At 63.9% G+C, this 54628-nt stretch carries 56 protein-coding genes and 1 pseudogene (1 of these 57 cut by a window edge); 26 read left to right on the top strand and 31 right to left on the bottom strand.

Annotated elements, in window-relative coordinates; genetic code table 11:
- A protein-coding gene (locus LCF60_RS13460) for a WYL domain-containing protein (protein WP_292292421.1) crosses the window boundary here: on the bottom strand, positions 1-159 show its start. The gene continues 534 nt to the left of window position 1, outside the view; only the first 159 of its 693 coding nucleotides appear in the window; it begins with the start codon at positions 157-159; its stop codon lies off the left edge, out of view.
- A 64-nt stretch (positions 160-223) separates the two neighbouring features.
- Here LCF60_RS13460 and LCF60_RS13455 point away from each other — a divergent pair, with 64 nt between their 5' ends.
- Entirely contained in the window at positions 224-832 is a 609-nt protein-coding gene (locus tag LCF60_RS13455; RefSeq protein WP_292292419.1) for a glutathione binding-like protein, read from the top strand.
- Between the two features lie 123 nt (positions 833-955).
- On the opposite strand, the gene LCF60_RS13450 is transcribed toward LCF60_RS13455, so the two are convergent.
- From LCF60_RS13450 to LCF60_RS13420, 7 genes are all read right to left on the bottom strand, one after another.
- A complete protein-coding gene (locus tag LCF60_RS13450; RefSeq protein ID WP_292292418.1) occupies positions 956-1144 on the bottom strand; it encodes a hypothetical protein in 189 nt (62 codons plus the stop codon).
- A 20-nt stretch (positions 1145-1164) separates the two neighbouring features.
- Positions 1165-1677, bottom strand: coding sequence for an ATP-binding protein (locus LCF60_RS13445; RefSeq protein ID WP_292292416.1), 513 nt, complete (start codon positions 1675-1677; stop codon positions 1165-1167).
- Positions 1678-1839: 162 nt separating this feature from the next.
- Positions 1840-2520, bottom strand: a complete 681-nt coding sequence (locus LCF60_RS13440) for a hypothetical protein (RefSeq protein ID WP_292292415.1) — start codon at positions 2518-2520, stop codon at positions 1840-1842.
- Positions 2517-3383: an SDR family oxidoreductase gene (locus LCF60_RS13435; RefSeq protein ID WP_292292414.1), complete on the bottom strand. Its 867-nt coding sequence runs from the start codon at positions 3381-3383 to the stop codon at positions 2517-2519. Before LCF60_RS13435 ends, LCF60_RS13440 begins: the two co-directional genes overlap by 4 nt.
- A gap of 15 nt (positions 3384-3398) precedes the next feature.
- Positions 3399-3767 (bottom strand): hypothetical protein, encoded by a 369-nt coding sequence (locus LCF60_RS13430; RefSeq protein WP_292292412.1) that lies wholly within the window; start codon positions 3765-3767, stop codon positions 3399-3401.
- A 198-nt stretch (positions 3768-3965) separates the two neighbouring features.
- Entirely contained in the window at positions 3966-4331 is a 366-nt protein-coding gene (locus LCF60_RS13425; protein ID WP_292292411.1) for a glycine zipper family protein, read from the bottom strand.
- A 106-nt stretch (positions 4332-4437) separates the two neighbouring features.
- Positions 4438-5451 (bottom strand): AraC family transcriptional regulator, encoded by a 1014-nt coding sequence (locus LCF60_RS13420; protein ID WP_292292409.1) that lies wholly within the window; start codon positions 5449-5451, stop codon positions 4438-4440.
- Positions 5452-5697: 246 nt separating this feature from the next.
- On the opposite strand from LCF60_RS13420, the gene LCF60_RS13415 reads away from it, so the two are divergent.
- The gene (locus LCF60_RS13415) at positions 5698-6726 is read left to right on the top strand and encodes a serine hydrolase domain-containing protein (RefSeq protein ID WP_292292408.1); all 1029 of its coding nucleotides are present in this window, start codon (positions 5698-5700) and stop codon (positions 6724-6726) included.
- A 148-nt stretch (positions 6727-6874) separates the two neighbouring features.
- Here LCF60_RS13415 and LCF60_RS13410 read toward each other — a convergent pair whose 3' ends face one another.
- On the bottom strand, positions 6875-9367 hold the full coding sequence (locus LCF60_RS13410; protein WP_292292406.1) for a vitamin K epoxide reductase family protein: 2493 nt from the start codon (positions 9365-9367) through the stop codon (positions 6875-6877).
- 248 nt (positions 9368-9615) lie between these two features.
- Here LCF60_RS13410 and LCF60_RS13405 point away from each other — a divergent pair.
- Positions 9616-10374: pseudogene (locus LCF60_RS13405) on the top strand (IS5 family transposase).
- A gap of 87 nt (positions 10375-10461) precedes the next feature.
- Here the strand turns inward: LCF60_RS13405 and LCF60_RS13400 are convergent.
- Together LCF60_RS13400 and LCF60_RS13395 are read right to left on the bottom strand one after the other, a co-directional pair.
- A complete protein-coding gene (locus LCF60_RS13400; protein WP_292292405.1) occupies positions 10462-11700 on the bottom strand; it encodes a hypothetical protein in 1239 nt (412 codons plus the stop codon).
- Between the two features lie 26 nt (positions 11701-11726).
- Positions 11727-12035, bottom strand: a complete 309-nt coding sequence (locus LCF60_RS13395) for a transferrin-binding protein-like solute binding protein (protein ID WP_292292404.1) — start codon at positions 12033-12035, stop codon at positions 11727-11729.
- A 117-nt stretch (positions 12036-12152) separates the two neighbouring features.
- Here LCF60_RS13395 and LCF60_RS13390 point away from each other — a divergent pair, with 117 nt between their 5' ends.
- A complete protein-coding gene (locus tag LCF60_RS13390; RefSeq protein ID WP_292292403.1) occupies positions 12153-12665 on the top strand; it encodes a hypothetical protein in 513 nt (170 codons plus the stop codon).
- Between the two features lie 72 nt (positions 12666-12737).
- Here LCF60_RS13390 and LCF60_RS13385 read toward each other — a convergent pair whose 3' ends face one another.
- The gene (locus LCF60_RS13385) at positions 12738-13403 is read right to left on the bottom strand and encodes a DUF2306 domain-containing protein (RefSeq protein ID WP_292292402.1); all 666 of its coding nucleotides are present in this window, start codon (positions 13401-13403) and stop codon (positions 12738-12740) included.
- A gap of 367 nt (positions 13404-13770) precedes the next feature.
- Between LCF60_RS13385 and LCF60_RS13380 the strand changes: the two genes are divergently transcribed.
- A complete protein-coding gene (locus LCF60_RS13380; RefSeq protein WP_292292401.1) occupies positions 13771-14352 on the top strand; it encodes a rhomboid family intramembrane serine protease in 582 nt (193 codons plus the stop codon).
- A gap of 163 nt (positions 14353-14515) precedes the next feature.
- Positions 14516-15058: a DUF2267 domain-containing protein gene (locus tag LCF60_RS13375; protein ID WP_292292399.1), complete on the top strand. Its 543-nt coding sequence runs from the start codon at positions 14516-14518 to the stop codon at positions 15056-15058.
- Between the two features lie 47 nt (positions 15059-15105).
- Here LCF60_RS13375 and LCF60_RS13370 read toward each other — a convergent pair whose 3' ends face one another.
- The 7 genes from LCF60_RS13370 to LCF60_RS13340 all read right to left on the bottom strand — a co-directional run bounded on the left by LCF60_RS13370 (position 15106) and on the right by LCF60_RS13340 (position 21275).
- Positions 15106-16362, bottom strand: a complete 1257-nt coding sequence (locus tag LCF60_RS13370; protein WP_292292398.1) for an aminotransferase class V-fold PLP-dependent enzyme — start codon at positions 16360-16362, stop codon at positions 15106-15108.
- A 279-nt stretch (positions 16363-16641) separates the two neighbouring features.
- The gene (locus LCF60_RS13365) at positions 16642-17313 is read right to left on the bottom strand and encodes a NapC/NirT family cytochrome c (protein WP_292292396.1); all 672 of its coding nucleotides are present in this window, start codon (positions 17311-17313) and stop codon (positions 16642-16644) included.
- 10 nt (positions 17314-17323) lie between these two features.
- The gene (locus LCF60_RS13360; protein WP_292292395.1) at positions 17324-17800 is read right to left on the bottom strand and encodes a nitrate reductase cytochrome c-type subunit; all 477 of its coding nucleotides are present in this window, start codon (positions 17798-17800) and stop codon (positions 17324-17326) included.
- Positions 17800-20301: a nitrate reductase catalytic subunit NapA gene (napA, locus tag LCF60_RS13355; RefSeq protein ID WP_292292393.1), complete on the bottom strand. Its 2502-nt coding sequence runs from the start codon at positions 20299-20301 to the stop codon at positions 17800-17802. Before napA ends, LCF60_RS13360 begins: the two co-directional genes overlap by 1 nt.
- The gene (locus tag LCF60_RS13350; protein ID WP_292292392.1) at positions 20298-20594 is read right to left on the bottom strand and encodes a chaperone NapD; all 297 of its coding nucleotides are present in this window, start codon (positions 20592-20594) and stop codon (positions 20298-20300) included. Before LCF60_RS13350 ends, napA begins: the two co-directional genes overlap by 4 nt.
- Positions 20584-21084, bottom strand: a complete 501-nt coding sequence (locus LCF60_RS13345) for a ferredoxin-type protein NapF (RefSeq protein ID WP_292292390.1) — start codon at positions 21082-21084, stop codon at positions 20584-20586. The genes LCF60_RS13350 and LCF60_RS13345 overlap by 11 nt, the downstream gene beginning before the upstream one ends.
- Complete coding sequence (locus LCF60_RS13340; RefSeq protein ID WP_292292388.1) at positions 21084-21275, bottom strand: periplasmic nitrate reductase, NapE protein; 192 nt, start codon at positions 21273-21275, stop codon at positions 21084-21086. The genes LCF60_RS13345 and LCF60_RS13340 overlap by 1 nt, the downstream gene beginning before the upstream one ends.
- A 305-nt stretch (positions 21276-21580) precedes the next feature.
- Between LCF60_RS13340 and LCF60_RS13335 the strand changes: the two genes are divergently transcribed.
- Positions 21581-22780 carry an MFS transporter gene (locus LCF60_RS13335; RefSeq protein ID WP_292292387.1) on the top strand — a complete coding sequence of 400 codons (1200 nt, stop codon included), beginning with the start codon at positions 21581-21583 and terminating at the stop codon, positions 22778-22780.
- 209 nt (positions 22781-22989) lie between these two features.
- Here LCF60_RS13335 and LCF60_RS13330 read toward each other — a convergent pair whose 3' ends face one another.
- Both LCF60_RS13330 and LCF60_RS13325 read right to left on the bottom strand, forming a co-directional pair.
- Positions 22990-24759 carry a PQQ-dependent methanol/ethanol family dehydrogenase gene (locus tag LCF60_RS13330; protein WP_292292386.1) on the bottom strand — a complete coding sequence of 590 codons (1770 nt, stop codon included), beginning with the start codon at positions 24757-24759 and terminating at the stop codon, positions 22990-22992.
- Between the two features lie 467 nt (positions 24760-25226).
- Complete coding sequence (locus LCF60_RS13325; RefSeq protein WP_292292385.1) at positions 25227-25637, bottom strand: c-type cytochrome; 411 nt, start codon at positions 25635-25637, stop codon at positions 25227-25229.
- 154 nt (positions 25638-25791) lie between these two features.
- On the opposite strand from LCF60_RS13325, the gene LCF60_RS13320 reads away from it, so the two are divergent.
- The 3 genes from LCF60_RS13320 (at position 25792) to LCF60_RS13310 (ending at position 28607) form a co-directional block, all read left to right on the top strand.
- Positions 25792-26769: an ABC transporter substrate-binding protein gene (locus LCF60_RS13320; RefSeq protein ID WP_292292383.1), complete on the top strand. Its 978-nt coding sequence runs from the start codon at positions 25792-25794 to the stop codon at positions 26767-26769.
- Between the two features lie 2 nt (positions 26770-26771).
- Positions 26772-27443: an ATP-binding cassette domain-containing protein gene (locus LCF60_RS13315; protein ID WP_292292382.1), complete on the top strand. Its 672-nt coding sequence runs from the start codon at positions 26772-26774 to the stop codon at positions 27441-27443.
- Between the two features lie 156 nt (positions 27444-27599).
- A complete protein-coding gene (locus LCF60_RS13310) occupies positions 27600-28607 on the top strand; it encodes an LLM class flavin-dependent oxidoreductase (protein ID WP_292292380.1) in 1008 nt (335 codons plus the stop codon).
- 63 nt (positions 28608-28670) lie between these two features.
- Here the strand turns inward: LCF60_RS13310 and LCF60_RS13305 are convergent, their stop codons facing one another.
- The gene (locus LCF60_RS13305) at positions 28671-29216 is read right to left on the bottom strand and encodes a YaeQ family protein (RefSeq protein WP_292292378.1); all 546 of its coding nucleotides are present in this window, start codon (positions 29214-29216) and stop codon (positions 28671-28673) included.
- 260 nt (positions 29217-29476) lie between these two features.
- Between LCF60_RS13305 and LCF60_RS13300 the strand changes: the two genes are divergently transcribed.
- The 4 genes from LCF60_RS13300 (at position 29477) to LCF60_RS13285 (ending at position 34053) form a co-directional block, all read left to right on the top strand.
- Positions 29477-30397: a calcium/sodium antiporter gene (locus tag LCF60_RS13300; RefSeq protein ID WP_292292377.1), complete on the top strand. Its 921-nt coding sequence runs from the start codon at positions 29477-29479 to the stop codon at positions 30395-30397.
- Positions 30394-30768 (top strand): hypothetical protein, encoded by a 375-nt coding sequence (locus LCF60_RS13295; protein WP_292292376.1) that lies wholly within the window; start codon positions 30394-30396, stop codon positions 30766-30768. Before LCF60_RS13300 ends, LCF60_RS13295 begins: the two co-directional genes overlap by 4 nt.
- 46 nt (positions 30769-30814) lie before the next feature.
- On the top strand, positions 30815-33289 hold the full coding sequence (gene secD, locus LCF60_RS13290; protein ID WP_292292375.1) for a protein translocase subunit SecD: 2475 nt from the start codon (positions 30815-30817) through the stop codon (positions 33287-33289).
- A 65-nt stretch (positions 33290-33354) separates the two neighbouring features.
- Positions 33355-34053, top strand: a complete 699-nt coding sequence (locus tag LCF60_RS13285; protein WP_292292374.1) for an exopolysaccharide biosynthesis protein — start codon at positions 33355-33357, stop codon at positions 34051-34053.
- Positions 34054-34128: 75 nt separating this feature from the next.
- On the opposite strand, the gene LCF60_RS13280 is transcribed toward LCF60_RS13285, so the two are convergent.
- The 6 genes from LCF60_RS13280 to LCF60_RS13255 form a co-directional block, all read right to left on the bottom strand.
- Complete coding sequence (locus tag LCF60_RS13280) at positions 34129-34683, bottom strand: sel1 repeat family protein (protein ID WP_292292373.1); 555 nt, start codon at positions 34681-34683, stop codon at positions 34129-34131.
- A gap of 53 nt (positions 34684-34736) precedes the next feature.
- Entirely contained in the window at positions 34737-35537 is an 801-nt protein-coding gene (locus LCF60_RS13275) for an ABC transporter permease (protein ID WP_292292372.1), read from the bottom strand.
- The gene (locus LCF60_RS13270) at positions 35534-36250 is read right to left on the bottom strand and encodes an ABC transporter ATP-binding protein (RefSeq protein ID WP_292292371.1); all 717 of its coding nucleotides are present in this window, start codon (positions 36248-36250) and stop codon (positions 35534-35536) included. The genes LCF60_RS13275 and LCF60_RS13270 overlap by 4 nt, the downstream gene beginning before the upstream one ends.
- A gap of 140 nt (positions 36251-36390) precedes the next feature.
- Positions 36391-36837: a hypothetical protein gene (locus LCF60_RS13265; RefSeq protein ID WP_292292370.1), complete on the bottom strand. Its 447-nt coding sequence runs from the start codon at positions 36835-36837 to the stop codon at positions 36391-36393.
- 74 nt (positions 36838-36911) lie between these two features.
- Positions 36912-37880 (bottom strand): YVTN family beta-propeller repeat protein, encoded by a 969-nt coding sequence (locus tag LCF60_RS13260; RefSeq protein WP_292292368.1) that lies wholly within the window; start codon positions 37878-37880, stop codon positions 36912-36914.
- An 84-nt stretch (positions 37881-37964) separates the two neighbouring features.
- Positions 37965-39143: an ABC transporter substrate-binding protein gene (locus tag LCF60_RS13255; protein ID WP_292292367.1), complete on the bottom strand. Its 1179-nt coding sequence runs from the start codon at positions 39141-39143 to the stop codon at positions 37965-37967.
- Between the two features lie 175 nt (positions 39144-39318).
- Between LCF60_RS13255 and pedF the strand changes: the two genes are divergently transcribed.
- From pedF to LCF60_RS13225, 6 genes are all read left to right on the top strand, one after another.
- A complete protein-coding gene (pedF, locus tag LCF60_RS13250; protein ID WP_292292365.1) occupies positions 39319-40017 on the top strand; it encodes a cytochrome c-550 PedF in 699 nt (232 codons plus the stop codon).
- 4 nt (positions 40018-40021) lie between these two features.
- Positions 40022-40918 carry a transporter substrate-binding domain-containing protein gene (locus LCF60_RS13245; RefSeq protein ID WP_292292363.1) on the top strand — a complete coding sequence of 299 codons (897 nt, stop codon included), beginning with the start codon at positions 40022-40024 and terminating at the stop codon, positions 40916-40918.
- An 84-nt stretch (positions 40919-41002) separates the two neighbouring features.
- Entirely contained in the window at positions 41003-41539 is a 537-nt protein-coding gene (locus LCF60_RS13240; protein ID WP_292292361.1) for a carbon monoxide dehydrogenase subunit G, read from the top strand.
- 53 nt (positions 41540-41592) lie between these two features.
- Entirely contained in the window at positions 41593-42078 is a 486-nt protein-coding gene (locus tag LCF60_RS13235; RefSeq protein WP_292292359.1) for a (2Fe-2S)-binding protein, read from the top strand.
- Between the two features lie 51 nt (positions 42079-42129).
- Complete coding sequence (locus LCF60_RS13230; RefSeq protein ID WP_292292357.1) at positions 42130-44505, top strand: xanthine dehydrogenase family protein molybdopterin-binding subunit; 2376 nt, start codon at positions 42130-42132, stop codon at positions 44503-44505.
- A 14-nt stretch (positions 44506-44519) separates the two neighbouring features.
- Positions 44520-45308, top strand: coding sequence for a xanthine dehydrogenase family protein subunit M (locus LCF60_RS13225; protein ID WP_292292355.1), 789 nt, complete (start codon positions 44520-44522; stop codon positions 45306-45308).
- A 177-nt stretch (positions 45309-45485) separates the two neighbouring features.
- On the opposite strand, the gene LCF60_RS13220 is transcribed toward LCF60_RS13225, so the two are convergent.
- Both LCF60_RS13220 and LCF60_RS13215 read right to left on the bottom strand, forming a co-directional pair.
- A complete protein-coding gene (locus LCF60_RS13220) occupies positions 45486-46358 on the bottom strand; it encodes an FAD:protein FMN transferase (RefSeq protein ID WP_292292353.1) in 873 nt (290 codons plus the stop codon).
- Entirely contained in the window at positions 46355-48466 is a 2112-nt protein-coding gene (locus tag LCF60_RS13215) for a 4Fe-4S binding protein (protein ID WP_292292351.1), read from the bottom strand. The genes LCF60_RS13220 and LCF60_RS13215 overlap by 4 nt, the downstream gene beginning before the upstream one ends.
- Between LCF60_RS13215 and LCF60_RS13210 the strand changes: the two genes are divergently transcribed.
- The 3 genes from LCF60_RS13210 (at position 48465) to LCF60_RS13200 (ending at position 50756) form a co-directional block, all read left to right on the top strand.
- Positions 48465-49304 (top strand): ABC transporter permease, encoded by an 840-nt coding sequence (locus LCF60_RS13210; RefSeq protein ID WP_363318416.1) that lies wholly within the window; start codon positions 48465-48467, stop codon positions 49302-49304. The genes LCF60_RS13215 and LCF60_RS13210 overlap by 2 nt on opposite strands.
- 362 nt (positions 49305-49666) lie before the next feature.
- Entirely contained in the window at positions 49667-49900 is a 234-nt protein-coding gene (locus tag LCF60_RS13205; protein ID WP_292292350.1) for a hypothetical protein, read from the top strand.
- Positions 49901-50024: 124 nt separating this feature from the next.
- Positions 50025-50756, top strand: coding sequence for an RlmE family RNA methyltransferase (locus tag LCF60_RS13200; RefSeq protein ID WP_292292348.1), 732 nt, complete (start codon positions 50025-50027; stop codon positions 50754-50756).
- Positions 50757-50785: 29 nt separating this feature from the next.
- Here LCF60_RS13200 and LCF60_RS13195 read toward each other — a convergent pair whose 3' ends face one another.
- Positions 50786-50989 (bottom strand): hypothetical protein, encoded by a 204-nt coding sequence (locus tag LCF60_RS13195; protein WP_292292346.1) that lies wholly within the window; start codon positions 50987-50989, stop codon positions 50786-50788.
- A gap of 171 nt (positions 50990-51160) precedes the next feature.
- Here LCF60_RS13195 and LCF60_RS13190 point away from each other — a divergent pair, with 171 nt between their 5' ends.
- Genes LCF60_RS13190 through LCF60_RS13180 form a run of 3 tightly spaced genes read left to right on the top strand, consistent with a single transcriptional unit; the run spans position 51161 to position 54114 of the window.
- Positions 51161-52075 (top strand): 3-keto-5-aminohexanoate cleavage protein, encoded by a 915-nt coding sequence (locus tag LCF60_RS13190; RefSeq protein WP_292292344.1) that lies wholly within the window; start codon positions 51161-51163, stop codon positions 52073-52075.
- A gap of 3 nt (positions 52076-52078) precedes the next feature.
- Complete coding sequence (locus LCF60_RS13185) at positions 52079-52705, top strand: SGNH/GDSL hydrolase family protein (RefSeq protein ID WP_292292343.1); 627 nt, start codon at positions 52079-52081, stop codon at positions 52703-52705.
- Positions 52702-54114 (top strand): carnitine 3-dehydrogenase, encoded by a 1413-nt coding sequence (locus LCF60_RS13180; protein ID WP_292292341.1) that lies wholly within the window; start codon positions 52702-52704, stop codon positions 54112-54114. The genes LCF60_RS13185 and LCF60_RS13180 overlap by 4 nt, the downstream gene beginning before the upstream one ends.
- The last annotated feature ends 514 nt before the right edge of the window (positions 54115-54628 follow it).

The following is a 54628-nucleotide window of genomic DNA, read 5'->3' as shown; positions in this document are numbered from 1 at the left end:
GCCGTCGATCAGCGCGCCGCCCGCTCGCAGCGTGGCGATGTCCCGGTAGAGTTGTCGCCGCGATACGTCCGTCTCCGATGCCAGCCGCGCGGCGGTGACGGGGGCGGGCAACCGCCGCAGCGCGTCCATCAAGCGCATAAGGCGATCGGTGCGAGCCATACTGACGGATTTTGTCAGCAGCCCAAGCGTATGACAAGCCATCACGCAACCACAGGAGACACCAATGCTGACGCTCTACCACGCCCCATTCTCCCGCTCGACCTCCATCCTCGCCCTCATCGAAGAGATGGGCATCGCCGACCGTATCGACGTGCAGGAGGTCACGGTCGCCCGTGCCGACGGCACCGGCGGTCCGGACCCGCGCAATCCGCATCCCGAGGGCAAGGTCCCCTATCTGACGAACGGCGCGGATCATGTCCGCGAACGGGGCGCGATCATTGCCTTCCTGACGGACATGTTCCCCGAAGCGGGGCTTGGCCGTCCCGTCGGGCACTCGCAGCGCGGGGCCTTCCTGAGTTGGCTGTTCTATTACCAGGGCATCATGGAGCCGGTGCTCGTCCTCGACCGGGCGAAGGTCGAACATCCCGTGGTGCATGCAACCTTCCGGGGTCTGGATGCGGTCCTCGCCCGTCTGTCGGAGGCGCTGGACGGCCGTCCCTACCTGCTCGGCGAGTGCTTCTCGGCGGTCGATCTGCTCCTGTCGAGCCCCTTCCAATGGCTTCCGGACGCGATGCCGGAAGATCCCTCTGTTCAGGCCTGGATCAGGCGCTGCGCGGAACGTCCGGCGCTGAAGGCGGTCGTGGAACGAGAGCGGCTGGCGCTGTCGGCGTAGGTCCCGCGTGCCCGGGGCTTTCGGTCGGCGCGATGACGGCCCGTCACGAGGCGCTCGATGCGTTGATCCCCGGGGACCAAGTGACAGCCCGTGCGCCCCTGCAACTGCGCGTTTCACTCGCCATCACCGCCCATCATGAACGTTGATGGCGAGGCTCTCCACTATATGCGTGATCTCCCGCGTCAATGCCTGTTCGAGACCGACGGCGGCAACTGCGAGGCCCCGATTCGGGGCAACAGCCGCGTGCAGCCCCCAGAAGCCACCGTGGCGATAGATCCGGATGCCGTCGGGCCCGCCCGCGAACAGGCCCATTCGGTAAGGGCTGTGCAAATTCAAGCACTTGGAAGTTTTTCGGGGCGATGTAACTCATCATCGCCGGGCAGTTCCCATGTCGTCTCGATATAATCAAACATGCCGCGTGTGATTTCCATATGGAAGGTATCACCTTTTTCCTTGTTGCGAGCTTCGATACGCTTCCACCGCACGGAAGCATCGACATCCAAGACATGCAGTCTTATCGTGAACTGAGCCTGTTTTGCGAAGGCGGCATACCTTTGACGATGTTCATGCCGCTGAAAGCCAAAGTCCAAAATCGACGGTATCCCCAGCCTGCCGAGTTGCAAGGCCATTGCCCACATTTGCGCCTCGCAACGATGGACGCGCGGGAAAATCCATGCCGGGCTCAAGCTTTCTGGAGCATCCTCCCCAAACAATGATACCATCCATTCATCGATAGAGAAGACGACACCGCCGATATTGTTGGCCAACTCTCGGGCATATGTTGTTTTGCCCGCGCCCGTTGAGCCGCAAATCAGGTGAATATGTTGTGTATCATTTTCCTGCATTGAGGAAACCTCTCTTAATTGTAGGGGGTGTTCGCAGAGCGTGTTGGTCGGCCGAGCGGACCTTGCGGCTGGCCGGTGTGAGCGCATCAACGCGTGTTTCGCTGACGACGCATTCGAAAAAGAGGGCGGCCTGGCTGTGCAATTGCATCGGCGACGGCGATGTCATGCGGAAATCTCCTTTGCGAAAGAGGTTTGACCTTGGCGCAGAAGCACAAGGCCCACGGAGACGAACCATGCGATGGCGCCAAGGCCGAAGACGGCGCCGGCGACCTCGCCGAGGGCCGGCAGGATCGTCGCGAGACCGGCGAAGCCGCAGAGCGCGCCGATCCCCGATGGGACGCGACCGAGAATACCGCTCGCGCGCCCGGCGAGGCTGACGACAAGAATCCATGCGCCGCCGGCGATCTCGTTGCCGCCGCCAAGGCCCAGTTCGACCGCGTGCAGCGTCTGCCAGAGCGACGCGGCGGCCACCGGGTCGTCGGCCAGCGCGTGGGTCCGTTCCACGGCGACGTTGGCGATCATGCCCGCGCCGAGGACAAGCGTGGCCCAGACCAGACCGATCGCGCCGGTGACGGCGGCGGCATCGGGGCGTGACCGGGCGATCTGCTGGCGGAGCGTGACGACCAGAACGACGAGCGCCAGAGCGTTGACGACGTAGATTACGGTGTTCCAAGCGATCAGCACGCCGGGCCGTTCCGCGATGAAGGCCGCGACGGCGGCGGAGTCGATCTCGTTTGTCCCAAAGCCCAACGGCGCGAGCACGGTGACAAGAAGGGCGAAACCGAAGACATAGCTTGCGGCACAGGTCAGAGCGGCGAGGCCGCCGGCTTTGCGGAGGGTCATGGGCGGGGTCCTTTGGGATGCTGGGCCTGGTCGGTGGCGAGGATAGCGAAGTGATCCGTAAGATGCCGCGTTCCGAAGCGGGGCGCGACCATATCCATCCCAAGCGCGGTGAGGAAGAACCGCGCCGGGCCGCTGATCCGCCGGGGCAGGATCGGCAGAAGCGCGAGGGCTGCGCGGCGGAGCACATCCGGCAGGCGCGTGATGCGGGGCGCGGTCCCGAGCGCGGCGAAGGCGGCGTGGGCGATCTCGTCCTGGCTCATCACGTCGGGACCGCCGATCTCTGCCCAGCCCCGCTCTGCGTCCGTCGCGTCAGCGACGGCAACCGCCAGGTCGGCGCCATGAATGGGGTTGAGGCGCTGCGTTCCGTCTCCGAACAGCCAGACACGCCCCTTGCGCGCCATCGCCAGGATCTCGCCCATGTCCGAAAAGTAGCCGGTGGGCGCGATCACGGTCGCAGGCACGTCGGAGGCGTGAAGCGCCTCCACGAAGGCAACCTTGGCATCGACGAGCGGCACGCCCGCCATGGCATCGGCGTTCAGGACATGCACATAGGCAAAGCGCCCGACGCCTGCTGTTTCGGCCTCGCGCAGCAGGTTCAGGTTCGCCTGGAAGTCCACCTCTCGGTAGCCGAGCCCGTCTGCCTGCCGCGTGATGCCGAGCGACGAGACGACGAGGTCAACGCCATCCATGATCCCTGTGAGCGTATCGGGCCGGGTGGCCTCCGCTTCGATCAACAGATCGGCGATGCCCTCGGCCCGCGCGGTGTCGCGGACCAGCGCCGTGACGTGGTGCCCGCGCCGCGCATATTCGGCGCAGAGGTAGCGCCCGAGGTAGCCGGTCGCGCCGGCAACAAGAACATTCATGGATCATCTCCGGGTTTATGAGACACCGACGCCAAGCGCGACGGCGGACATGAGGGCGAGGACAGGTGTCCAGAGCAGGCGCTCCGGGCGCGACGGGCTTGCGGCATTCGCGGCAAGCGACAGCAGCGTGAGCGCAACGGTGGGCCAGAACAGCGGCGCCAGCAGGGCCGGACCGATGCCGGCCCGTGCCATCACCGCCCCGGCCATCGTTCCGAGCAGCGCGGCCTGGACCAGCGCCAGCCCCCGCCAGAGGGGCGGCAGACGGCCGGGGAAGCGACCGCCGACCGTGAAGCGGCCCAGCGGGGCACCGGCGGCGACGGCAAGGTGCATCAGCACAGGCAAGGCGGCCAGCCCGGCATAGGCAAAGGCGAGAGCCTGGATCATGGCCGGACCCTCACCACCGGAGCAGGCGCGCCGCAAGGGATCGCCGCGCCCCGCGTGGCCTTACCGCAAGCTGGCCACTGTCGCCCCAGAGGTGCCGGGGCGGATACTCACAACGCCATTTCGGGCGACCGGCCCCCCCGGTCAGCAGATGGTGCAGATCCGTCATGCGGGCATGGACATCATGCATGGCACTCTCCCTCAGTTCACGACCGCGTGGCCGCGACCGCGCAGGCAGTTGAGGACGATGGCCTTGCGCGTGTCGCTCGCCTCGGACGCCCCGGCCGCGGCACCCGTCAACGCGCCGACCATGGCCCCGCCGAGCGCGTCGCCGTCTTCATCGGCCTCGCCCAGTATCCCGCCGATCCCGGCGCCGATGGCCGCTGCGGCCATCGTTTCGTGGTCCAGCTGCGACTGGCTTCGGGCAAGGCTCCGGCAGGCGGCGAGGTCGCTCTGGAACTGCGCGCTGGGGGCGCCGTCCAGGATCGGGTCCACATCCGCGCCCATGTCGGCGCAGGCCCCCAGCAGAACTGTCAGGCACAGGGGGGCGATCAGTATCGGTTTCATGTCGTGTCTCCTTCGACTGTCAAACGTGTCGAAGGGTGCCTATACGCCCCCGCCGGGTGACGGCATGACCGCAGGGATCAGTGGATTGACCTGCGGCATCAATCGTTCAGTCCTGCGCCAACCAGGCGGTCGGGCTCGCCCCGGTCCAGCGGCGGAAGGCCCGCACGAAAGCCGAGGCCTCCGAAAAGCCCAGGAGATAGGCCGTTTCCCCGACGGAGACCTTGCGCGCGCTCAGGTAATCCATCGCCATTCGGCGGCGCAGGTCGTCATGGACCTGCGCGAAGGTGATGCCTTCGTCCTTCATCCGGCGATAGAGCGTCTGCCGGCTCATGCCGAGGTCGCGCGCGATGCGGTCCATCGACAGCGTTCCTTCGTGCAGGTCCGCGAGCATCCGCGCCTCGACAGCCGAGCGCACCGTGTCACGCGTCGCGAGGTCGTCCAGAAGCGCGTCCGCGTGGCGCGTAAAGATGCCGAAGACATAGTCCTTGCCGCCGTCGAACGCCTCGTCGAGCCAGACCGGATTGATCCGGAGCGCGTTGCGCGCCGCGCGGAACGTCACCGGCACGCGGAAAAATTCCGGGTAGCGGTTGGCATGCGGCGGCGGCGCGTAGGTCACCTCCAGCGCCCGCTCGAACGGGAATTCCGGAGCGGAACGGCGGAATTCCGAGATGAACCGCGCGAAACTTGCCTCGGTCGCCATCCAGCTGCCGTCGCACGGGCGGTGATCCACCAGCCAGACCGCGTCGCCGTCGCGTTCCAGCGCAAACCGGTCGCGTCCGCCGGGGATCGGCACATCGGCCATCAGGCGCGCATATCGGTTCAGCTGATCCAGACTGTGCGGGAACGAGGTGGAGGCATGCACGATCTGGCCGACGATCGACATCGTCTCGAGCTTGGTCTCCAGAACATGGCGCAAGAGCAGGGAGGTGTCGCCTGTCGCCTCGACCCCGGCGGCGATGAGGGCCTGATAGGACGCGACCGCGATGCGCGTGTCCTGATCGGCCAGATCCTCGTCCGTCAGCCTCGACGCCGCCAGCAAGCTGCCGCGAGGCGCGCCCTCGGCCACCGCATAGTCAAGGAAGGCGGTCGCAAAACCGGCGGCCATGGTCTGATCGGACATGCGGCAGTCTCCTCGGGTCAAGATCTTGATGCGCCCGGTCATGCCATTTCAGACCCATCCCGGGCAGTTTGTTCTGAGACGTGACGTGAGGACAACCCCGATGCTGCACCAAATGTTTGAGCCGATCACGGCTCTTCTCGTTTTCTCCGCCCTGGCCTTCGCGACGCTCTTGTGGCTCACGCGGGTGCCAGCCACCGGGATCGACGCGCCTTGAACATCGATCCGAAAGAAGACCGCCTCCGCGGCATGATGCGGGCCTATGCCAGCCCCCGCCACACGGTTGTCGCGACCGGCGTCCGCGACTGTGAAGCCCGGTTCATCAGCTCGGGAACACCCGTCTCGAATATGTCGGTCGGGGACATGATCTTTGAGATCGGCTCGATAACCAAGGTGTTCACGGGCATCCTGCTTTGTCTGCTGGTCGAGGAAGGCAAGGTCGATCCCCATGCGCCCCTGCGCCACATGTCGGGCGACCTCGCAAGCGTTCCGGACTGGATCACTCCGGAACGCCTGATTTCGCATACAGGCGGCCTTCCCAATTTTTACATGCCCCTCTGGCGGGCGCTGTTGCGGCCTGCGCCCGACGGCCCCTACGCCGGGTTCCGCCGCTCCGATCTGCTGGCATGGCTTCACACGTGGCGCGGACGGGCGTCCGAGCCCCGGCGCGGCCACGCCTATTCGAACCTTGGCGTCGGCCTTCTTGGTGAAGCCATGGCCATGCAGCAGGGCGCGCCCTTCGTTGACATGCTCGCGGAAAGGATCGTTGGTCCACTTGGGCTGAGAAACACGACACACCGCCTTGACGCGGATCAACAGGGACGATTTGCGCATCCGAGACATATCAGCGGGCGACCAGTTCCGCCTTGGCGGTTCGAAGCCTTGGCAGCCGCCGGATGCTTGCGGTCCTCGGCGCATGACCTCGCGCGCTTCTCGACGCGTGTGATCCAGGCGCTGAACACCCCGGAGAACTCGTTGGATCGCGCGATCTGCCGTTCGGCAGAACCCGTTTTCGGATTGGGACGACGCGGTTGCACCGATCCCGCCGCGCAATGCTCGGGCTGGCTTTCGATGAAGCCGGCCAAGCCCGGTTCTCGTATTCTCCACTGCAGCGGCGGAACGGCGGGGTCGACCTGCGCACTCTACATTTGCCCCGAAAAGGCAGAGGCCTGCGCGGTCGTCTCCAACAATGGAATTGCTGGTAGCCTTTGGGGTGGCATCAGGCTGGATTGGTCCAACCAGTTGAGACAAGCGCAGGGATATTTCGAGGCGACCTGATTTCGGAGCGACCTTTATGTGCGGCGGGCCAGCGCCTTCGCATCTGGCGACCGGGCCGTAGTGTCGAGGGTGGTGCACACGGTCCGTGGACCCATGAGCTGCACGGTTCGTCATCACCTCTTGGGGGCATCGGAATTTCAATATTTGCTCAGACGATAAACCGCGACCAGTTGCCGTAGTTGTGGCGGATATGCCCGCGGGGAATGCTCAGCGCCACAAGTGCCAGCCCCACAGCCACATCAGCAAGGCTCTGGAGTGGGGTAGAGGAGGCCACAAGAGCAGTGATGACCAGCGCTGCACCCAGCAGGATGTTGAGAAGCCGCGCGGGTCGCACGGACTCGGCTGTTGCTGTCACGGCCACCGTGAGCACGAGCGCCCCGATCAGGTGATCGGCGTCGGCCAGCAGCCCCTCCGTGCCCAGTGTCATGCGCGTGCACATCAGCCAAAGCCCCAGCCCCATCGTCGCCAGCAGGGTCCAGGGAAGGCTGATTCCCCCCGCCAGCATCTCGTGCACGAGCCGACCGGGCCGACGTTCGAAATCGTAGCGGGCCGAGGCGTCGGGGCCGTCGTCGGTGTCGCCGAACAGAATGACCCGCAGCAAGGGACGGCCTTTACGGCGCCGGCGCGCAAGGAACTGACAGGTCGCGATCACCTCGTCCATGGAGTACGGGATCTGGATCAGCATGGCAGCGGCGGTGATGAGACAGAGCGTACACCATGTTCCCAGGACGATCGGCTGGATCACGATGAAGGTGATCGATACGATCCCGAGCGGGATGATCATGATCCCGAAGATCAGCACCAGCCAGGGCATGGTCCGCCACCGACGGGCCGAACCGATCAGACCGATCAGGATCTCGAGCATGTATGTCAGCGCGCCCAGCCCCGCATCGGGCACCGGCCATGCTTCGGAAACCGAGGAGGTGATGATCTCCTCGGTGCCGTTCTTCGCGTCGGTCGCCGTGTTGCCGACGGTGAAGAAGGGTTCCCAAACGGCGTCGATATGGCCCAGCTGATAGGCCGTCAGGTAGCGCGAGACATAGAGGCCGAGAACGGCAAGAATGATGATCGGCAGGCGCTGGAACCAGTCCGAAGGCGAATAATCCCATCCGGGCGGGACCGTGGGCCCGGTCGTCGCCGCAACCCGGCCCACGCCGGGGGCCGGACGCGACGCAGAGGCTAGCCCGAAGACCAGCGCGCCCACGAGCGTCCCGTTGAGATAGGCCTGCGCCGTCGGAGCCCAGAAGGCCAGCGGGGCGAACATCACCCACAGGCCGACGGCGGCGATCAGCCATCGCACCATGGCAAGACGCCATGACAGCGCGACAAAGCTCAGCGCCATGATGACGAGTCCCGCGACGACGTCGCTGACGGTCATCGCCATGCTGTCGTAGCCAAGGATTGGGGGGCTTGTCACCAGCCAGCTTCCAAGCCCGATATTCACGAAATGGGCCCAGCGGAACCTGTCGTGGTCCTTGCGCTGTTTCGCTTCTGCCCTGCTGCGCAGCGCATCGGGGTCGTCCGTGCGCTCGGAGCTCGTCTCGAGCCAATGCGGCACGGTCAGGCCGTTGGCCTTGTACCAGCCAAGCGGGTCCGCCTTCAGCGCCTCCACCATCTTGGGCAGGGTGTCCCTCAGGCGGTGGCGCGGTTGCCAGCCCAACAGTGCCCGCGCGCGCGAGATATCGAGCTCGTAATGGTCGTTGGCCATCTCGACCATGAAGGGTTTCACGAATGGCGTCTCGCCATAGTCCAGGGCGTCGGGCACGACCGGTTCGGTCCTGGTTTCGAGCCATGCCCCCGCCGCGGCAAGCGGTTCCGGCACAGACACCGTTTGCCAATCGTCATCGTCGTGAATCAGCTTCGCCAGTGTTTCCTGCAACTCACCATAGCTGACGGCCTCCGGTTCGCCGATCAGGATGGTCGTTTCCCCGGGCAAGTCGGACCGGCGATCCAGGGTGCGCTTGAAGGCATCGACCATATCGCTCTGGTGCAGAAAAGACTGTCCGGTTTCGAGATCGCCCGAGTACGCATAGGCCTTGGGATCGCGTTCGTAGATCCGCCGGATCTGTTGCATGAGCGTCGGCACGCCGGTCGTCTCGTCATAAAGCCCGGCGAGGTGCAGCAGCACACATGGGATGTCGCCGCGTTCTTCGCGGATGACCTTTTCCGTGCGGGCCTTGGACTGCGGATAGGCCCATTTCGGGTCGATCCGGGTGCTTTCGGTGATCGGCACGCCGGGTGCGCCGGGGCGATGGACCAGCATCGTGCCTGAATAGATGAATTGCCCGACCCGGCAGGCGCGAAGCTCTCTGAGCAGGTTGCGTGTCCCTTCGACATTGACCTTGTCGTAGGCGGGCGAATTTTCGCCGGAAAAGTCAAAATACGCGGCCAAATGGATGACGGAAGCGATTTCCTCTCCATGCGTGTCGACCAGTTCCCCCATCGCAAGCTTGATCGCGTCCGGCGAGGTGAGGTCCGTTTCGATCACGTCGCAGGCTGCCCCTTGCTTCGAGACGTCCATGCCGACCACGCGGTAATCCTTTTCGATCGCCCGAACCACAGCAGTACCGATCTTGCCGGCAGCACCTGTGACCAGGACAAGAGGCTTGTTCGCCGTGTTTTCCGGAGATCCTGTCACCATTCGATCTGCAAGCTGTGCAAGTGGGGCAATGCGAGTCTGCCTTGATTTTCGGGAGCGGGCGGCTTGAAGGCGATCGGCACGGACTGCCTCGTATGCGCGCTGCACCCGCACCGAAGTATTTCATTTGTTGGTAAATTGTTGGAGCGGAGGATTTGTTCCCACGACGCCTGAAGGCCATCGCGTTAGGCTCCAGACCCATTGATTTCATTCCGTTGTCGTGATTCAGGCTCCGCAAGGAGACCTGATCTATGAGCAATCTTTACTGGCTGACCGGGGCGCAAATTGAACGCCTGAAACCGTTTTTTTCCCAAGAGCCATGGCAAGCCCCGGGTTGATGATCGAAGGGTTCTGAGTGGCATAATTTTCATCAATCGCAATGGTTTGCGGTGGTGCGATGCACCTGGGGAGTATGGTCCGGGCAAAACACTCTACAACCGCTGGAAACGCTGGAGTGAAAAGGGGGTCTTCGCCCGGATCATGGCGGGCCTGGCCGCAGAAGGCGCCGAACACAAGACCATCATGATCGACGCGACCTATTTGAAAGCGCACCGCACGGCCTCCAGCCTGCGGGTAAAAAAGGGGGGCGTGCTCGCCAGATCGGACGCACGAAGGGCGGCATGAACACGAAGTTACATGCCGTCACTGATGCGAAGGGCCGCCCGATCCGGTTCTTCATGTCGGCTGGACAGGTCAGCGATTACACTGGCGCAGCGGCGCTGCTGAGTAGCCTGCCGAAGGCGGATTGGCTCTTGGGGGATCGTGGATACGATGCCGACTGGCTGCGAGAAGCCTTGAAAGACAAAGGGATAAAGGTTTGCATCCCCGGTCGAAAGTCCCGCAAGAAAACCGTGAAATATGACAAGCGGCGGTACAAACGGCGCAACCGGATCGAGATCATGTTCGGCCGCCTCAAGGACTGGCGACGCGTCGCAACACGATACGACCGATGCCCCGAGACCTTCCTCTCCGCAATAGCTCTCGCAGCAACGATCCTCTTCTGGCTTTGAAACTCAATTAGTCTGGAGCCTAGAGGTTGCAGATCTCGGCGTTTGCGTTGAATATGTCCGGAAGGGTGCGTGCGCCGGTGTCCGGTATCAGAAGGCGCTCGTGAGACCAAGGTTCAGATATTTGTCCTCGTAGCTGTAGACTTCGATGTTTGCTGCCCGGTTCGAGTATCCAAACTCAATGAAAGGCGACAGTCGGCCGAGGATGAACGTGTCGGTTTTCTGGACGCGAAGATCAATACCGTATTCTGTCTCCTCCCGGGCTGTTCCCAGTCCGGGTGATGCCGCTAGTTGATGAAAACACTTACTAAAAATCGACGGCTCGATTCGCCAGCTGCCTGCGATCTCCAAGCTGTGCCCCAATCGTAGTTCTCCCCAGTTAAAATCCAGATCATCCCGGCTCGATGCATCCTGGTGCTGCAATGCCAAGTTCAGGGAAGTTTCCCCGCGGCCGCCGAATGGCATTACAAGCTTGGCCGACATCAGGTACCGGTCAGCTTTTTCGATCTGTTCGGATCCAATATCCACATTCTTGGCTTGGAACTGAAGAATCGTTGTGATGCCCGATGTTGTACGCCATTGAAGCCCGGTGCCGATACCGGTCCAGTCCTCAGCCTTCTCTCCTGCACGATAATTTGCCCCTCGTAGCAGTTCGAGATAGACGCTTTGTCGGGGCCAGGTCATTTGCAATCCCGCCTCAATCTCGAATTGCCGCTGATCGAACGTTTCTCCGTCCGTTTCATAAAGAGAGGCGTCTCCTCCGAGGTATCCCTGCACTCGAGCCCGTTGGGTTGACTGCCAAAGAGTCCATTGCTTGCGGATGTCGCCTGTCATCTCGACACCTGTTTCCGGAAGGTCAGGGCGATCCATCTTGAAGGTCAAAGGTGTGCCGTTGAAATCCACATCGAGCTCATCCGTGGAATAGGAGCGCCCTGCGCCCTCGGGAGCACGCAGACGGAACTGGAAGCTCGTTTGAAGACCGCGGCTTTCATCGATAGCGCGCATGAAACGCAGAACCTTCTCGCGAACGGACTCAGGAAGATCATGCTCGGACAGAACGATCCGGAATTCGCGTTTGGCGGCTGCCAGTTCGTCTGCAAAAAATAACGCGCGCGCGAGCTCCAGACGCACACGGACAAGATTGGGATTGTCCGCCAGGAGACGGGGGAACCTGCGGACCGCGATTTCAGGATTTCCTGCTGTCATCTCGAGGAGTCCTTGTTCGAAGGAAGCCTCGATCATCTGCCAAGAGGATGCGGCAGCAGTGCCCTGTGCGCTGACCACGCAGGGCATTGCAGAAATCATGGCGCCCGACAAAGCGACCGCCATGAAAATGTCTTTAAATGACATATGGATTACTGTGTGGCGCCGAACGAGCCGGTGTAGGATGTTGAGCCGTCGCCGGTCACATATGTTCCACCGACTTCCTCGGCATTCGGGCCATAGAACTGACCGTTTGCAGTGCCGCTCAACTCATTGAGGAATGAACCGATTTCTACATCGAAGCTGCTGCCGTCAATGTTGCCATTTCCGGCGAAATCGAGCTCCGGCGCGGCACTCAAGAAGTTACCGCTGTCGATATCGACAAACACAGTGTCTGTGGACGCCATGGCAACGCTGGAGTTGTCAAAATCAGCTTCGACAGAGATGTCTGATCCTGTCAATGCTGCAGGCGCATCATTGGTGACAGGTGCGCGGCGACACGGGTGCCAGAGCCGGAACGAAGCTGCGCCGCTCTGGTTGGGCTTTCATAGATTTGAATGACACGAGAAGAGGGAGCCATGGACAAACCGCAGGATTTTCCGCGCCTCGATGCGCTGCAGTCGGACGCCCCGAAAATCGCGCTGCGCGCGGTATCCATCGGAACGGTAGCGAGCCTGTGCGTTTTCGGCGCGCTCGGCGTGCTTGGTCGACGCGAGGCGCGCAGCGCCGTGGCTCCGATCAACGCCACCAGCCACGTTCTTTACGGCGACCGAGCCGGTGTGGTCGAGGACATCGACATCTCCCACACCGGCGTCGGCTCCGTGATCAATCATGGGGCTTCGATCTTCTGGGCGCTGCCTTTCACCTGGTGGCTTTCCCAGACCCGGAACCGATCGGCCTCCCGGATCGCGCTGGCAGCCGCGACAACCGCCACGGTCGCCGGGGCGGTCGATTACGGCCTCGTACCGCGCCGCCTTTCGCCGGGATGGGAGCACGCCGTGCCGCCTCGCTCGGTGGCTATGACATTCGGATCCTTGGCGGTCGGCCTCGCGCTGGGGGCCTTGGTGACGCGGCGCCTTGACCGGGGCTGACGGTTTCCGAAAGCCGCTCTGCAATGCCGGCAAGGCCCGTTTCGCGTGTTACCGGACCGTGCGGACAGGGCGTCACGCCGGTGTGGGGCGCGGTCGCCCGGCGCGCCATCGCAGCACGATCTCGGCGATCAGCAGATAGGGCACGAAAAACGCGACGACCTGGACCTGGTCGAACAGCCCTGTGAATTCCTCGTTCGAGGCGACGCCGCCGGTTGCCGCAAACCAGATGGCGTAATGCATGCGGTAGATCCATGATCCGACCGCAAGGACGACCAGGCGCACAGCCCAGGCAAAATGACGACGCAGATCCTTGGCCAACGCGAAATAGACCGTGTTGACGGCCGTCCAGATCATCGCAGCGCCGTAAATGGCAAACCAGAGGCTCATCCACCAGCCGCCAATCGTGCCGCTCACCGTGATATACACCAGCCCGCCAGACCCCGTGGCGACGGCCAGCACGAACAGGCCATAGCCGAACCGCCGGTGAAGCCCGGGCCATCGGCGCCGGACGATCGGCAGGGCCTGAAGCGGTGCGCCGAAGGTCAGAACAGCGCCCGCGATCATGTGCAGGGCAATCCCGACATTGGCCAGAATGCCATCGTTGTGGAAGACACGCGATACCTCGGCCGGGTTCCGGGACAGCAGCCCGCGCAGCCCCAGATCGCCGGAATAGACCACGAACCAGCCCGTATTCAGAGCCAGCACCAAGAGAAGCAAGGTCGGAAGGTAGCGTCGCATGCGGGATCAATTAGCGCGCAACGCGGGTCAAAGCCACTGGCCGCGCGGCCCCTGAGAAATCGTCCGACGCGGGTTCCTGTCAAGCGAGGTCGGCAATGCGCGCTTTGCCCGCATCCGAAAGCCTTGTCGATGACGATCCCGGATGCGGCACGATCCTGGGTACTGGCGGCCTCCTGTCGCAGAAAGAGCCTGCCGACAGCTGCTGTCCATCGTGATGCTGGGGCGCAGCCCGGCATACCAGACGTGCAACGCTTGAACTCGGAGCGGCGTGATCGGTTCGAGGGCAAGTTGCCGTCGATCGCCTTGGCGCGACCTTGATCATTTTCTGCCGGCACGTATTGTCCGAGACATGATGGGCAAGGGTCACATGCGCGTATTCTTGCGGCGGGTCACCGCCCTTATCGGGTTCGTCGCCGCGTTGTGGATAATCCAGGCTGTCAATTGGGCGACGGGCTATGCTCTCAACGCCGCGTTCGGGCTGATCCCGAGGCAGGTCAGCGGCCTTGACGGTGTTGTCGGCATGCCGTTCCTGCATGGCAGTTTCGAACATTTGATTGCGAATACAGCGCCCTTGCTCTTGTTGGGCACGCTGCTGGCGGCAACCGCAACCCGAGCCCTGGTGGCCATGAACGGTGTGGTGGTCGGCTTGGGGGGTGCATTGGTCTGGCTTCTTGGCAGTTCAGCCATTCACATCGGCGCATCCGGACTGGTTTTTGGATGGTTCGGCTTTCTCATCACGCGAGGTCTGGTGGACCGATCGCCTGTGACGCTTGGCGCGTCGGTTCTGGTGCTGGTGTTCTATGGCTCGATCATTTGGGGTGTGCTGCCCGGTCAACCCGGCGTTTCCTGGGAGGCACACCTGTTCGGCGCCATTGCAGGCGCCGCTGCGGCCATCTTGATACGCGCGCATGTCCATGCCCCGCGTATGCGCGACGTCAATCGGCCGTGAAGATCCTTGTTGTGATGACACGGACAGAAGTATCATGTTGGAGAGAACAAGGCACCCTCATGCGACCGCGCTTTGCATCTGGTGATGAATTGTTCAGCGGAAACGCTTGTAACCGTGGAGCAGTGTCGTAAACGGCTCCCGAAGAGGTCTGCGGGTGCAGTGCATGCCGAATACGGGCTCAGCGGACTTTGCTGCCATTCAAGAAGTAATGAAATGGCCATGGAAACCAATGTGGAGAGTTCCCACAATGCCGATGCCATGGACGTACAGGCATGCCTCCAGGGAATGGCGCGCATTTCTCGATGACGTGAAAGAGCGCATGTCATTGGCATCTGACAATATGGCGTACACCGCTGTTGATGCGGTTTTTCAGACTTTCCGGCGCCGCTTGACTGCACAGCAAGGATTGAACGTTGCAGGAGTGCTTCCAAGCGTTCTCCGCGCAACTTTTGTTAACGGTTGGGATGTAACGGCTCTACCGGTTCCATTTTCCGAACGCTCCGCCTTGATTGCCGAAACCAAGCAAGTACGGGTGCACCATAATTTGACGCCGGACAATGCGATCGAGGCAACGGCTTGGGCGATACGTCGCTGTACAAATAAAACGGACTTTGAGCGCGTGCTGAAGCAACTACCCGATGAAGCAGTCGCCTTCTGGCACGTTGATGTGGATGATCGAGCAGAGCTTGAACCACGGATCGTTTAGCTCCTGCGCTGTATCGATCATCATGGCCTCGCAGCGGACATTACGGTTCAGGCGAATTCGCGGACGGCTGATGCTGCTCGTTCGACCTCCGACTCCGTGTTTCGGATGCTCGGCGCAAGTCGGACCAGCGCCGAAGGATACGGGGCGACCGATGCGATGATGGACCGGTCCCGGAGCAGGGCGACCACCTCGTCGGAACTCCGGCCATCCACATCGAAGGCGACGATGCCCGACGACATGTCCGGACCCGTCGGGGTGTGAACGCGGACGCCCTGGACGGAGGTCAGGGCTTCCTTGAGCATGGTTGCGAGGTCATGTGTGCGCGCCGAGATCCGCGCGCGCCCGATCGCGTCGTGAAGGCCGAACGCTTCGGGCAGGGCCCAGCGGTGCTCGAACGGCTTGAAGCCGCCGGGCGTCATCCGCAAGCCGTTGTTGCCTGCCGGAGGCGCTTCTCGTCGATACCAGGCGGAAAAGACGGTGCTGTCATCGAAGGTCGGGATCGTGGGCCGGGCGAGCGTCATCCCCCGTTCGCTGATCGCCGCGATGCCGGTCCCGCGGGGTCCGAACAGCCACTTGTGGCAACCGGCTGCGTAGAAATCGACTCCAAGCTCGAAGAAGTTCTCCGTCTCCACCCCGAAGCCATGCACCGCGTCCAGACCGAACAGGATCTGCCGATCCTCGTCGCGGTCGGCATTTGCCTCTCGCACGACGCCGGCGACCTCGGCGACGGGCAGCTTCAGACCCGTGTTCGAATGCACCCAGGTCAGCGCCAGAAGCCGCGTCTCGGGTCGGATCTCGGTCCGGATGCGATCGACGATACCTTCGCGGCTTGCCCCGCGTGCGTCCTCGAACAGGGCAATCCGCCGGATCGTCGCGCCGGTTCGTTGAGACAGGTGGTCCAGTGCGGTGTGGGTGACGTAGTAGTCCTCTTCCGTGGTCAGCACCTCGTCGCCTTCTCCGAGGCCCAGCGACGTATACATGAGCCCGATCCCCATCGTGGTGCTGTCGGTGAGCGCAACATGCGCCGGATGCATGCCCAGATAGTCGGCCGCCGCATTGCGGCTCGCCTCGGTCAGCTTGTCGCCGTTGGTTTCCAAATAACCGACGGGATCGGCATCGAGACCGCCGCGATGGCGTTCGATTGCGTCGCGCACCGATGCAGGATGCGAGGTGATGAGCATCGCGCTCATGTGAACCTTGTCCGGGGACAGCGGAAAAAGCTCCCGAACGGCACCCCAGTCGTCATAGGCCCCTTGTGCCCGTGCCTGGTGCAATCCCGGCGGAGTGGCGAGAGCGGTACCCATGCTTGCCGCAGCCATGAAGAGATCTCGTCTGGTGATCGGCATCGGGCAAACCTCGCGCACCGCTGTACTTCCCTCGCCAACGGTTGCCCGTCAGGGGAGTTCCCCCGGAGGGTTTTCAAGCGGAAAGGTTCTTTGAAAACGGTGGGTCCGTCGCGGTCACGGGATGCGGAGCCCGAACACGTCGTCATGGGGTGCGCCACCAAGCCCTTGAGCCGAAACCCGTATCAAGGTTGCGGCGCGCCACTCGGACAGCCCATTCTTCTTGCAACGCTGACCCGGTTAATGACCGTCGAGATAGACCTGGAGGCGCGTCCCGGGAATGCCGTCCCTGCGCGTGAAAGGCATCCTGTCATCGAAAGATGCGGGGCCACGGGCCTGCTCGCTCAGGTCGGGCAGTCGGTGCGCAATCCCTGCGTGGCAGTCGATGCAGGTCCTTTCGCCGGTTGCAAGGAAACGCTCGTGTTGATCCGATGCTCGCTGGCTTTGCTCAGCGAAGTCCATCGCCGCATAGGAATGGCAGTTGCGGCATTCGAGGCTGTCATTCGCCCGGAACCGCGCCCATTCGCGACGGGCCATCGTCAGCCGATGCGCTTCAAATTCCTCTTCGGTGTCGATCGTGCCGAAGAGCCAGCCATAGACCTCTTTGGACGCCGCGACCTTGCGGGCGATCTTGTCGGTCCAGTTGTGCGGCACGTGGCAGTCGGGACATCCCGCGCGCACGCCGGACGAATTGTTCCAGTGCACCGTCGTCTGCAGGTCAGCGTAGACGTTGGCCTCCATCTCGTGGCAGCCGACACAGAACGCTTCGGTGTTGGTGGCCTCGAGTGCAGTGTTGAAACCACCCCAGAACAGCACGCCGCAGATGAAACCACCCAAGGTGAGAAAGCCAAGCGAGAAATGCGTGCTCGGCAGGCGCATGGCCGCCCAGAACTTTTTCAGGAATGTCTTCATGGCGCCCTCCCTAGTCGTCGGCCTGCGCGCCGCGTGCCGCTTCCTCGGCCAGCAGCGTGTCGATATCCACGAAGGTGTTCGTCACGGCAGGGTCATCCGGGTGCTGCGGGACATGGCATTGGGTGCAGAAATAGCGCCGTGCCGAAATCGCCCCGAGAACCTGGCCGTCGCGATCGGTATAGTGGGTGACCGACACCATCGGTGCCTGGCTCTGACCGGTGCGCGCCCGCGCGTGGCAGGTCAGGCACTTGTTGGCGTTCAGATCGACCTGGTAGTTCTCGATCGCATGCGGGATCACCGGCGGTTGCTCGGGATAGTTGCGCACCTGTCGGAGATCGGTGTCCATCTGGGCCCTCATGGGCGGTGCCTCGGCGTTTTCGGCCAGGGGCGCGGACCGGAGCTGTGCCACGTCGGACTGGGTTGCAGCGATGCCGGCGCTGAGCACGAGGATCGCGACGGCGTTCAGGGCAAGGGTTGACTGTCGCATCAGACGGCCTCCAGTCGGACTGCGCATTTCTTGAAGTCGGTCTGTTTGGAGATCGGGTCGGTCGCGTCGAGGGTCACCTTGTTGATGAGCTGCGTTGCATCGAACCAGGGCACGAACACCAGCCCGCGCGGCACCCGGTTGCGGCCTGCCGTTTCGACCCGGCTGCGGATCGCTCCCCGTCGCGAAATGACGCGGATTTCTGACCCCCGGTTGAAGCCCATCTCCCGAGCATCCAGCGGATGCATGTAGACCAGAGCGTTGGGCACCGCCTTGTGCAGTTCCGGCACCCGTTGCGTCATGGAGCCGGAATGCCAGTGTTCCAGCACGCGCCCGGTCGAGAGCCAGAACGGATATTCGTCGTCCGGGGCTTCCGCCGGCGGTTCGTAGGGCAGTTCGAAGATGTTCGCGCGGCCGCCCGGTTTGCCATAGAAGTCGATCTTGCGCCCCTCGGACACGTAGGGGTCGTAATCGGCATTGTAGCGCCACGGCGTTTCCTGTCCGTCCACCACCGGCCAGCGCAACCCGCGCACTTCGTGATAGGTGTCGAACGGCGCGAGGTCATGGCCGTGATCGCGACCGAACCGCGCGTATTCCTCGAACAGGCCCTTCTGCACGTAAAACCCGAAATGCTGCGCCTCGTCATTGGCATAGTCGTCATCGATGTCTTCGAGCGGGTAGGCGTTCACTTGCCCGTTCTCGAACAGCACCTCGTAAAGCGTCCTGCCGCGATAGTCGGGGTTCTCGGCCAGGATCTCCTCCGGCCAGACTTCGTCCGTGGTGAAGCGCTTGGAAAATTCCATGAGCTGCCACAGGTCGGAGCGCGACTCGCCCGGTGCATCGACCAGCTGGTGCCAGAACTGTGTGCGCCGTTCGGCATTGCCGTAGGCGCCTTCCTTCTCGACCCACATCGCCGTGGGCAGGATCAGGTCTGCGGCCTCGCAGGTCACGGTGGGATAGGCGTCCGAGACCACGATGAAATTCTCGGGATTGCGGTATCCCGGCAGCGTCTCCTCCATCATGTTGGGCGCGGCCTGCATGTTGTTGTTCACCTGGACCCAATACGCATTGATGATGCCGTCCTTCAGATGACGGTTTTGCAGCACTGCATGCGCGCCGACCTTTTCCGGAACGGTTCCGGCGGGCAGTTTCCAGATCTGTTCAGCCGTCGCCCGGTGTTCGGGGTCGGTCACCACCAGATCGGCGGGCAGGCGATGCGCAAAAGTCCCGACTTCACGCGCGGTTCCGCAGGCCGAAGGCTGGCCGGTCAGCGAAAAGGGCGAATTGCCCGGCGTGGCGATCTTGCCGGTCAGCAGATGCAGGTTGTAGACGAGGTTGTTGCACCAGACGCCGCGCACATGCTGGTTGAACCCCATGGTCCAGAGCGACATGACCTTTTTGTCGGGGTCCGCGTAAAGCTCGGCCAGCGCCTCGAGCTTGGATTTCGAGACGCCCGACAGTTCGCTGACCGTGTCCACGTCGTAATCGGCGACGAAGGCCGCGTAATTGTCGAAACTGATCTCGTCCGACTCGTTTGCTTCGGCCGAATTGACCGAAGCCACCTCGAGCGGATGATCCGGTCGCAGCCCATAGCCGATATCGGTGCGGCCGCGCTGGAACCTGACATTCTCGCGCAGGAACTCCTCGTTCACGCGTCCGCTCTGGATGATGTAATTCGCGATGTAGTTGAGAATCGCCAGGTCGGTATGCGGCGTGAACACGATCGGGATATCGGCAAGGTCGAAGCTGCGATGCTCATAGGTCGACAGGACAGCAACCTGCGTGTCCGGGTAGGACAGGCGCCGGTCCGTGAGGCGTGTCCAGAGGATCGGATGCATTTCCGCCATGTTCGACCCCCAAAGCACGAAGGCGTCGGCATGTTCGAAATCGTCGTAACAGCCCATCGGCTCGTCGATCCCGAAAGTGCGCATGAACCCGGCGACCGCGCTGGCCATGCAGTGCCGCGCGTTGGGGTCGATGTTGTTCGACCGGAACCCGGCCTTGAAGAGCTTGGCCGCCGCGTAGCCTTCCCAGACCGTCCACTGGCCCGATCCGAACATGCCGACGCCGTCCGGTCCCTTTTCTGTCAGTGTGGCCTTGAACTTCTCGGCCATGATGTCGAAGGCTTCGTCCCAGCTGACCGGCTCGAACTCACCATCCTTGTGGAACTCCCCGTCGCGTTTGCGCAGCAATGGCTGTGTCAGCCGATCCCCGCCATACATGATCTTCGACAGGAAATAGCCCTTCACGCAGTTGAGCCCGCGATTGACCGGTGCTTTCGCATCCCCATGGGTGGCCACGACACGGCCACTCTTGGTGCCGACCATGACCGAACAGCCGGTGCCGCAGAACCGGCAGGGCGCCTTGGACCATTTCAACTCGGTGATTTCCCGATCGGTGACAAGGTTCTGTGCTTCCGCCCCGGTCGATATCCCGGCGGCGGCCGACGCCGCGGCAACCGCCTTGGCCTTGAGGGCTTCGCGCCTGGTCATCTTCACTGTCATGGCTGGACCTCCCTTGGTTCTGGTTCTGATCCGGAGGCCTCGGAAAACTCCTCCGCGGGTTCGTAGTGGTGAAACACCATCGTGGCCGCCAGCACGCCATCGAGCAGTTGCAGCGCGGTCAGGGTTTCGCCCAATGCGCCGGTGCTGTGCGTTTCCTGTGTGACGATGAGTTTTCCGTCCGGGTTGGTCTGATGAATCTCCAGCCCCATCTCCGAGATTTTCCGGCTGACCTCTGTCAGACGCTCGGGCCGGGCATGGACGATCATGCTGGCGATGTGCACCTCACGCGGCATCTTCGCTCCTTTGTGGCTGGGGGCGCTGGAGGGTGACGGCGTCGACCGGACAGACGGAAACGCAGGCGCCGCATCCGGTGCAGGCCTCCGTGTCCAGTGCCATGACCGATGTTCCGCCGATCTGCGGACGGGCCCGCAAGGCCCGCGCTTCGCAGGAATCCTCGCAAGCCCGGCAACTCACGCCTTGGTGTTCTAGACACCCGGAGCCGATCTGCGCGACCGCATCCCAAGGCGGATCGCGTTCAATGTCGAAGACGTCTTCCGGGCAGATTTCCGCACAGGCGGCACAGAAGGTGCAGGCATCCGTAAAGGTGACTTCGGGATGGGTTCCCCCGACGATCTGCAGAATGTCCTGCGGACATGCATCGACGCAGGCTCCGCAGGCCGTGCACTGTTCCAGCATGCGCGCGGCATCGGTCCAGGGAAGCGACACGGCCTCTGGCCGCGTTCCGAGAAACCTGCGCGGCGGCAAGGAACGATCGCGTGGCATCACGGACTCCCCGGCGGTCCGAGGAGCAGGTGCTGCATCCAGATGATGAATCCGAATCCGCCCACCAGGATGATGCTCAGAAGCGGGAACAGGACCACCGAAAGGAACACGAACGCGATGGTCTCGTGGCGCTTCTCGGGAGGTTTCGGTTGTGGTGCCTCGCCATGTGCGGGGGCGTTTGCAGGGGCCATTGGCTTGCCTCCTTCCGGGATGTCCCGTTCGGTTCTGGGCTTTGGCTGTCACTGTCGCAACGCGCGCGCTGCGCAGGAGTTTCCTCCATTTTCACGTTTTCTCACATCTTGGTGGGATTCATGTCAACAGCTGTCCCAGGAGGCAGCGGATAGACGCCCTGGCTGCCTTGACCAGGCTTCGGCCTGTTCGGCAGCACCCGCCACCGACACCGCGTCCTTGGCCCGAAAACCCCCATGGTTTCCACCCACTTGCAGATGCCGGCAAGACGTGAGCAACTGGACCAAAATCAGGCAAGACTTCATTCATGACAACGACCGTCCGTTCCGGAACATACCTTACCGTCCTTGCCATGCTGGGTCTGACGCATCTTCTGAACGACCTGATGCAGTCACTGATCCCGGCCGCCTATCCGATCCTGAAAGAGGCTTACGCGCTGGATTTCGTGCAGATCGGGATGATCACTCTGACCTTTCAGGTTGCCGGAGCCATGCTGCAGCCTGTCATCGGTATGATCACGGACCGGCACCCCGCGCCCTATTCGCCGGTGGTGGGGATGATGTTCACGCTGTCGGGACTGGTTTGTCTTGCCTTCGCCCCGAGCTATCCCGTGATCCTGATCTCGGTCGCGCTGATCGGCATCGGATCCTCGATCTTTCATCCCGAGGCGACGCGCATGGCGCGGTATGCGGCTGGCGGCCGCCAGGGGCTTGCCCAGGGAATGTTCCAGGTTGGCGGGCAGGCGGGCGGTGCCCTGGGGCCGGTCTTCGCCGCCCTGATCGTCGTGCCCTGGGGCCAGCCAAGCCTTGCCTGGTTCGCGGTCACTGCGCTTCTGGCGATGGCGCTGCTGACGTGGATCGGCAGCAAGCAAAGACTGATCAGCGCCGAATTCGCCGCAAACCGTGCACAGCGGACACAGAGTGGCGACGCCCTCAGACATGCGCCTCTGACGATCGGCATCGGCTTGGTCGTGTTGACCCTGCTGATGTTCATCAAGAATGCCTACAGCGAGAGCTTCCGATCCTTCTACACATTCTATCTCATCGAGAAGTTCGACCTGTCGATCCCGGCGTCACAGATGATGCTGTTCGTCTTTCTGATGGCAGCGGCGGTCGGGGTCCTGGTCGGTGGCATCGTCGGCGATCGGATCGGGCGGTACCGGATCATCTGGTTCTCCATGCTCGGACCGCTGCCGCTGACGCTGATGTTGCCCTATGTCGACCTGTTCTGGACCGGCGTGCTGACAATCATGATCAACCTGATCATGGCCAGCGCCTTTGCCTCGATCCTGATCTACGCGATGGACCTCTTGCCCGACCGGATCGGTCTGATCGGAGGCCTGTTCTACGGCCTGAACTTCGGGCTGGGCGGGATAGCCGCGGCGGGCCTTGGTGTGCTGGCGGAAAGTTACGGCGTCGAGACGGTCTACCGGATCTGCTCTTTTCTGCCCCTTGCGGGGTTGTTGGCCTGGTTCCTTCCCAGGATCGACCACGAAGTCCCGACGTGAGCCGGAACGCGCCTTGTTCAACCGTCATTGAGGCACGTCGTCCCGCGCGCCCGTGGCCGTGCTGACCGCAGGTGATGGGCCATCGGGTCTCCTGCGCGTCGTGATCCTCGTGACCGTCAGATTGTGCGCGATACTGCATCCACGGCTCGCCCAAAAACGAAAACGGCGCACCCGAAGGCGCGCCGTTCCCAATCACTGTCCCTGCGCGGTCAGTTCGCCGAAGCGAGTTCCTTCGGCAGGCGGAAGGTCCAGAGCGTGCCCCCCTGGTTCAGGTAGTTGACCTTCTTGGCCACTTCCCCGCCCCAGAGCGGAACCGCACCACCCCAGCCCGAGATGATCGAGACATATTGCTCGCCATCCTGGTCCCAGGTGATTGGCTGACCCACGATGCCGGACCCGGTCTGGAACGACCAGAGCACGTCGCCGGTTTCGTCATCCAGCGCAAGGAACTTGCCCTCGGGTGTGCCGAAGAACACCAGGCCGCCCGCGGTTGTCATGACGCCCGACCAGAGCGGGGCGTCGTTCTTGTATTCCCACTTCCATTCGCCGGTGTCGGGGTCGATCGCCTTGAGCGAGCCGATATGGTCTTCGTAATTCGGCTTGATGGTAAAGCCGGAGCCCAGATACGCCGCGCCCTTCTTGTAGGTGATCGGCTCGTTCCAGATGTCCATGCCCCATTCGTTGGAGGGCACGTAGAAGTTGCCGGTCCGCTGCGAGAAGGCCATCGGCATCCAGTTCTTGCCCCCAAGGAAGCCGGGGGAGGAGAACACGACGTCGCCCTTCTTGCCATCCGCCGACGCGGTCGGATCGCCGGGGCGGTTGTCCTCGACAAAGATCGGACGCCCGTCATCGCCAATATCGCTGGCCCACGAGATGTCCTTGACGAACGGATAGGCATCGACAAACGCGCCGTCCTCGCGGTTCAGGACATAGAAGAACCCGTTCCGGTCGGCGGTCGCATAGCGCATGTTCCCGGCGCGGTCGGTATACGAGACCACCTCGTTCACACCGTCGTAATCCCAGCCTTCGCGCGGCGTGGTCTGGTAATGCCACTTGATCTCGCCTGTCGCGGGATCAAGGCCCAGACGGCTGGCGGCATAGAGGTTGTCGCCGGTATTGCCGTCGGTCGGGGTACCCGCGTTGCGCAGGTGGCTGTTCCACGGCGCCGGGTTGCCCGTTCCGAAGACCAGCGTGTCGGTATCTTCGTCATAAGACCCGCCAAGCCATGTGGCCCCGCCACCCGTCTTCCACATGTCGCCCGGCCATGACGCGTTGAGCGTGCCGGTCATGGTGCTTTCTTCGCCATTGAGCGTTCCCATATGGCCTTCGATCACCGGGCGTTCCCAGACCAGATCGCCGTTTTCGACATTGCGGGCCTGAACCGATCCGACGATGCCGAATTCGCCACCCGAATTGCCGGTGATCACCAGATCCCCAACGACCAGAGGCGCTGCCGTATAGGAATAGCCTGCCTTGTAATCGTCGATCTGATCGCGCCAGACCACGTCGCCGGTCTTGGCGTCCAGTGCCACGATGCGCGCATCCAGCGTGCCGAAGATCACCTTGTCACCCGCGAGCGCCGCGCCCCGGTTGATCACGTCACAGCAGGGCAGGATGCCTTCGGGCAGACGCGCGTCGTACTGCCAGAGCTCTTCGCCGGTGTTCACGTCGATCGCGTAAAGCCGCGAATACGATCCGGTGATGTACATGATGCCATCATAGATCAGCGGCTGGGTCTCCTGACCACGCTGCTTTTCACCCCCGAGGCTGAACGCCCAGGCGGGAACAAGGTTCTTGACGTTGTCCTTGTTCAGCGTGTCCAGCGGCGAATAGCGCTGCAAATGCCGCCCCATCCCGTTGGTGACAACCTGATGGGTCATCGTCTGGTCATTGGCCAGCATGTCCTCTGTCACACCTTGGGCAAGCGCGCCGGTCGCGGCGAGTATGCTGGCTGTGACGGCGGCAACAAATCTGTTCATTCGTATTCCTCCCATGAACTTCAGTTGCGGATATCCAGATGCACGGGGGCGCATAAGGACGATTGCCGGTCAGTATAGGGGCGACGAAATTTTGTTGTACGCGACTTGGGTCGTAAGACCTTTGGGAGGTTGACAGGGGCGTTCACGTCGTCGAGCGAATCGGTCAAGGTGGTAAGCGTGTCGCACATGCAAGCCTGCGGCCGTTGCTTTGGTCGCGCCGCTGCGTCGGAAAACCTGTCAAAAGCCTTCGCGTTCTGCCCCAGGTTTTTGACACGGGAGAGTCATTGGTTTTGCGCCATTTGGGTAAGGTGGTCACTTCACCCGATTTCTACAGCAAGCGTAGGGTGCGTGATTTCACGCACCAACCCGGAGAAATACGAGGCGTGCAAGCACACAGCCTACACATGATTCAGCAACGACCACACAAGCCATAAGCGGCACCGCCGGTGCCGCCTACCAGCCTCATTTCACTCCGAGATCGCCGAATTGTCCTGCGTGGTGATCGACACGAGATAGGCCAGGATGAAATCCTGAACCGTCCGGTCCTCGATGCCGACATGGCGCATCTTGGTGCCGGGCATGAAGCCGTCATTGTCCTCCATCCACGCCCGCAACGCTGCCGGGGTCCAGACGATGCCCGAGGCTTCCAAGGCGATGGAATAGTCGTAATTCTCGTATGTTCCCGCCCCGCGTCCGACGATGTTCTCGAGCGGCGGACCGTATGAGGCGTCCGTCGGCTCCACTGCATGACAGCGTCGGCACTCCGTCTCGAACAGGGCTTTTCCGGCGTCGATCTTGACCTGCTCGAAGGTGGTTTCGCTGGCAAGGGCGGGCAGGGCGCAGAAACTGGCTGCGGCAATCAGGGCGAAGCGTGTCATGGGTGGTCTCCTTCAAAAAGATGCCCCAACGTAAGAATGCGCCTTGCTCGCCAATATGATCCACATCAACAGATTGGAGGAGCGGCCACATCCTTTGGTCGTATTTCCGCAAGAAAAGCCGCTGTTACTGTGTCGGGGATCATTCTGGGAGGACATGATGAGCTTTTTCGCCACTATCCGCGCGACCACTGCCGCGCTTGTGCTCTGCGCCGGCGCCGCCAGTGCCGAAACGCCGGTTCTGCGGGCCGCCGTGCTGGAATTCGGGACCGTGAACTGGGAGCTCGACAGCATCCAGCATAACGGCTTCGACACCGCCAACGGCTTTGATCTGGTGGTGCAGGGCGTCGCCGGAGGCTCGGCCGCGCAGGTCGCGTTTCAGGGCGGCGAGGCGGACGTGATCGTGTCCGACTGGCTCTGGGTCGCGCGTCAGCGGGCCGAGGGTCGCGATTACATCTTCGTGCCCTATTCCAAGGCCGTGGGCGCGCTTCTGGTGCCCGAGGGCAGCACCGCCACGTCGCTGGCCGACCTGAGGGGCGGCAAGATCGGCATCGCCGGGGGGCCGCTCGACAAGAGCTGGCTGATCCTGCGCGCCTATGCCCAACAGAAGCACGGCATGGACCTCGTGACCGAGACCGAACAGGTCTTCGGCGCGCCGCCGCTGATCTTCAAGACCGGACTTCAGGGCGAACTGGATGGCGCGATCAACTTCTGGCACTTCCTCGCCAAGATGGAGGCAGGCGGCATGACACCGATCATCACCGTGGATGAAGCCGCGCGTGAACTGGGTCTCGATCCCGAGACGCCGCTTCTGGGCTATGTGCTGCGCGGCGAGATGCTGCGCGACCATCCCGAACTGGTCAAGGGGCTGGCCGCCGCCAGCCGCGCGACGAAAGACCTGCTCCTCGGTTCGGATGCCGAATGGGACCGTTTGCGCCCACGCATGAACGCCAAGTCCGATGCCGAGTTCGAGGCGCTCAAGGCCGGGTTCATCGCGGGCATTCCCGTCGATCAACCGGTCGACGAAGCCGCCGCCGCGCGCATGCTGGCGCTGATGGGCGAACTGGGCGGCGAAAAGCTGATCGGCGCGGCCACGACGCTGCCCGAAGGTGTCTTCGTGCAGCCCGGAAGCTGATCTTGGCAACGGCCCCGACACTCCGGCTGGTGGGCTCCGGCAGCACCCAGGACCCGGCGAAGGCGCCTTCACCGGTTCTCCGCGTCGCGATCGAAAGCATGCGGTTCGACGACAAGTCCGTGCTGGGGGCTGTCGATCTCGACCTCGCGCCGCGCGAAACCGTTGCGATCACCGGACCCTCGGGTGTGGGCAAGACGACGCTGATGCGGATCATCGCCGGACTCGAAACGCGCTACCAAGGCCATGTCCGACGCCCCGACAGGCTGGCCATGGTGTTTCAGGAGCCGACCCTGATGCGCTGGCGCAGTGTGGCCGAAAACCTGCGGATCACGCTGGGCCTCGGTCCGGCCGGGATCGACAAGGCGCTGGACGAGGTGGGCCTCGCAGGTCGCGGAGACGCGTTTCCGGACCAATTGTCCCTGGGCCAGCAACGCCGCCTGTCGCTTGCCCGCGCCTTTGCCGGCAAACCCGATGTCCTGCTGATGGACGAACCCTTCGTCAGCCTCGATGCGGACCTCTCTGACGAGATGATGTCGCTCTTCGAACGCCTGCGCGACAGCCACCCTGTCGCCACGCTTCTGGTCACCCACGCCATTCCCGAGGCCGAGCGTCTTGCCACCCGAATTCTCGAATTGTCGGGTCAGCCCGCACGGCTCAGACCGCGCCGCGCCTAGATATGTGCTTTCGGCATCGGGGGAATGCCAGGCATCAGCCCGCCGGACGGCTCGACTGACTGATTCCGCCACGGCTGCCCCGCGATGCGGGGATGACGCGACAGGGGCTTGGACCGGCCGCCCCGAATGATTAGCTTTCGGTCAACGGAGGCTGCCATGCAGAAATTCTCGCTTCTCGACCTGTCGCCCATCCCCGAAGGCAAGACCGCCGCTGACGCGCTGGCCGCGACAGTCGACCTTGCCCGTGCCGCCGAGCGGTTCGGCTATCACCGCTATTGGCTTGCCGAGCATCACAACATGCCCGGCATAGCAAGCGCGGCCACCGCCGTGGTGATCGGGCACGTGGCCTCGGCAACCTCGACCATGCGGATCGGTGCGGGTGGCATCATGCTGCCCAACCATGCACCGCTTGTCATTGCCGAACAGTTCGGCACCCTTGCCACGCTATATCCGGGCCGGATCGATCTGGGGCTGGGCCGGGCCCCCGGCACCGACATGGCCACGGCAAGGGCGCTGCGCCGGCACATGGCACCCGAGGACAGCTTTCCGCAGGACGTGCAGGAACTGATCGGCTATTTCGACGACAGCTCAGACGACACGCCGGTGCGTGCGATACCCGGAGCGGGCACCAGGGTTCCGGTCTGGATCCTCGGCTCAAGTCTTTACGGGGCCCAGCTGGCCGCCTGGCTCGGGCTGCCCTATGCCTTTGCGTCGCATTTCGCGCCGGCCATGCTGGAACAGGCGCTGTCGATCTATCGCAGCACGTTCCAGCCGTCGGCCCGTCTGAAAGACCCCTACGTGATGATGGCGGCCGGGGTCTGTGCGGCCCAGACCGATGCGGAGGCGGCGTTCCTGCGCTCCTCGCAGCTTCTGGCCTTCGCCCGGTTGAGAACCGGCAGGCCGGGCAAGCTGCCACTACCAACCCATCATGTCGACGACGAGATCCCGGCACCGGTGATGGCCTCGGTGGAGCAGGCCCTGTCCTGTTCTGCCACCGGCTCGGCGGCCACGGTCAGGGACCGGCTCGGGGCGTTGATCGACAGCTTTCAGCCGGACGAACTGATCGTGACCGGCATGATCCACGACCCCGCGGCACGCATCCGCTCTTTCGAAATCGCGGCCGAGGTTCTGGCCGATCTGTCGGAAAACGCCGTGGCTGCCTGAGCCGGGGGCCTTTTGCTGCGGTCGGTCTCGCGGACCGGACTTCCGGTGGCGCGCAAGAAGGCGCTATCCCGCGTCTTTCCACGTCACCGGGGTCACGTAGACGATGGCGTCTTCCGCACTGACCATCACGTCGCCGTCCTGAATGTTGACCTGAAGCTTCATCGCGCGCGCGGCCAGTTCCGACAGGGCGCTTGTGTCGGTTTCGGAAAAATTCACCACCCGTAGATTGTCGAACCGGGTGGTGCTGTTCTTGATCTTGTCCCACCAGATTTCGGCTGGCCTGCCGCCATAGGAATAGACGATCACCTTGCCTGCCTTGGCACAGGATTGCCGCACCACCTTCTCGCTGGGAAGCCCGAGCGCCACCCATACATCAAGCTCGCCGCTCAGGCTTTTCTGCCAGATGTCCGGTTCATCATCCGTGGACAGGCCCTTGGTCATCTCCAGATGCTCATGGGCATTCAACGCGAACGCAAGCAGGCGCACCATCAGCCGCTCATCCGTCTCGGAGGGGTGCTTGGCAATGGTCAGCTTGTGGGTCTCGTAATAGTGACGATCCATGTCGGAGACCGAGAGTTCGACTTTATGAATGGTGGCATTTTGCGCCATGGTGCTGTCCTGTCGCTCAGAAGTTGGGATGCCTACTCCGGCTGGCTGCGTTTGGAAAGCAGATACGGCAAACAGCCCTGACAGCATCAGACACCAAGGGCGCCCAGACGACATCGGCGCTGACCCTTGCGGGATGCGGCACCGCCACAGCGGCCTGCGACAGTTTCGGCGGAAAATTTTCAGGGATGGCTTGCAGGCGATCCCGGTCGCGCACACTTGATGCCGAAGGGGCAGATCACCTGCCCGAAAGGGCAGTGGACGTGGACTATCTCTATCTTGTCATTGGCTTGGTCGGCCTGTTTTTCGGGGGCGAAGCGCTGGTGCGCGGCAGCGTCGGTATCGCGCGGCGCATGGCGATTCCGCCGCTGCTGATCGGCCTGACCGTGGTCGGCTTCGGCACGTCGACACCCGAGCTTCTGGTGTCGGTGCAGGCGGCATGGCGCGGCGTTCCGGATATCGCGCTTGGCAATATCGTCGGCTCGAACATCGCCAACGTTCTGCTGATCGTCGGCCTGACAGCCCTTGTCTGGCCCATTCGCGTGTCGGGGGCGACCCTGCGGCGGGACACGGCGGTGATGATCGCGGCGGCCCTCGTGCTGGTGCCGATCTTCGCCATGGGCCAGGTCGGCCGGCTGTCGGGGCTCGTGCTTGTGGCGGGCCTTGCGGGATACCTTGTCTGGGCCTACCGGCAACCCGGCGCGACAGTGGCCGAGGACGAGAGCGTGGGCGCTCCGGCCTCTGCAATCCTGTCGGTCCTTTGGGTCATCGGCGGGCTTGTCGCCCTGATGTTCGGCGCCCGGTTCCTCGTCGACGGGGCCGTGTCCATCGCGCGCGGCTTCGGCATATCCGAGGCCTTCATCGGCCTGACAATCGTCGCGGTCGGCACGTCGCTGCCCGAACTGGCGACCTCGGTGATCGCGGCCATCCGGAAACAATCGGAGATCGCCATCGGCAACATCATCGGCTCGAACATCTTCAACGTGCTGGGCATTCTGGGAATGACCGCCCTGATCGCGCCGATCCCGGTGGCGTCGCGGTTCCTGACCTTCGACCTGCCGGTCATGATCGGCGTTTCCGGGGTCCTGATGCTGCTTCTGCTGACCCGACCTCAGGTCGGACGCGTCGTGGGTGTGGTGATGCTGTCGGGCTACGTCGCCTATGTCTGGGCCGCACAGGGATGACACCCGCGCCAACCTGCGGGCACTTGCGTCCGGCCCCGATGCGGCCGGGCGGGGTCCTGCTGCGGTTTCTCGCGGTGCTGGCGCTGCTCCTGTTCGGAGCGCCGCAGGGCCAACCCCTCGCAACAATGGATCATGCCGCGCCAGTTGCGCAGGTTCAGGCCGGGTCGTCCGATGGCCTCCTGAACGTTCAGCGGCACCTGGCCCGCGCGCATCCGGGGGACGACACCGCGTCGCCCGCCCTGGCGCGCTGGTCGACGGTCGCGGTCCGGCCCCCGATCACCTGGTCGCGGCTGTGGCCGGACCGGCCCCGCGCCGTGGTCGCGGGCACCATCCTTCATCATCCGCAGGGCAGGGCGCCGCCCGAGACCTGACGCCTTCGTTTCGTCAGTCTTGTCTCTCAGGTAATGGATCCCGCACATGCGCCGACCGAAATGGGTCGTGATGACCTATGCTGTCCTTCTGCTTCTGGCAGTTGCGACCGCTCTTCCCAACTTTCTTCCCGCGACCTTGCGAAACAGCTTGCCGGACTGGGCGACCAGCCAGACGGTTTCGCTGGGGCTCGACCTTCAGGGCGGCGCCCACCTGCTGCTTGCCGTGGACCGCGACGACCTCTCCCAATCGCGTCTGCAAGACCTGCGCAACAGCCTTGTGGCCGAGATGCAGGCCCAGGCTCTCGACCCGAAGACGATCCGGAGTGAAAATCTGGCGCTTCTCGTTCCCGCGGATGACACGCTGATGGCCGCCATGCAGCGCGCGGCCAGTGCAACCGCCACGCCGGGCAGCCCTCCGGACTTTACCGTGGACCTGTCCGACGGCCTCCTGCGCCTGACCCTGACCGGTGCGGGTCTGGACCGCGCCGCGAGCCGGGCGGCAGACAGCAGTCTCGAGGTGATCCGCCACAGGGTCGATCAGGTCGGCGTGTCCGAACCCATGATCAGCCGGGTGGGCAAGGATCGCATCCTCGTGCAGATGCCCGGCGTCGAGAACCCGGCGCAGCTTCGTGCCCTTCTGGGGTCCACCGCGAAGATGAGCTTTCAGATGGTGGCGGCCCGACCCGGCGCCGGCGTTTCGGTGCTGCCGATGCGCGATGGCAGCGGCAGCCTCCCGGTCGAAGACCACATCGCGCTGTCCGGCGACCGGCTGGACCGCGCGGCCTCGGCCTTCGACCCGGACACCGGGCAGCCGATGGTGACCTTTGCCTTCGACCGGCAGGGCGCGATCGCGTTTTCCGACATCACCGCCGCCCATATCGGCCAGCGGTTTGCCGTCGTGCTTGACGGCGACATCCTGACCGCGCCGGTGATCCAGACCGTGATTTCGGGCGGGCAGGGCCAGATCACCGGCGATTTCACGCTGCAAGAGGCCCAGACGCTGGCGGTGCTGCTGAGTTCGGGCGCGTTGCCCGCCTCGCTCGAGGTGATCGAAGAGCGCAGCGTCGGCGCGGCGCTTGGCGCGGATTCCATCGCGTCGGGCCTCGTCGCGGGCGCTGTGGGTCTCGCGCTGGTGGTGGCGATCATGGTCGCGCTTTACGGCGGCTGGGGGCTTCTGGCGAGCGCCATTCTCGGGATCAACGTGATGCTGACTCTGACGGCGCTCGGGCTGATCGGGGCCACGCTGACACTGCCGGGCATCGCGGGGATCATCCTGTGTCTGGGCATCGCGGTGGACAGCAACATCCTGATCTTCAGCCGGATCCGCGAAGAAACTGCCAGAGGGGCAAATGCCATCACCGCGCTGACCCAGGGCTACGCCCGTGCCTGGGCAACGATCCTCGACGCCAACATCACGACGCTGCTGGCGATGGTCGTGCTGTTCCTGTTCGGCGCGGGCGCGATCCGCGGATTTGCCGTCACCATGAGTCTCGGCATCCTGATCTCGATGTTCACCGCCGTGGTGCTGATGCGGATGATGATGGAGGCGCTGGTGCGTCGCCGCAAACCCGCGCGGCTTGCGATTGCCCCGCTCACAGGTGGCGTTCCGGTGCCCGGTGTGGTCGCGTTCATGCGGCGGGGCAGGCTGGCGCTTGCCCTGTCGGCAGTCCTGTCGCTGGGATCGTTGGTGGCTCTGGTGCTTCCGGGGCCGAATTTCGGCATAGACTTCACCGGCGGGGTTCAGATGATCCTGCGTTCGGACACATTGCTGCCCCTTGCGGACCTGCGCGCGGCCCTCGACGCAGGTGTGCCCGGGGACGCAAGCCTTCAGGCCTTCGGTGACGCGACCGAGGCGTTGATCCGGGTGCAGGGCGACGCGGGGCCCGCAATGGTCGCCGCAGTGGAAGCCGCCGCACATCAGGCAGTGCCAGGCGCGATGTTCGACCAGATCGACCTCGTCGGCCCCACGATCAGCGCGGAACTGGCCAGCACAGGAATGATCGCCCTCGGCCTCGCGCTCCTTGCGATGTTTGCCTATATCTGGGTGCGGTTCGAGTGGCATTTCGCGGCGGGCGCGATCCTGGTGCTGCTGCTCGATCTGACCAAGACCCTGGGTGTCATCGTGGTGACCGGGTGGGAGGTGAACCTGACAACGCTGGTCGCGCTGCTGACGCTGATCGGCTATTCGGTGAACGACAAGGTGGTGGTCTATGACCGCATCCGCGAACACCTGCGCAGGGGCGGTGCAGCCCCGCTCTCCGAGGTGATCGACCGCAGTCTCAACCAGGTTCTGGGCCGCTGCATCCTGACCTCCGGCACGACGCTGGGGGCCTTGCTCCCGATGGCGCTCTGGGGCGGGTCTGCGGTTGGCGGATTCGCCTGGCCCCTGATCGCGGGCGTGATCATCGCAACGGGTTCCTCGCTTTTCGTGTCCGGGCCGATCCTGGCCTGGCTCGCGGCGCACAGCCCGGACGGCATGACCAGCGCCTCCTTCGGGCAACCGGGTCGGCAACTGGGATAGAACCAGGCGCGCCGGGGGCAGGGCGTTCCCGGCGCCACGTCACACGACATATCCGGATTACATCCATGAGACAGATCATGCCTTCGCATCCCGGTGCACCCGATCCCGCCCCGGTCCAGGGCCCGTTCGATCCTGACGTTGGTGGCCAGCCGCAGCGCTTGTCGAACATTCTTCAGGCGGTTGCCGAGGCAGCAGCCTTGCCTGACGAACGCCTTTCGCTTGGACAGCTGATCGACGGTTTCGGAAACCGCGCCTTCGGTGCGCTGCTCTTTCTGTTCGCGGTGCCGGTCGCCTTGCCCATCGCGATCCCGGGGATTTCCGCTGTGCTTGGCGCACCTCTGCTTTTCCTGTCCTGGCAACTGATGCGGGGCCGGGACCAGCCATGGCTGCCCGAGATCATTCGCAGCAGATCGCTTCAGCGCATCGATTTCAGCAGGATGCTTCAGCGGGTGCTGCCATCGATACGACGGGTCGAGCGCATGGTCGGACCACGGCTGACCTGGATGACAACCGGACCGGCAGAGCAGGTAATCGGCTGTCTGGCCCTGGTTCTCGCCATGATCCTGTTCCTGCCGATCCCCTTCGGCAACAGCATACCCGCCCTTGCCATCGCGATCCTGGCACTGGCGGTCCTCGAACGGGACGGGGTGGCGGCGATTGTCGGAACACTGATCGGAGCAGCCGGGGTTTTCGCCCTGTCGGGCCTGCTGTTCGCGATCCTCAAGGGGGCGTTCCTTGTCGCCAAATCCCTGGCGGGCGCGTGACCCGTTTGTCGGAAACGACCGATCCGGGTAGGGCGCGGAACGCGCAGCGGTCTTCCGGTTCCAACGGGCCTGCGCCTAGAACACCGGCGCGTATTTCCAGTTGTCGGCATCCGGCGTGACCTCGTCCAGATCATAGCCCGCGCCCTGCAACCGCCGGGCCACCGGCAGTCCTTCCGCGGCGGCCTCATCGACAAAGCGCCGCCCCAGCGCCTCGTCCCTGGCGATGCCGTGCCCGCGCATCAGGTTCAGCCCGTGGTTGAACTTGCCCACCGGGTCGCCCAGTTCCGCCGCCTGCCGGTCCCAGGCGGCACTGGCATCGGGGTCATACTCCCCGCCCAGCCCGTTGTTGTCGAGCTGGCTCATCCAGGTCATCGCCCCGGTATAGCCGGCATTGGCACAATTCTCGAACAGCGCCCGCGCCGTCGCGTGATCCCCGGACTTGGTCATCATGTACCCGGTCGAACAGAGCACCATGCCGGTCTCGCCTTTCTCGGCACGGTCCAGCATGGATTGCCAGGTCATCTCGTCGGGGTTCAGCACACCCCCCGGATCATCGTCCTCGGGTTCGGCCCAAAGGGCGGGGGCACTCAGCGCAAGCGCGCAGCTCAACGGGATCAGGATATGTCTCATGTCGCAATCCTATCGCAATCCACGCTTTCGATCACCCTTTCTATGGTCGTAGATCACCCCTTGCGCGTCATCATCCCGCGCGCCGGGTCATATCCCCATACTGCAAGGGCCATGAAGGCCACAGTCGCCAGCAGCGTCCACAAAAGCGCCATCGGGTTCACCTCGACATAAAGCGCGAACCGGATCAGCTCGACCGCGTGGGTGAACGGATTGGCCGCGCAGATATCGTGCAACAGCTCCGAACTCTCCGCCATCTTCCACAGCGGGTAGAGCGCGGAGGAGAGAAAGAACATCGGGAAGATGACGAAATTCATCACCCCTGCGAAATTCTCCAGCTGCTTGATGAAACTCGACAATGCCAGCCCCAACGCCCCCAGCATCAACCCCGCCAGCACCAGCGCGGGCAGGGCGGCGACATAGCCCCAGCCGGGCAACGTGATATCGAACAGCCACGCCACCAAGAGGAACGCATAGACCTGCAGGATCGAGATGATCGTGCTCCCCAGGAGCTTGCTGAACAAGAGCCACGCCCGCGACAGCGGCGCCGTCAGCAACAACCGCATCGAGCCCATCTCGCGGTCATAGACAAGGCTCAGCGACGATTGCATCCCGTTGAACAGCAGGATCATCCCGCACAGCCCCGGCACGATATAGGTCTCGTAGGTGATATAGGTCTGGTAGGGCGGGCTGATCGACAACCCCAATGCCGCCCGAAACCCGGCGGCAAAAACCAGCAACCACACCAAGGGCCGCACCAGCGCCGCCACGAAGCGCTCGCGCTGATGCACGAAGCGCAGCGCCTCGCGGATCACGATCGCCCGCATCGCGACCAGGGCATGGCGGACACCGCTCATGCAGCCGCGCCCGTCATCTGCGCGAAATAGGCGGGCAGCGACGCCGCGCCGCGCAATGCCCCGCAACGCCCATCCGCCAGCACCCGCCCGCGATGCAGCAGGATCACCTGGTCATCCTCCGACACCTCGTCGGTCAGATGCGTGGCCCAAAGTACCGTCACGCCGGTATCACCACACAGATCGTGGATATGACGCGTCAACGCCGCCCGCGTCGTGGCGTCCAGACCGACCGTCGGCTCGTCCAGCAGCAATACCTTGGGATCATGCAACAAGGCCCGCGCAATCTCGGTCCGCCGCCGATGCCCGCCGTTCAGGGCCCGCGCCTTCTCGCCCGCCCGTTCCGCCATCCCCAAGCGCTCCAGCGCCGCGTCACTTCGCCGGTCCGCCTCGCGTCCCGAAAGACCGTGCAGGGCCGCGAAATAGCGCAGGTTCTGCCGCACCGTCAGATCCAGGTCGAGCGTCGTCTGCTGAAAGACCACCCCCAGATCCGCCATCGCCGCCAGAGGCGCGACCGCCAGATCATGCCCGGCGATGGAAATCGAACCACCCTGCGTGCCGAACAACCGCGTCATCAGGGAAAACAACGTGGACTTGCCCGCCCCGTTCGGCCCCAGCAGCGCCGCAAAGCGCCCGGCATCGACCTCGAAGGTCACGTCTTCCAACGCGATCTTGCCGCCATAGGAGAACGACAGTCCGGCAACCTGCAAACTCATCCGCGCTGTCCGTCCTGTCTTCTCTGGTTCAAAAATATCCCGGGGGAGCGCCGAAGGCGCGGGGGCGGAGCCCCCAATTTTCCGGTAACGGAAAATCAACGATGCGTCGACGCATCGTTCGCGCCAAATCCCCGGCCCGCCTATTCGATGGTGATCCCCAACCGCTGCGTCTCGCCGGTCGAGCCGGGAATGCGCAGGAAATATTCACCGGGTTTGATCGCCACGAAACCGATTTCCATGGAGCCGGCATCGTCGAATTCGATGGAATTCACTCCGATGGGCCGGATTTCCAGATCGTTCACCACGATCTCGTCGATCCAGATGGCGCGAAAGAATTCCGATCCCTCCAGCGCCAGTTCGGCCGATCCGTCGCCCTCGATCTCGAACTCGTAGTAGGTGCCCGAGGTCAGCACCCAGGGCGCGTCCGCCAGAGGCATGCCGGAACTGAGCGTGATCGGCGGCAGATCGGCCTTGTTGGCCGAGGACAGGATGCCGGCGCGGCCCCAGTCTTCGCGCGGGGCGCCATCGGCAAGGACAAGCGCGGGGGTGAGGAGGGCAAGGCCAAGGGCGGCAAGGGTCTGTTTCATTGAAAACTCCGTCATGTGTGAAACGCGATTGCTGTCAGGTGACAAACAGAATTGGGATGGTCCGGTGCGACTGCTCACTCGGTCGGCCGGAACGCGGCCCCCCAGGGGAAACGGCCCACCTTGATGCTCTTGATCGCCTTGCGGCTGGCCACATCGACCACGGTGACGTCGCCGGACACGCCGTTGGTGGTGAAAAGCTGCGTCCGGTCGGCGTTGAAATCCATGTGCCAGACCCGGCGGCCGACAAGGATGTAATCCTCGACCTCGTAGCTGTCCGAATTGACGACCGCCACGTGGTTCGACGGTCCCAGGGCGACAAAGGCATGTGTGTCCCCGGCGGTGAATTCAAAGCCCACAGGCTGCACGCGGTCGGGGTGAATGTTGGCCACCTCGAATTCGATCTTGGCCTTTTCGGTCTGGGTCGCCACGTCGAACACGGTGATGGTGCCGCCGATTTCGGAACTCACCCAGAGCTCGGTGCCGTCCTTGACGAATTCGGCATGACGGGGGCGCGAATCCACCAGAGTGTTGGCGAACAACTGCTGGGTTTCGGTGTCGATCCAATGCGCCATGTTGGTGGTTTCCGAGGTGGTGATGGCGATCTTGCCATCGGGGCTGACCGCCATGCCTTCGGGTTCGATGCCGACGTCGATCTGCGCCACGACGGTGCGCGTGACGGTGTCGACCACGGTGGTGATCGCATCGTCCTCGTTGGCGATGTAGAGATGGCGGTTGTCCGGAGCCAGCACGAACTGTTCGGGGTCTTCTCCCGAGGGCAGGTCATGCAGGATCTCGCCGGTGTCCGGGTCCATCACCTGCACCGAATCGCTGTCCGAGGCGCAGATGTAGACCACCGAGAAATCCTTGGAAAAGGTGATCCCGCGCGGGCGTTCGCCGGTTTCGATCGTGCGCACGACTTCAAGCGTCTCGATGTCGATCACGCTGATCGTGTCGTCTTTCTCATTGGTCACCCAGATCTCGTCCGCCAGGGCCGTGCTCGACAGCAGGGCGGCGGTCAGGGTGGTGAGGATCGGCAGTTTCATCGGAGTCGGTCCTTTTGGGTTGCTGGCGGACCGGGGGCGCTGCCCCCGGACCCCCGGAGTTTACCAGGCAAGATGAAGATGCCCTCAGTTTTCGAAGGCGGTGCAGCCGCTTTCGGGCAGATCGAGGCCCAGCGTGTCCAGTTCGGTGCGCTGGTGCAGGAAGCCTTCGAGCGGGGCCTGCGCCACCAGCGCGCGTTCATGCACCAGCGGGATCGGCTGGCGCAGTTGGCCGTTCCAGCTGCGGAAGGTCAGCGGGCGGCCCTTGAAGCCGGCCAGTTCGAAGTCCTCGGACAGCATGTAGCCGCGCAGGGTTCCGGCGTCTGCCGCGCCCGTGCGGGTGACGGCCTCTCCGATGGCGCGCAGCGCCGCCCATGTGGCATAATCGCGGTCCTGCATCGGGCGCTCGGCCAGGTCTTCGAACCGCGACTGAAGCTGCGCGGCCCCCCAGGCCTCGACCACGCGGTGCCATGTGACCGGGCGCAGCCCTTCGGAGCCTGCAACAGGCCGGGGCCGCCAGGTGTTGAACGAGATGTAGCGCGCGAAATCATCGGCTGCGTCGGCCACCAGCAGCACGTCGTACTCGCCCAGGTCCTGGGTGAAGAGCGGCACTTCCTGGGACGCGTTGCGGCGCATGTCGGCGTCGAAGGCCCAGGTCTTGCGCGCGCCGAAGGACAGCCCGAACTTGCGCGCCGAGGCCTCCAGCGTGTCGGCCCAGGCCTGGTCGTCGGGGCGGTCGCCCGCGATCAGCGCGATGTCGTCCCAGCGGCGCTGCACGAAGAACTGCATCAGCGCATCGGCCTTCATCGCGTAGGAGGGCAGGGTGTGCAGCAGGTTCGCCCGGCACCGGTCGCCGCGCAGCGCGACATCCGCAGCCCCGGCATTGAACAGCAGCGCTGCCGCCGCCTCGGGAAGATCGGCCACCGCGGTCACCATGTCGGCCGGCGCATCCAGCACCAGCAGATCGCCCTCTGCCAGTGCCGCGCGGGCGGCCCCTGCGAAATCTCCGTCGGGGGCCACCTCGGTCACGGCGAGCGTGTAGGTCTGCCCCAGGAAGCGCCCGGTGGTGATGTTGTCTTCCAGCCCGAGCTCGGCCCCCCGCAGGCCCAGGTCGTCCGGGATCGGATCGAGGTTCGACAGGGTTGGCGGCGCCTCCACGACCTGCTTGAGATAGTGGACCGCCACCTCGACCTGGGCGCTTGAGGCCGAGCCGAGCCCAAGGCCCATCGCACAGGCGACGGCGCACGCAACAGACGTGTTTCGCATTGATCTGGTCCTCCCGCCAGAACGGTAGGCCGAGGATGCAAAAAGAGGAAATACGACCATTGTCTCGGGCCGAATGGACCGGAATCGCCCTGTCGCGCCACGAAAGTCCAATATCCGCATCGATGGGGCCTCGGTACATATCCGGCAAGACACAGTTGTGCCTGAGGAGGACCCCATGACCGCTTTCACTCTCAAATCCGCATGCGCCGCACTGGCGCTGAGTGCCGTCGCCACGCTTGTGCAGGCGCATGGCGATGTGGCCCCGCAGGCGGTCGATACGGCTGGCTTGCCGGAAACCGGCGACGAATGGCTGACCGAGAACCCGTACCGCGCCGAAGCCGTCGGCGAAGAGGTCTGGGCCCGCGCGGTCGAGATCGGCGCGTCGGGCTACAACCAGAACTGCGCCCGCTGCCATGGCCTCGAGGCGATTTCGGGCGGCCTGGCCCCAGATGTGCGGTTCCTCGAAGCCGAGGAATACGGCGATGAATGGTATATCGAACGCTTCCGCTTCGGGTATACCCAGAACGGCACCACCAAGATGCCGGAATTCGGCGAATTGCTGGGGCAGGATGCCGCCTGGGCGATCCGCACCTATATCGAGACGCGCCCCGATGACGCGTCGATGGAAGAGGTGGCGGATGAGCTCAAGGCGCTGCGCGACCAGATCGTCGGATATGCCGACGATGCGTCTTCTGCCGATGCCGATGCGCTCAAGACCCGGCTTGCCGAAATCGCGGCCGATATCGAGACCGTGTCCGGCGCCCCCGTCGCCGACAGCGCGGCCTATCGCGCGGCAAACCTGATCGACGGCACGCAAGAGGCCTATGCCCGCGCCGCCGAGGCCTTGACGATCGGTCTGTCGGCGGCACACTGATCCCATGATGCGTCTGCGCGCCACCTTCACAGCGGCCCTGCTGGCCCTCGCGACCCCCGCCATGGCCAGCGACCCCTGCGCCGATTTCATCCCGCAGCCCAAGCCGCAGAACGCCAGCCGCGACATCGTCGGCCAGGACATCGACCAGATCATGGACCGGGGGTTCATGACCTTCGCGGTCTACGAGGACTACCCGCCCTACAGCTGGGAGGAGGCGGGCAAGCCGCGCGGCATAGATATCGATATCGCGCGGATCATCGCCGAGGATCTTGGTGTGGCGCCGCGGTTCAAGTTCGTCACGGCGGGCGAAAACCTCGATGCCGATCTGCGCAACAACATCTGGCAGGGGCCGGTGGTCGGCGGGGCGGTGTCGAACGTGATGCTTCGCGTGCCCTATGACAGCGCCTTCAATTGCCGGGTCGAACAGGTGGTGTTCACCGGCCAGTACATGACCGAAAGCATCGCCATCGCCTATTCCGAGGCCGACTATCCCGATGGCGGGCCGGTTCCGGCCTATTTCCGCATCGACACGGTGGCGGTCGAGAACGATTCCATCGCCGATTTCTACCTGACCAGCTTTGCCGGTGGGCAACTGGCCCGGGGTGTGCGACGCTACCCGACGATGCAGGCCGCGATGCAGGCTCTTGCGGAGGGAGAGGTGATGGCAGCGATGGGACCCCTGGCGCAGCTTGAATACGGTGCGGTCGACGGGATTGCGATCCATCAGCCGCCGTTGCCCGGTTTCGCCAAGTCCCGGTGGACGCTCGGGACAGGCAGTCACTTCGCCTATCGCGGGCTCAGCTACTCGGTCGACGACGCCATCTTCGCCGCCCTGTCCGACGGGCGGATCGCCGAAATCTTCGAAAGCTACGGGCTGACGCACCAGCCGCCCGAGAGGTAGCTGTCACCCAGACGTTAAGCCATTGGTCTTATATGCCGCCGGGGTCCAACCCCCTAGGCTGACCCTCAGAGAAGGATCACACAGATGCACATGTCCGATTCCCGCACCATCGCCGCGCCCCCCGAACAGGTCTGGGCGGCCATCCTCGATCCCGAGGTGCTCAAGCAGTGCGTTCCGGGGTGCCAGGAAATGCACGGCTCGCCCGAAGACGGGTTCGAAGCGACGGTGGTCCAGAAGGTCGGCCCGGTCAAAGCCACCTTCAAGGGTCACGTCACGCTGTCCGAGATGATCCCGAACCAGTCGCTCACGCTGAGCGGTGAAGGCAAGGGCGGGGCTGCCGGCTTTGCCAAGGGGGGGGCCGATGTCACCCTCAAGCAGGTCGAGGGCGGAACCGAACTGCATTACGAGGTCGATGCCAAGGTCGGCGGCAAGCTGGCCCAGCTGGGCAGCCGCATCATCGACGGCTTTGCCAAGAAGATGGCCGACCAGTTCTTCACCAATTTCCAGAACGCTGTCGAAGGCCCGGGCAAGGCCGAGGCCGAGGCCGAGGCAGGCGCGCTGGAAAGCGACGCCGAAGGCGGCGAACCGAAAAAAGGCTGGTTCAAGAAACTCGTTACTTGATCGGCGAAAACTTCTGAAACACAAACGATATTGAATACCGACGGGAGGACTTGATGACTAAGGTAACGATGACGGTGAACGGAAAATCCGTTTCCGGAGACGTGAAGGGCAACACGCTCTTGACCGACTTTCTGCGCGATGACCTGCGCCTGACCGGCACCCATGTCGGCTGCGATACGTCGCAATGCGGCGCGTGCGTCGTGCATGTGAACGGCGAAGCCGTGAAATCCTGCACCATGTTCGCCGCCGAAGCGGACGGTGCCGAGGTCAAGACGATCGAAGGCATGGCGAACGCGGATGGATCGCTCAACGTGATCCAGCAGGCGTTCCAGGAGCATCACGGACTTCAGTGCGGTTTCTGCACACCAGGCATGGTGATGTCGGCGGCGGCGCTGCTCAAGGAGAACCCCAAGCCGTCAGAGGCGGAAGTGCGGGATTACCTGGAAGGCAATATCTGCCGCTGCACCGGCTACCACAACATCGTCAAGGCAATCATGGCAGCATCCGGTCAGGACGTCGCCGCCGTCGCCGCAGAATAATTCATAAAAGGTGTGTGCCCGCACGCACCGCTCCCAGGGAGGAATACCGATATGCCGAAGGATCATGGCATTGGCGCAAGCCCGAAGCGGCGTGAAGACGTCCGCTTTCTGACCGGCGCCGGCAATTATACCGACGACATCAACGTGCATGGCCAGGCCTATGTGCATTTCCTGCGCTCCGATGTGGCGCATGGCAAGATCAGCAAGATCGACACCAGCGCCGCGGAAGGCATGCCCGGTGTCGTGCGCATCTTTACCGGCGCCGATTTCGAAGGCGTCGGCGGTCTGCCCTGCGGCTGGCAGGTGACCGACAAGCACGGCGAGCCGATGAAGGAACCGGCGCACCCGGTCCTGTGTCAGGGCAAAGTGCGCCACGTGGGCGATCCGATCGCCGCCGTTGTCGCCGACAGCCTCGAAGAGGCCCGCACCGCGGCCGAGGCGATTGTCGTCGATATCGAAGAGCTTCCGGCTGTGGTCGACATGGGCAAGGCGCTCGAAGCCGGCGCCACCAAGGTGCATGACGATCTGGACGACAACCTTTGCTATGACTGGCAGTTCGGCACCGACACCGAAACCACCGATGCCGCGTTCAAGAGCGCCGCGCATGTGACGACGCTGGAACTGGTGAACAACCGGCTGGTCGCCAACCCGATGGAGCCGCGCGTCGCAGTCGGGGACTATTCCCGCGCGGGTGACGATTACACGCTCTACACCACAAGCCAGAACCCGCACGTGATCCGCCTGCTGATGGGCGCCTTTGTTCTGGGCATCCCCGAACACAAGCTGCGCGTCGTGGCCCCTGACGTGGGGGGCGGTTTCGGCACCAAGATCTTCCACTACGCCGAAGAAGCGTTCTGCACCTTCGCCGCCAAGGCCTGCAACCGCCCGGTCAAATGGACCTCGACCCGCTCCGAGGCGTTCATGTCCGACGCGCATGGCCGCGACCACGTGACCAGGATCGAACTGGCGCTGGACAAGGACAACAACTTCATCGGCGTGCGCACCGACACCAAGGCCAACATGGGCGCCTACCTGTCCACCTTCTCGTCCTCGGTGCCGACATGGCTGCACGGCACGCTGATGGCCGGCAACTACAAGACCCCCGCCGTTCAGGTGAACGTCAAGGCGGTCTTCACCAACACCGTGCCGGTTGACGCCTATCGCGGGGCCGGCCGCCCCGAAGCGACGTTCCAGCTGGAGCGCGTGATCGATCAGGCCGCCCGCGAACTGGGCGTCGATCCGATCGCCCTGCGCCGCCAGAACTTCATCACGCAATTCCCCTATGCCACGCCCGTCGCCGTCGAATACGACACCGGCGATTACGAAGCGACCATGGCCAAGATGGAAGAGCTGATGGACATCCCGGGCTTTGCCGCACGCCGCGCCGAGTCCGAGAAGAAAGGCATGCTGCGCGGCCTCGGCGTCAACTGCTTCATCGAGGCCTGCGGCATCGCACCGTCGAACCTCGTGGGACAACTGGGCGCCCGCGCCGGTCTTTATGACGCCGCAACCGTCCGGGTAAACGCCACCGGCTCGATCTCGGTGATGGTCGGCGCACACAGCCACGGGCAGGGGCATGAAACCGTGTTCCCGCAGGTCGTGGCCGAAATGCTCGGCATCGACGAAAGCATGATCGACATCGTGCATGGCGACACGTCGAAGATCCCCTTCGGCATGGGCACCTACGGCTCGCGCAGCCTCGCGGTCTGCGGATCGGCGATGGTGCGCGCGACCGAGAAGATCATCAACAAGGCCAAGAAGATCGCCGGCCACCTGTTGGAGGCCTCCGACAGCGATATCGAGCTCAAGGACGGCATGTTCAGCGTGGCTGGCACCGACAAGTCGGTCGCCTGGGGGGATGTGACCCTCGCGGCCTACGTGCCGCACAACTACCCGCTGGAAGAGATCGAACCAGGGCTCGAGGAAACCGCCTTCTACGATCCGGCGAACTTCACCTACCCGGCAGGCGCCTATGCCTGCGAGGTCGAGGTCGATCCCGAGACCGGCAAGGTCACCATCGAAAAATTCGTCTCGGCGGATGATTTCGGCAACGTGGTCAACCCGATGATCGTCGAAGGCCAGGTTCATGGCGGCATCGCACAGGGCATCGGTCAGGCGCTTCTGGAGAACTGCGCCTATGACGAAAACGGCCAGCTGCTGAGCGCGTCCTACATGGATTACGCCATGCCGCGTGCGGACGACATCCCGCACATGGCGCATTACGTGGTCGACCATTCCTGCCAGACACCCTGCACGCACAACCCGCTGGGCGTCAAAGGCTGCGGCGAGGCCGGGGCCATCGGCTCACCACCCACGGTGGTGAACGCGGTGATCGACGCGCTGCACTCGGGGGGTCACACCCACGTTTCCCACATTGACATGCCCGTGTCGCCCTCGCGCGTCTGGGCAGCGATGAACGGCCAATAAGGAGGGCTGAGCACATGTATAGCTTTGACATTCAACGGCCCACATCGGTCGCCGACGCCGTGGCGGCCCTGGGCACCGACGAGGCGCTGCCGCTGGGCGGCGGTCAGACCCTGATCCCGACGCTGAAACAGCGCCTCTCGGCGCCGTCCGTGCTGGTCAGCCTGACCGGCATCGCGGACATCAAGGGCGTCTGCACCGCCGACGATGGCGCGCTTTGCATCGGGGGTGGAACGACCCATGCCACCGTGGCCAGAGAGGCCTCCTCCTATCCGGGCCTTGCGGCTTTGGCGGGCAATATCGGTGATCCGGCGGTCCGCAATCGCGGCACCATCGGCGGCAGCGTGGCCAACAACGACCCGTCCGCCTGCTATCCGGCGGCGGTTCTGGCCTCGGGCGCGACTGTCGTGACCAACAACCGGTCCATCGCGGCGGACGACTACTTCCAGGGGATGTTCGCCACCGCGCTCGACGAGGGTGAGATCGTCACCGAGGTCCGCTTCCCGGTGCCCGAGAAATCCTGCTACATGAAGTTCGAACAACCCGCCTCGCGCTTTGCGCTGGTCGGCGTGTTCGTCGCCAAATACGCCGATGGCGTGCGGGTCGCCGTGACCGGCGCGTCGGAAGACGGCGTGTTCCGCTGGACCGAGGCGGAAGAGGCGCTGTCGGCGAATTTTGCACCGGAGGCCGTGGACGGCCTGTCGGTGTCCGGCGATGGCATGATCTCGGACCTGCATGGCTCCGGCGCCTACCGGGCGCATCTGGTCGGCGTGATGACCAAGCGGGCGGTTGCTGCCGCAAGCTGATCCGGTCCAGGCGGATGACAGGAAAACCCCGGTCCATCGACCGGGGTTTTTCATGGGATGAACAGGCTGCGTCGACGCATCGTCCGGAACGCGTCGACGCGCTGGCGATTTTCCATCGATGGAAAATCCTGGGGGCTCTGCCCCCAGACCCCCGGGATATTTTCGAACCGGAGAGGATCAGAGTGTCTGCACGTTTCCGTCCGCATCGACCATCGTGATGCGGTGCAGTTTCGCCCGAACCTTCAACCGTCGCAGCGCGTCGCGGTTCATGAACACGGCCGCCGTCGACAGCGCATCCGCCATGGTGGCCGACGGCGCTTCGATGCTGATGGTCGACCAGAGCGGGATCTCGTTCCGGGGTCCGAGGATATGCCCCTGGTCCCCCAGTTGCAGCGCCCCCGGGCTCGAGGTGGCAATCGCCATGTTGCGCAGCTGACGGGTGCCAAGATGGCCATGGTCCGGATCGGCGAGACCCAGCGTGAACGGTCCGCCAAGCGCCACCTGTTCGCCGATATTCACCAGCGCCGTCTCGGCACCGTGCCGCTTGAGAAGAAGCGACATCACATCGGTGGCGAAGCCCTGCGCGATGCCGTTCAGGGTCAGCGCCTGACCGCTCTGCAATTCGACCATCCGCTTGGAATAGCGCACCCGGTGCCAGCCCAGCGCCCGGCGGGCGATCTCGACATCATGCCCCAGGGCAAGTGCCTGCCAGACCGGCTGCACCGTCGGATCGAACAGCCCGTCGGTCAGGCGATGCGCCTCGTCCGCGCGGGACAGCAGACGGTACATCAGCCCGGTCGGCGCGCGCAGGCGCCCCATCATGTTGAGCCGCGACAGGTGCGACATCGGTTTGAACAGGCTGAAGGTGTTTTCGATATTGGTCAGCATGTTCGGCACGTCCGCCAGTGCCCGCTGCGTCAGGTCGCGGGGGCCATGCAGGGTGATCGACACATCCGCGCCAAGGGCGCGGCCCGACCATGTGTCGGCATGTGCAAGCGCCGGGGCGCAGGCAAAGGCGGCGGAAAGGGAAAGGAATCTGCGGCGGTTCATTCGGCTGGCACCGTATTGGGATGGCCCAGGTCACGCGACGCGCGGCGCGCGGTCCGGCCCCTGAGGATCAGGGGCACGCATTGATCCGCGTCGTCGTGAATCGTCACGCAATCAAGGCACTGGAAACATTCGGAATACTGGATCGCTCCGTCCCGGGCGATGGACCCGTATTTACACTTCACCTTGCACAATTGACAGGGCGCACCGCATTCGATGCGCCGTGGAATCCAGCGCCGTAGCCGAATTGCACCACCGATGGCCATGAGCGCCCCCAGCGGGCAGAGATAGCGGCAGAATCCCTTGAACACGAACAGACCCAGCACCAGCCACAGCGCGGCGTAGGCGACGTAATACCATTCGCGCAGGAAGAAAGTGGTGATCGCCGTCTTGAACGGCTCGATCTCGGCCGCCTTGTCCATGTGGGAGGGCGCAAACAGCGTGACGCCGACCAGCCCGGCCAGGGCTGCGTATTTCAGCAGTTTCAGCCGCGCGTCCCAGCGCGCGTTCGGCTCGATCCGGGGCAGGCGCAGCAGCCGCCCGAGGTGATGCGCAAATTCCTGAAGCGCGCCGAACGGACAGAGCCAGCCGCAGAAGAGGCCGCGCCCCCAGAGCACGAAGCCGAGGATCGTCACCCCCCAGATCAAGAGCGAGAACGGATCGTAGAGCAGGAAGGCAAATGACCCGCCCGCCAGTGCGCCTTGCAGCGTCGCCAGCGGCGTGACGATGGACAACTGCCCCTGGCCCCACCAGCCGACGAAGCCCAGAACCCCCGCAAGGATCGCCAGACGCACCGGGGTGAACGCCGCCAGCCCCGCCAGCCAGCTTTGCGCGCCCAGCAGCACCGCCACGAGCCCGGCCAGGCACACTGCCAGAACGATCAAGTCGGTCTGCCGGTTGAAGATCGCCTCTTTCCAGGGCGGCAGCTTTTGCACCACCGCCGGTCTGGCATAGAACCTGTCATCGGTGACATGGGTCGCGGCCAGCTGCACCGACCCGATCTCGGGCTGGAACATCCCGTGTTCGCGCACCGCCTCGACGGTCATCGTCCACTCGCGCGTCGGATCGAAGCCCAGCCGCCGGTCGGTGCGCAGGATCATCGCCACTCCATCGTGCAACGCATCCGGCACCGCATCGCTCAGCTCCACGAAGAGATCCGCATCGCGCAGCGCCACCGGGAAGCCGTCCTGTTCCGCGCCGATCCAGTCGGGCGAGGTGTTGCGCACGAACTCTTCCGACACCAGCCCGTGCCGCCCGGTCTCGATCACCAGGATCGGCTCGTCATAGGTCGAGATCGACATGAACCGGTCGAGCTCCTCGAGCGTGTCCGCGTCCAGCAGCACCCGTGCGATGGATTTCGGCCCGACATCCGCGATCCACAGGTCAAGGTAAGGCGCATCAGGCGCGTCCAGCGCCTCGGCGTCGTCATCCTCCCAGACCGTGCCGTCAAACAGCGCCTGCACCTCGGCATTGGTCGCCACCCGCCGGGTGATCAGGCCCTGCGTCAGCAGGTCGTCCCATGTCAGCACCTCGACATGGTCCGGGTCGGGATAGGCCGGCGGCCCCGACGCGATTCCCTGCATCTTCTCGCGCGCCACCTGCAACGCGGCCGCCAATACCGACTCGTGCGCGATCCGCACCGAGGCCGTGGCCTTGGTCACGCCATCCAGATAGATCAGCCCTCCGCCCCCCGAAGACCCGCCATAGGGCGTGCCGACCACCAGAGAGTCACTGATCGAATGGCCGCGATACTGCTCGAAAAAGGCGTGAAACGGCGCCTCGCCCAATCCGCTCACGAAGATCGGCTCGTTATGGGTCAGCAGCTGCACATCCAGAAACCGCCCGTCCAGATCGAGCACCACCAGCACGTTCACCGGCGCGCCGGAAAAGCCGGGCAGGGGGGCCATCGGTTCGGTCTGGAACACATATCCCGCAGGCGCGCCGCCCGAGTTCAGCAGCTCGTACACCCCGTCCTCGGAAATCTGCGCCCCAAGGCTCATCGGCGCATAGATCCGCGCCGCGATCTCCTCCTCGGTCAAGACGGCGCCAAGCGCGCAAACCGCACTCAGACACCACAGCACCGCGGCACATATCGCTCGAAAGCCTCGCATGTCCGCGACCATAGAAGCGCGCAAAGCCCGGCCCTATTGGACCTTGGTCCAAGAGCCACGCGCCCCCGCGATCCCCTATGCTCTGCCCATGCGCGCACCCGTTCACGTCACCCTGATCTCGCTGGTCGCCCTCGGTCTGCTCTGGACGCTGGGGGCCGCCATCGCACAGGATGCCGACATCCTGCCGACACCCGTCGCGGTCTGGCAGGTGATCGCGGCCGAAAGCGCCTCCGGAGACCTCTGGCACCACATGGCCAACACCCTGCGCCGCGTCGCCCTGGCCTTTGCGCTGGCGATGGCCGTGGGCACCACGCTCGGCATCCTCCTGGGCCGGTCCGAGCGGCTCAACATGTGGTGCGACCCGTGGGTCACCGTCTTCCTGAACCTGCCCGCGCTGGTCATCATCGTGCTCTGCTACCTCTGGATCGGGTTGAACGAGGTCGCGGCCATCATTGCCGTCGCCCTCAACAAGACCGCGATGGTTACCGTCACGATCCGCGAAGGCGTCCGCACGCTGGACCGGGGCGTGGGCGACATGGCACAGGTCTACCGCCTGAGCCCCATGACCCGCCTGCGCCACGTGATCTGGCCCCAGCTTGGACCCTTCGTCGCCACCAGCACCCGCAACGGACTGGCCGTGATCTGGAAAATCGTGCTGGTGGTCGAGTTCCTGGGCCGCTCCAACGGCGTCGGCTTCCAGATCCACCTCTATTTTCAGCTCTTCGACACCGCGACCGTCATGGCCTACGCGCTGGCCTTCACCGGTGTGATGCTGAGCATCGAGTACGGGCTGGTGCAACAATGGGAGCGGCGGTCGAGCGTGTGGCGGCGGGTTTGAAATGTGCGGTGCGTGATGTCACGCACGCTACACAGGATAGATTCCGTAGGGTGCGTGCTCGCACGCACCATTCACCCCTCAACCAAACAATCCCGGCGCACACTCGAAAACGCCCAATCCTCCGGTCTCTCCACCAATCCATGTTTCACCGGGTTCACCCAACAATACCGCAAATGGGCTGCAAAATCCGCCTCATCCCGTATGTGATGCTCCCAAAACCGGCGTTGCCACACACCGCGCTCCTGTCGTCTGACATGGCTTGCACGCAATGCACCCATGGGAACCCCGCGTGAAAACCGCGACTTGATCAAGCGCCACCGCGTCGGATAGTCCGTATCACCGCCGGGCAATCGCCAGATGCAATGCATGTGATCGGGCAGGACAACCCAGGCATCTATTTCGAAAGGTCTTTCGGTTTTCGTCTGACGGACTGCTTGCCGCAGAAGGTCGATTTCCCGGATGAGCAGGTCGCTGTTTCGATCCGCCAAGGTCACGGTAAAGAAGATCGGGACATTGGTGAGTTTCGGGCGACGGTAGTTGGGCATGGCCGAACCATGTCGGTGCATGGTTTAATATGTGGTGAAGGTGGTGCGTGAAATCACGCACCCTACACCCGTCCTGTAGGGTGCATGCTCGCACGCACCGTCACCATCATCCCCCATGACCTTCCCCCAAACCCGTGCTACACCGCCCTTCAAACCACCACCAAAGGGCATCCCAATGGCCAAGACCCCGACCGGCAAGACCCCAGACGGCAAGAACACCTCCGGGCGCGGACAGCGTGACCTCAAGGTCAAGGTCAAGTCCGCCCGGGGCCGCAAGCTGTCCTCGACCCGCTGGCTCCAGCGGCAGTTGAACGACCCGTATGTCAAGCGCGCCCATGCCGAGGGCTACCGGGGCCGCGCCGCCTACAAGATTCTTGAACTGGACGAAAAGTACCGCTTCCTCGTCCCCGGCGCCCGTGTGGTCGATCTGGGCGCGGCCCCCGGTGGCTGGTGCCAGGTCGCCGTCAAACGGGTGAACGCGCTTGGCGAGAAGCCGGGCAAGAAGATCGGCACCGTCCTCGGCATCGACCTGCAGGAGATGGAGCCGATTGCCGGCTGCGAACTGCACCAGCTCGACTTCCTAGACGAGGGCGCCGACGATCAGGTCAAGGAGTGGCTTGGCGGTGCCGCCGATGTCGTCATGTCCGACATGGCCGCGTCAAGCTCGGGCCACAAGCAGACCGACCATTTGCGCATCATCAACCTGTGTGAAACCGCCGCCCATTTCGCCTTCGACGTTCTCGAAGAGGGCGGCACATTTGTTGCCAAGGTCCTCGCCGGCGGGGCAGAGGGCGAGTTGCAGAAGCTGCTCAAGCAGCGCTTCACCAAGGTGGTGAACGTCAAGCCGCCGGCGTCGAGATCCGACAGTTCCGAGAAATTCGTCGTCGCGACCGGCTTCAAGGGGTAACCGTACGGATGAACCGTACGGGAACGGCCCTATCGTACGGTTGAAATGTACGGTTCGACCGTACGAAGCGACCGAACCGCACGGTCCCGCAGGTGCAGGGCCACGTCATGGGGCAGGGCGTCCGGCATCTCTCCTGCATCGCGCAAGAGCGTCTGGACATTGTGCTGGCGGTGCAGTTCGAACAGCCTCTGCCAACGCGGCGCGGCGGCCTTCAGGTCTGGATAATGTCGCATGAAGCCTCCCCAGGCGGTCTGACATGATCTCGTGCATAGCCGCGCAATGTGGCGGATTCATGTTTGTTTCTGGGCGGTTAGGCTGGGGTTCATTTCCGTGCCGCGGATCGGAAAACCGTTGCACTCGGCCCGGTTTGCGCCCAGTCTCGCGTCAAGGACAGGGGGGACGCCATGCCATTGACCATGACCCGAGAGGTCTTCATCACCTGCGCCATCACCGGCTCGGCCAACACGCAGGATCGCAGCCCGCATGTTCCGCGATCCCCCAAACAGATCGCTGAGTCCGCAATAGACGCCGCAAAAGCCGGCGCGGCCATCGTGCACTGTCATGTACGCGATCCCGAAACCGGTGCGCCATCGCGAAAAGTTGAATATTATCGGGAGGTTACGGATCGCATCCGCGATGCCGAGGTGGATGTCGTGCTCAACCTCACCGCCGGAATGGGCGGCGGCATCACCTTCGGTCCGACCGAGAAACCGCTTCCCGTGGACCCCGACGGCACCGATCTGGTGGGTGCCACAGAGCGCGTCGCCCACATCGCCGAATGCCTCCCCGAGATCTGCACGCTCGATTGCGGCACGATGAATTTCGCCGAAGACGATTATGTCATGACCAACACCCCCGGCACGCTCCGGGCGATGGGCCGGATGATGACCGAGCTTGGTGTAAAGCCCGAGATCGAGATTTTCGACACCGGCCACCTCTGGTTCGCCAGGGAACTGGTGAAGGAGGGCATCCTCGACGATCCGGCCCTGGTCCAGCTTTGCATGGGAGTCCCCTGGGGCGCGCCGAATGACCTCAACACCTTGATGGCATTGGTCAACAACCTTCCCGAGCACTGGACCTTCAGCGCCTTTTCGCTGGGCCGCAACCAGATGCCCTATGTGGCGGCCGCCGTGCTGGCCGGGGGCCATGTGCGCGTCGGGCTGGAAGACAACCTCTGGCTCGAGAAGGGCGTTCTGGCGACCAACGCGCAACTGGTCGAGCGGGCCGTCGGCATCGTCGAGGGCATGGGCGCCAGGGTCATGGGGCCGCAAGCCGTGCGCGACATGCTGGGCCTGACCAAACGCGCACCGGGGGGGTGAACCATGGCGGTCATTCTTTGTTATGGCGACAGCAACACGCATGGCACCAAGCCGCTCACGCAACTGGGCGCGTTTGCGCGTCACGCGCCGGGGGATCGTTGGCCCGACGTGATGGCCAATGCCCTGGGCCCCGATCACACGGTGCTTTCGGAAGGGTTGCCTGGCCGCACGACGGTACATGACGACCCGGTGGAAGGGGGGATGCGCAACGGTCTCACCGTGCTGCCGGCGATCCTGCACAGCCACACCCCGATCGACCTGATGATCCTGATGCTTGGGACAAACGACCTGAAACACCGCTTTTCAGTCACGGCGTTCGAGATCGCCCGGTCACTGGAACGCCTGGTGCAGGTCACACGCGCCGAGTCCGTGGTGGCAGACATCCTGCTGGTCTCACCGGTGCCGGTTCAGGAGGCGGGCATTCTCAGGGACGTCTTCGCCGGGGCCGAGGCGCGCCAGCAGGGGTTGGCGGATCACGTCGCGGCGGCGGCCGGACGGCAAGGCGTCGGATTTTTCGATGCTGGTTCGGCGGCACGGGTTTCGCCCGATGACGGCGTGCATTGGGAGGCAAGCGCGCACCACGCCTTGGGGGCGGCGATGGCCAAAGACGTTCTGGCGCGGCTCGCATGACGCGGATCGCGGCGATCATCGGGGGCGGCGTGATAGGCGCTGGCTGGGCTGCGCGGTTTGCCCTGATGGGCTGGGAGGTGCGCGTCTTCGACCCGGACCCCGACGCAGAGCGCAAGATCGCCGAGGTCATGACCAATGCCGCGCGGGTGTTGCCGATGCTCTATGAGGCCCCGATGCCAAGGCGCGGCGCGATCACCTGCGTGACGACGCTGGCCGAAGCGGTGTCGGGGGCCGAGTGGATACAGGAAAGCGTGCCGGAACGGCGCGATCTCAAGCACAGGGTCATTGCCGAGATACAGGCGACTTGTCCCGGGGATGCGGTTCTGGCCTCTTCGACCTCGGGGTTCAAACCGTCCGAGTTGCAGCAGGGCGCTGCCCGCCCCAGCCAGATCATGGTCGCGCATCCCTTCAACCCGGTCTACCTGTTGCCGCTCGTGGAGCTGGTCCCAAGTGCCGCGTCGGATGCCGACATCATTGCCCGCGCCAGGCAGATCCTCACCGAGATCGGCATGTATCCTCTCCATGTCCGCGCGGAAATAGACGCGCATATCGCCGACCGCCTGCTCGAAGCCGTCTGGCGCGAGGCGCTGTGGCTGGTCAGGGATGGCATCGCCACGACCGAAGAGATCGACAACGCCATCCGTTACGGGTTCGGTCTGCGTTGGGCGCAGATGGGCCTGTTCGAGACATATCGGGTGGCGGGGGGCGAAGCGGGCATGCGGCATTTCCTGGCGCAGTTCGGGCCCTGCCTGCAATGGCCCTGGACCAGGCTGACCGATGTGCCGGAGTTCACCGATGCCCTGGTCGACCTGATCGCCGACCAGTCCGACGCCCAGTCCGGCCATCTGGGCATCCGCGACCTGGAACGCCTGCGCGACGACAACCTTGTCGCCATCCTGCGCGCGCTGAAACAACAGGGGGCGGCGGCGGGCAAGCTGATCCTCGATCATGACATCGCGCTGCGGGGGCCGCTTCGAGACGAGGCCCCGCTGGTCACGGTGCGGCGCGTGGTGCCGGTGGACTGGACCGACATCAACGGACATATGAACGAGGGTCGCTACGGCCAGGTGTTCAGCGATGCTTCGGAGGAGTTGATGACCCATATCGGCGCGGACCGCGCCTATGTCGCTGCGGGCCACAGCTATTTCACCGCCGAAACCACGATCAAGTATCTGGCCGAGACCCACGCGGGCGAGACCATCACCGTGACGACCCGTGTGACCGCCGGGCAGGGCAGGAAGCTCCGCCTCTGGCACGAGATGCACCGTGCGGCGGATGGGGCGGTGCTGGCGACCTGCAACCAGTTCCTGCTGCACGTGTCGCTGGAAACCCGCCGGTCCTGTCCGCCGCTGCCGCATGTCGCCGAAGCCGTGGAGCGCCTGGCGGCTGCACACGCCGCCGCGGATTGATGACCTTGGCGAGATTTTGGGGGAAAGCCGCATCCGACTCGGACAAGCGGAGCGCGGGATCCGGTCGTCCGGGGGCGTGACTCGGACCGAGTCCCGAAGCTTCCGCAGGGGCAGGTGTGGGTAAGCCTGTGGATAAGGTCGAAGGCATGTCACAGGACATCGATCTGGTGTTCCGCGCCTCCCCGCAGGTCAGCGATTTGGGTAAGAATAAGCGTTCCAAAGCAATGGGTTGCGAGAGAGTTTAACTTTTTTATGAAATTCCCAAGATTTCTGCTTGCGGTCCTGCGGTCCCGACTCTAAATACCCCTTCACCGGCGGCGCTGAGGCGCGGGACGGGACGCCAGACGGGGCGGTTGGTTGGAAGACTGGTCGCAGACGAGGTGGATAATTCAGGGGTATATCAGGGCGGGCGCGCCGATAGTATAGGGCGCACTGGTCTGGTTGTTTGTCTTCTGGGTTGCTCTTTGACATTGCTAATATCTGAAGAGATATGCGGGCGGTTTGGTTTGTTTCG

Source organism: Marivita sp., assembly GCF_020055635.1.
Classification (GTDB): domain Bacteria; phylum Pseudomonadota; class Alphaproteobacteria; order Rhodobacterales; family Rhodobacteraceae; genus Marivita.
This window is presented reverse-complemented; position numbering and strand designations above follow the sequence as displayed.

Excerpts from the sequence above, each read along its gene's own strand:
- LCF60_RS13455 (WP_292292419.1), top strand. The coding sequence starts at position 224 with ATGCTGACGCTCTACCACGCCCCATTCTCCCGCTCGACCTCCATCCTC.
- LCF60_RS13450 (WP_292292418.1), bottom strand. The coding sequence starts at position 1,144 with ATGGGCCTGTTCGCGGGCGGGCCCGACGGCATCCGGATCTATCGCCAC.
- LCF60_RS13445 (WP_292292416.1), bottom strand. The coding sequence starts at position 1,677 with ATGCAGGAAAATGATACACAACATATTCACCTGATTTGCGGCTCAACG.
- LCF60_RS13440 (WP_292292415.1), bottom strand. The coding sequence starts at position 2,520 with ATGACCCTCCGCAAAGCCGGCGGCCTCGCCGCTCTGACCTGTGCCGCA.
- LCF60_RS13435 (WP_292292414.1), bottom strand. The coding sequence starts at position 3,383 with ATGAATGTTCTTGTTGCCGGCGCGACCGGCTACCTCGGGCGCTACCTC.
- LCF60_RS13430 (WP_292292412.1), bottom strand. The coding sequence starts at position 3,767 with ATGATCCAGGCTCTCGCCTTTGCCTATGCCGGGCTGGCCGCCTTGCCT.
- LCF60_RS13425 (WP_292292411.1), bottom strand. The coding sequence starts at position 4,331 with ATGAAACCGATACTGATCGCCCCCCTGTGCCTGACAGTTCTGCTGGGG.
- LCF60_RS13420 (WP_292292409.1), bottom strand. The coding sequence starts at position 5,451 with ATGTCCGATCAGACCATGGCCGCCGGTTTTGCGACCGCCTTCCTTGAC.
- LCF60_RS13415 (WP_292292408.1), top strand. The coding sequence starts at position 5,698 with ATGATGCGGGCCTATGCCAGCCCCCGCCACACGGTTGTCGCGACCGGC.
- LCF60_RS13410 (WP_292292406.1), bottom strand. The coding sequence starts at position 9,367 with ATGGTGACAGGATCTCCGGAAAACACGGCGAACAAGCCTCTTGTCCTG.
- LCF60_RS13400 (WP_292292405.1), bottom strand. The coding sequence starts at position 11,700 with ATGGCGGTCGCTTTGTCGGGCGCCATGATTTCTGCAATGCCCTGCGTG.
- LCF60_RS13390 (WP_292292403.1), top strand. The coding sequence starts at position 12,153 with ATGGACAAACCGCAGGATTTTCCGCGCCTCGATGCGCTGCAGTCGGAC.
- LCF60_RS13385 (WP_292292402.1), bottom strand. The coding sequence starts at position 13,403 with ATGCGACGCTACCTTCCGACCTTGCTTCTCTTGGTGCTGGCTCTGAAT.
- LCF60_RS13380 (WP_292292401.1), top strand. The coding sequence starts at position 13,771 with ATGCGCGTATTCTTGCGGCGGGTCACCGCCCTTATCGGGTTCGTCGCC.
- LCF60_RS13375 (WP_292292399.1), top strand. The coding sequence starts at position 14,516 with ATGCCGAATACGGGCTCAGCGGACTTTGCTGCCATTCAAGAAGTAATG.
- LCF60_RS13370 (WP_292292398.1), bottom strand. The coding sequence starts at position 16,362 with ATGGGTACCGCTCTCGCCACTCCGCCGGGATTGCACCAGGCACGGGCA.
- LCF60_RS13365 (WP_292292396.1), bottom strand. The coding sequence starts at position 17,313 with ATGAAGACATTCCTGAAAAAGTTCTGGGCGGCCATGCGCCTGCCGAGC.
- LCF60_RS13360 (WP_292292395.1), bottom strand. The coding sequence starts at position 17,800 with ATGCGACAGTCAACCCTTGCCCTGAACGCCGTCGCGATCCTCGTGCTC.
- napA (WP_292292393.1), bottom strand. The coding sequence starts at position 20,301 with ATGACAGTGAAGATGACCAGGCGCGAAGCCCTCAAGGCCAAGGCGGTT.
- LCF60_RS13350 (WP_292292392.1), bottom strand. The coding sequence starts at position 20,594 with ATGCCGCGTGAGGTGCACATCGCCAGCATGATCGTCCATGCCCGGCCC.
- LCF60_RS13345 (WP_292292390.1), bottom strand. The coding sequence starts at position 21,084 with ATGCCACGCGATCGTTCCTTGCCGCCGCGCAGGTTTCTCGGAACGCGG.
- LCF60_RS13340 (WP_292292388.1), bottom strand. The coding sequence starts at position 21,275 with ATGGCCCCTGCAAACGCCCCCGCACATGGCGAGGCACCACAACCGAAA.
- LCF60_RS13335 (WP_292292387.1), top strand. The coding sequence starts at position 21,581 with ATGACAACGACCGTCCGTTCCGGAACATACCTTACCGTCCTTGCCATG.
- LCF60_RS13330 (WP_292292386.1), bottom strand. The coding sequence starts at position 24,759 with ATGAACAGATTTGTTGCCGCCGTCACAGCCAGCATACTCGCCGCGACC.
- LCF60_RS13325 (WP_292292385.1), bottom strand. The coding sequence starts at position 25,637 with ATGACACGCTTCGCCCTGATTGCCGCAGCCAGTTTCTGCGCCCTGCCC.
- LCF60_RS13320 (WP_292292383.1), top strand. The coding sequence starts at position 25,792 with ATGATGAGCTTTTTCGCCACTATCCGCGCGACCACTGCCGCGCTTGTG.
- LCF60_RS13310 (WP_292292380.1), top strand. The coding sequence starts at position 27,600 with ATGCAGAAATTCTCGCTTCTCGACCTGTCGCCCATCCCCGAAGGCAAG.
- LCF60_RS13305 (WP_292292378.1), bottom strand. The coding sequence starts at position 29,216 with ATGGCGCAAAATGCCACCATTCATAAAGTCGAACTCTCGGTCTCCGAC.
- LCF60_RS13295 (WP_292292376.1), top strand. The coding sequence starts at position 30,394 with ATGACACCCGCGCCAACCTGCGGGCACTTGCGTCCGGCCCCGATGCGG.
- secD (WP_292292375.1), top strand. The coding sequence starts at position 30,815 with ATGCGCCGACCGAAATGGGTCGTGATGACCTATGCTGTCCTTCTGCTT.
- LCF60_RS13285 (WP_292292374.1), top strand. The coding sequence starts at position 33,355 with ATGAGACAGATCATGCCTTCGCATCCCGGTGCACCCGATCCCGCCCCG.
- LCF60_RS13280 (WP_292292373.1), bottom strand. The coding sequence starts at position 34,683 with ATGAGACATATCCTGATCCCGTTGAGCTGCGCGCTTGCGCTGAGTGCC.
- LCF60_RS13275 (WP_292292372.1), bottom strand. The coding sequence starts at position 35,537 with ATGAGCGGTGTCCGCCATGCCCTGGTCGCGATGCGGGCGATCGTGATC.
- LCF60_RS13270 (WP_292292371.1), bottom strand. The coding sequence starts at position 36,250 with ATGAGTTTGCAGGTTGCCGGACTGTCGTTCTCCTATGGCGGCAAGATC.
- LCF60_RS13265 (WP_292292370.1), bottom strand. The coding sequence starts at position 36,837 with ATGAAACAGACCCTTGCCGCCCTTGGCCTTGCCCTCCTCACCCCCGCG.
- LCF60_RS13260 (WP_292292368.1), bottom strand. The coding sequence starts at position 37,880 with ATGAAACTGCCGATCCTCACCACCCTGACCGCCGCCCTGCTGTCGAGC.
- LCF60_RS13255 (WP_292292367.1), bottom strand. The coding sequence starts at position 39,143 with ATGCGAAACACGTCTGTTGCGTGCGCCGTCGCCTGTGCGATGGGCCTT.
- pedF (WP_292292365.1), top strand. The coding sequence starts at position 39,319 with ATGACCGCTTTCACTCTCAAATCCGCATGCGCCGCACTGGCGCTGAGT.
- LCF60_RS13245 (WP_292292363.1), top strand. The coding sequence starts at position 40,022 with ATGATGCGTCTGCGCGCCACCTTCACAGCGGCCCTGCTGGCCCTCGCG.
- LCF60_RS13240 (WP_292292361.1), top strand. The coding sequence starts at position 41,003 with ATGCACATGTCCGATTCCCGCACCATCGCCGCGCCCCCCGAACAGGTC.
- LCF60_RS13235 (WP_292292359.1), top strand. The coding sequence starts at position 41,593 with ATGACTAAGGTAACGATGACGGTGAACGGAAAATCCGTTTCCGGAGAC.
- LCF60_RS13230 (WP_292292357.1), top strand. The coding sequence starts at position 42,130 with ATGCCGAAGGATCATGGCATTGGCGCAAGCCCGAAGCGGCGTGAAGAC.
- LCF60_RS13225 (WP_292292355.1), top strand. The coding sequence starts at position 44,520 with ATGTATAGCTTTGACATTCAACGGCCCACATCGGTCGCCGACGCCGTG.
- LCF60_RS13220 (WP_292292353.1), bottom strand. The coding sequence starts at position 46,358 with ATGAACCGCCGCAGATTCCTTTCCCTTTCCGCCGCCTTTGCCTGCGCC.
- LCF60_RS13210 (WP_363318416.1), top strand. The coding sequence starts at position 48,465 with ATGTCCGCGACCATAGAAGCGCGCAAAGCCCGGCCCTATTGGACCTTG.
- LCF60_RS13215 (WP_292292351.1), bottom strand. The coding sequence starts at position 48,466 with ATGCGAGGCTTTCGAGCGATATGTGCCGCGGTGCTGTGGTGTCTGAGT.
- LCF60_RS13205 (WP_292292350.1), top strand. The coding sequence starts at position 49,667 with ATGCATGTGATCGGGCAGGACAACCCAGGCATCTATTTCGAAAGGTCT.
- LCF60_RS13200 (WP_292292348.1), top strand. The coding sequence starts at position 50,025 with ATGGCCAAGACCCCGACCGGCAAGACCCCAGACGGCAAGAACACCTCC.
- LCF60_RS13195 (WP_292292346.1), bottom strand. The coding sequence starts at position 50,989 with ATGCGACATTATCCAGACCTGAAGGCCGCCGCGCCGCGTTGGCAGAGG.
- LCF60_RS13190 (WP_292292344.1), top strand. The coding sequence starts at position 51,161 with ATGCCATTGACCATGACCCGAGAGGTCTTCATCACCTGCGCCATCACC.
- LCF60_RS13185 (WP_292292343.1), top strand. The coding sequence starts at position 52,079 with ATGGCGGTCATTCTTTGTTATGGCGACAGCAACACGCATGGCACCAAG.
- LCF60_RS13180 (WP_292292341.1), top strand. The coding sequence starts at position 52,702 with ATGACGCGGATCGCGGCGATCATCGGGGGCGGCGTGATAGGCGCTGGC.